Raw genomic sequence first — 57,334 nt, forward strand, 5'->3', positions numbered from 1 at the left:
GGAAGTGATCGGCTCGCTCGCATATAACGGCGAATTCGCGGACGTGATCCGCTTCATCGCGGACGGCCGCATCGACGTGCAGCCGCTGATCACCGGGCGGATCACGCTCGGCGACATCGTCACGCACGGCTTCGAGGAACTGGTCAACCACAAGGACCGGAACGTGAAGATCATCGTCCAGCCCGCGACGGCCTGACGAACCCGTGACCGGGCGATAACCGGGCGATAACCGGGCGATGACCGCCGCGCGACCTCCGGACGCGGCGCCGGGCGGCCCCGCGGCGGCCCTGGCGCGGCCCGCCGTCCGGCCGGCGCGCGTTCCCGCCCGTGTCCGGTGCGCGCACAACGGCGCCGGACGAGGCGCGCGGGGTCGGACTTCGATATACTCGAAGCGACATCACCGCCCCGCGCGCCACCCGCGCGCCCGCTTCCGTGAAACCACGAGCCGGCCTGATCCTCGAACTCGTCGTCAACCTGCTGCTGCCCTGGGTCGCATACCGGGTCGCGCACCCGTATTTCGGGGAAACCGGCGCGCTGTACGCGTCCGCGATCCCGCCCATCGTCTGGTCCATCGTCGAATTCATCCGCTCGCGCCGCATCGACGCAGTGGCCGCCATCGTGCTGCTCGGCATCGCGCTGTCGATCGCCGGCATGGCGCTCGGCGGCAGCGCGCGCACGCTGCTGATGCGCGAATCGCTCGCGTCCGGCGCGATCGGCATCGTGTTCCTGCTGTCGTTGTTCCGCGATCGCCCGCTGATCTTCTACCTGACCCGCGCAACGGTCGCCCGCGAGATGGCCGGCGGCGCCGCGCGTTTCGAGACGGTGTGGGCCGAGCAGGCGGGGCTGCGCCAAATGCTCCGGCTGATGACCTTCGTGTGGGGCGCGTGCATGACGCTGGAGATGCTGCTGCGCCTGTGGATGGTCGTCACCTGGCCCGTCGAGCGCGTGCTCGTCGTGTCGCCGATCATGGGCTACACGGTCTTCGGCACGCTGCTGCTGTGGACCTTCTGGTACCGGCGGCGGATGCGCGAGCGCAACAGCGTCGACATCCCGACCCGCGACGGCGTCACCGAGATCGCCGGCCGCTGACCGCCCGCCCCGCGCGGCGGGCCCGGCGGCACGTCACGGTCGCTGGGGTATGATGCGCGGCGTCTCGTCCGACCCTGCATCGCCCCATGTCCCTCTCGCTTCTCCCGTGTGCCACCATCTGGCTCGCGCTGTTCGCTGCCGCCGCGTTCGCATGGCAGCGCCCGCTGCACGGCCTGAGCATCGCCCTTGCCGCGCTCGGCTATGCCGGCGCGCTGGCATTCGGCAAGCTCGAGCCGATCGTGCTCGCGCCGTTCGCGTTGCTCGCGGCCGCCGCCTGGGGCGTCGCGCCGGGCCGCCCAGTCGCGGTGCGGATCGTCGCGCACGTCGTGTTTGCCGCGCTCGCGATCGCACTGAGCCTGCACCTGATTCCCGGTTTCCACAATCCGCGCGTGATCGAGCCGACCCGGTTCACGCCGGATGCCGTGCCGTTCACGATGTACCTGAATTTCGACAAGCCGCTCGCCGGCCTGTGGCTGCTGTGGACGCTGCCGTGGGTGGCGCCTGACGTCCCGCCGGCGCGCGCGCTGCGCACGGGAGCCGTGGCCGGCGTCGCAACGGCGGCCGCCTGCCTGGCCGGCGCGCTCGCGTTCGGCATGGTCGGCTGGGCGCCGAAATGGCCGGCGTCGGGCTGGATGTGGCTCGTCAACAATGTGCTGCTCGTCACGCTCGCCGAGGAAGCGCTGTTCCGCGGCTATGTGCAAGGCGGGCTCACGCGCGTGCTCGGCCGGTTCGGCTGGGGGCCGTGGGCCGCGCTCGCGATCGGCGCCGTGCTGTTCGGCGCCGCGCATGCGGCCGGCGGCTGGCACTGGATCGTGCTCGGCACGGTGGCCGGCATCGGCTACGGCCTTGCATGGCGGCGTGGCGGGCTGCTCGCGTCCGCGCTCGCGCACGCGGGACTGAACGTGATTCACTTCGGGCTGTTCACCTACCCGATGCTCGCCGCCGCACGCTGAACGCCGCGTATGGCGGCGGCATCCCGCCGGTTTCGCCCGGCCGAGCTCAGTTGAAGCCGGCCACCGCGTGCGGCACGTACGGACCTTCGAGCGCCGCGATTTCGTCGTCCGTCAGCTTCAGCTGCAGTGCGCCGAGCGCATCGTCCAGATGATGCGGCTTCGAGATGCCGACGATCGGCGCGGTGACGCCGCGCTTGTGCGCGACCCATGCGAGCGCGACCTGCGCACGCGGCACGTTGCGCGCGGCGGCGATCGCCGCGACGGCCTCGACGACCGCGCGATCGGCATCGGCCGTCGCGTCATACATCCGCTGACCGACCTCGTCGCTCTGCTGCCGGCCGGACGACTCATCCCAGTTGCGCGTCAGCCGGCCGCGCGCGAGCGGGCTCCACGGAATCACCGCGATGCCTTCCGCCTCGCACAGCGGCAGCATTTCCCGTTCCTCTTCGCGATACAGCAGGTTCAGGTGGTTCTGCATGCTGACGAAGCGGGCCCAGCCGTTCTGCTTCGACGTATGCAGCGCCTTCGCGAACTGCCACGCGAACATCGACGACGCGCCGATGTAGCGCGCCTTGCCGGCCTTCACGACGTCGTGCAGCGCCTCGAGCGTCTCCTCGATCGGCGTGCCGTCATCCCAGCGGTGAATCTGGTACAGGTCGACGTAGTCGGTGCCGAGCCGCTTCAGGCTCTGGTCGATGTCGGTCATGATCGCCTTGCGCGACAGCCCCGCGCCGTTCGGCCCCGGCCGCATCCGGTAGAACACCTTGGTCGCGATCACGACGTCGTCGCGCTTCGCGAAGTCGCGCAGCGCGCGGCCGACGATCTCCTCGGACGTGCCGTCCGAATACATGTTCGCGGTATCGAAGAAATTGATGCCGGCCTCGATCGCACGCTGGATGATCGGGCGGCTTTCCGCTTCCGGCAAGGTCCACGGATGCGTGCCGCGCGACGGCTCGCCGAACGTCATGCAGCCCAGCACCAGCTTCGACACGTCCAGCCCGGTCGACCCGAATTTCACGTATTCCATCGCTCGCCTCGTCATTGAAGTGGGGTTGCGGCCGGATGCGCGCCGCGCCTCGGTGCACCGGGCACGAATGCCGGGGCGTGCATCCGCCGGACGTCGCATGGTATCCCGCAGCGCGCAAACGCGTATCGGTGCGCTGCCCGGCGGGGTCGAGCGGGCGAACGCGACCCGCAGCCCGAATGCAGGGCGCCGGGCCGGGTCATGCGCCGAAGGAGGAACGGGTTACTTGATCTGGTCGGCGATCGGCTGCAGGAATTCGGAGAATCCGGTCAGCATGATCTGCACACCGATGCACAGCAGCAGGAACGCCGACACGCGCTTCGCGACCTTGGTACCTTCGCTGCCGAGGTAGCGCGACAGCAGCGCGGAGCGGCTGTAGACCTGCCAGATCACGATCGCAACCAGTACGGAGACGGTAATCGACACGATGCTCGACAGCATGAACTCCGACAGCTTGTGCGTGCGGTTCGCGTTGAGCGCGATCGCGGTCGCGATCGAGCCGGGGCCAACGGTCAGCGGCATGGTCAACGGGAAGAACGCGCGGGTCATGATCGCGTTCGCATCGATCGGCTTGACCGGCGTATCGCCGCCGCCCGCCGGCCCGTCCGGCTCGTTCAGCATCTGCCAGCCCGCGACGGCGACCGCGAAGCCGCCGCCGATCCGCAGCGCTTCCATCGAGATCCCGAAGAAATGCAGCACCGGCGTGCCGGCGAAGAACGCGACCATCAGCACGATGAACGCGTTGAACGCCACCTTCTTCGCCAGCAGGTTCCGCTCGTGCTCGGTCAGCGCCTCGGTGCGCTCGAGAAACAGGAACGCGATGCCGATCGGATTGATGATGCCGATCAGGCCGGTGAAGCCGAACAGGATCTCGGAGATAAGGCGGTTGACGATCATCGGGCGAGGAAGCGGTCAGGGCTGGGCCGGCGGCGCGCCGGGGGTCACGCATTGTAGAGCAAGCGCCCGCGCCCGAGACGCAAATCGCGGCCCGGTCCCGGCCGGCCGCGCCACGGCCTTATTCGGCGCCCGGCTCCCACGCCGGCGGCCGCTTCGCGAAGAACGCGGCGAAGCCCTCCTTCGCTTCCGGCGTCGCGCGCACGCGGGAGATCGTCCGTGCGGTGAACGCCGCGCGTTCGTCCGACGGCGGATACTCGCCGATCGCGTCGAAAAAGCGCTTGATCTCCATCAGCGCGTGCGGGCCATTGCGGCTCAGCTCGGCGAGCGTCTTGTCGAGCGCTTCATCGAGTGCCTCGAGCGGCACGGCCTGGTGGATCAGCCCGATCGCGACGGCTTCGCCGGCCGCGAGCTGTGTCGCGGTCAGCGCGAGCCGGCGCGCCTGGCGCTGGCCGACCGCCTCGACCAGATACGGGCCGATCACCGACGGCAGGATCCCGAACCGGGCCTCGCTGACCGAAAAGCGCGCGTGATCGCTCGCGATCACGATGTCGCAGGCCGCGCACAGGCCGACGCCGCCGCCGAACGCGTGGCCCTGCACGCGGGCAACCGTCGGCTTCGGGCACTGCCGGATCGCACGCATCATCGCGGCGAACCGCTCGGCGTCGCGCAGGTTCGCGGCCGCGTCATTCGCGCTCGCGCGCTGCATCCACTGCAGGTCCGCGCCCGCGCAGAACGCGCGGCCGTCCGAGCGCAGCACGATCGCGCGCACGTCGTCGCGCGCGCCGAGCGCAGTGAACGCGTCGGTCAGCTCGGCGATCATCGTCTCGTCGAATGCGTTGAGCACGTCGCCGCGCTGCAGCGCGACGGTCGCGATGCCGCGCGTATCGACGGCGACGGCCAGGGTCTTCAATCCATCCATCGAACAGGTTTCCTCGGGGTAGAACAGGGAATGGCGAAACTCGGTGGCGAAGTTCAGGCGGCCTGCCGGCGGTCGATCACGCGCCGGGCCTTGCCGGTCGCGCTCGCGGGAATGCCGCCCGCGGCCAGCACGGTCACGCCGGCCGACACCCCGATCATCGTCTTGATCCGGTGCTGCAGCTCGCGCGCGATCGCCGCGCGCTCGCCGTCGGTCACGCACGCGGCGGCCTCGGAGCGCAGTTCGACCGCGAGGTCGAGCCGGTCCATGTGGCCGTCGCGCGAGATCGTGATCTGGAACTGCCCCGACAGCTTCGTCTGCGCGACGACGATTTCCTCGATCTGGCTCGGGAACACGTTCACACCGCGCACGATCAGCATGTCGTCCGAGCGGCCCGTGATCTTCGCGAGCCGGCGCATCGCGCGCGCGGTCGGCGGCAGCAGCGCGGTGAGGTCGCGCGTGCGGTAGCGGATCACCGGCATCGCCTCTTTCGTCAGCGACGTGAACACGAGCTCGCCCTCGCTGCCGTCCGGCAGCACTTCGCCGGTCGCGGGATCGATGATCTCCGGATAGAAGTGGTCTTCCCAGATCACCGGGCCGTCCTTCGTCTCGACGCATTCGCACGCGACGCCGGGGCCCATCACTTCCGACAGCCCGTAGATGTCGAGCGCGTCGATGCCCACGCGCGTCTCCACTTCCTCGCGCAGCGCCTGCGTCCACGGTTCCGCGCCGAAGATGCCGATCTTCAACGACGACTTGGCCGGGTCCATTCCCTGCCGCACCATCTCGTCGATCAGGTTCAGCATGTACGACGGCGTGACCAGGATGATCTTCGGCTCGAAATCGCGGATCAGCTGCACCTGCTTCTCGGTCTGCCCGCCCGACATCGGCACGACCATGCAGCCGAGCCGCTCCGCGCCGTAGTGAATCCCGAGGCCGCCCGTGAAGAGCCCATAGCCGAACGCGTTGTGCAGCGTGTCGCCGGGGCGGCCGCCGGCCGCGCGGATCGAACGCGCGGTCACGTTCGCCCACGTATCGATGTCGCGCGCCGTGTAACCGACCACCGTCGGCTTGCCGGTCGTGCCGCTCGACGCATGCACGCGCACGACCTGCTCGCGCGGCACCGCGAACAGCCCGAACGGATAGTTGTCGCGCAGGTCGTTCTTGGTCGAGAACGGGAATTTCGCGAGATCGGCGAGCGTCGTCAGGTCGTCCGGGTGCACGCCCGCCGCGTCGAACGTCCGGCGATAGTGCGGGACGTTGTCGTACGCGTGGCGCAACGACCACTTGAGGCGCTCGAGCTGCAGCGCCTGCAGTTCGTCGCGGCTGGCGGTCTCGATCGGATCGAGGGCGGCGGCGGGGTGCGTCGGGTGAGTCATCGGGGTGCTCCTCCAATGGAGTGATGTCGTTATCGTGATCGGGGTAATGGGGCCAGCGGCTAGCGGAACGTGCGGCCGGCGGCGTGCAGCGCGGCGATGCGCGGCGACACGCGGTAGCGGTCCTCGCCGTAGCTCGCCGCCAGGTTCGACAGCACGCGCTGCACGCGGCCGATGCCGATCGCATCGGCCCACGCGAGCGGGCCGCACGGGTAGTTCACGCCCTTCTCCATCGCGAGATCGAGATCGGCGGGCGAGCACACGCCCTGGTTGACCGTGTCGGCCGCCTCGTTCGCGAGCATCGCGACGGTGCGCATCGCAACCATGCCCGGCACGTCGGCGACGCCGACGACGCGGAAACCGGCGTGCTGGAACAGCCCGACCGCCTCCGCGTAGGCGGCGTCGCTGCACTGCAGCGCGCGCGTCAGCGCGACGAGCCCGGCCTGCGCGTAATCGCGCGCGAGGTCGACGAGCACGAGATCGGTCACGCCGGTTTGCGCGGCGCGCACCGTCGCGGTGCGGCCATCCGTCAGCGCGATCGACGCGCGGCCGGCCACGGCAAGCAGTTCGTCGGCATGCGCGCCGTCGTGCCGCGCACCCGCGATGCGTTCGGCGAAGCGTGCATGCAGCGCGGCGGCCGGACCGTCCTGCGCAAACAGCGCGACGTCGGCCGGCGCGGCACGCGGCGCTTCGAGCTCGGGCGCGGGTGGCGCCGCGCCGTCCGCATACGAATAGAAGCCGCGTCCCGACTTGCGACCGAGAAAGCCTGCGTTCACGAGCTCCTGCTGGATCAGCGACGGCGTGTAGCGCGGATCGTTGAAGTACGCGCGAAATACCGACTCGGTCACCGCGAAGTTCACGTCTTGGCCGATCAGGTCCATCAGCTCGAACGGCCCCATCCGGAAGCCGCCGGCCTCGCGCATCACCGCGTCGATCGAGGCCGGCGTGCCGCCCTGCTCGTTCAGCACGCGCAGCGCCTCCGCGTAATACGGCCGCGCGACGCGGTTCACGATGAAGCCCGGCGTCGATTTCGCCAGCACCGGCCGCTTGCCCCACGCGGCGGCCGTGTCGTACAGCGCCTGCGCGACTTCCGGCGCGGTCGCAAGCCCGCTGACCACCTCGACGAGCGCCATCAACGGCGCCGGATTGAAGAAATGCAGGCCGGCCACGCGCTGCGGCGCGCGCAGCCCGGCCGCGATCGACGTGATCGAGATCGACGACGTGTTGGTCGCCAGCATGCAGGTATCGTCCACATGAAGTTCGAGCGTCGCGAAGATCTCGCGCTTCACGTCGAGCCGCTCGGCCGCCGCCTCGACGATCAGCGCGGCGCCGGCGAAATCGGCCAGCGCGCGCACCGCGCGGATCCGGCTGCCGGCCGCGTCGGCCTGCGCCGGGTCCATCCGGCCCTTCTCCGCGAGCCGCGCGAACTGCGCGCGGATGCCGGCGAGCGCCTTGTCGCACGCCGCCTCGTTCAGGTCGTACAGCAGCACCGCATGACCGGCCGCTGCCGCGACCTGCGCGATGCCCGCGCCCATCGCGCCCGCGCCGATCACGCCGACGGCCGCCGTCGGCGCCAGCGCGCCCGAATTCACCGAATGTGCAGAAGAAACAGCCATCGCTTGCGATCCGTCATGAAGTGGAAGTGCGAGCTATTATAAACCGACCGGTCGGTAGATTTATGTCAGGGCGAGCCCGAATTTGTCGTGCAAGAGACCATTACGAAATCTGCAAAAGCAAAAAAATCGGATGATCGGGGCACTTTTTGTAAACCGAAAGGTCAATGAAAGTGTTCGAATATGAGATAGCGACCCCCGAACGCCTGATAAAATTCGACAAACCGCCGGATTTCAGGGGGAAACCGCGTGTCACGCCGCCGCTGCCGCCCTTCGCACGCCGCCCTTGCGGGGTCGGTTCCGGACTGCCGGGCCGCCTGCCGCCACATCCACGTGCGCCGCCATCGGCACCCGGTCGCATCGAACCGTTTCATCCAGCGACGGGCTTCGGCCCGCCCGCGCCCCTCGCCGCCTCATGGTGGCGAACCCGAGGCAGCACCATTGCGCGCTGCCGCCCGTCAGCTTCATCGTTCTCGTTCGGCGGATTATCCGGCCGGACTTCGTCAACCCGTGACGGCGCGTCGCGCGCCGTCACTCGCATAGGGAAACCGTCCATGCCGCTCTCGTCCAACCAGCTCCCGCGCTGGACCCTCTGGGCCCCGCTTGCCGCGTGGCTGGTACTCGCGCTGTCGCGCGTCGTGCCGGCCGAAGGCCTCGTCATCGCAGTGTTCGCCGCTGCGCTCGCCGGCGCCGTGTTCGCCGCCGTCCATCATGCCGAAGTCGTCGCGCACCGCGTCGGCGAGCCATTCGGCACGCTCGTGCTCGCGGTCGCCGTGACCGTCATCGAAGTCGCGCTGATCGTGTCGGTGATGCTCGGCGCCGGCCCCGAGAAATCGGGCCTCGCGCGCGATACCGTGTTCGCCGCCGTGATGATCATCTGCAACGGCATCGTCGGCCTCTGCCTGCTGGTCGGTGCATGGAAGCACGGCGAACAGGATTTCCAGGGGCGCGGCGCGAGCAAGGCGCTCGCGGTGCTCGCGTCGCTGTCGGTGCTGTCGCTCGTGATGCCGAACTACCTCAACGCGGCGCCGGGCCCGTTCTTCTCGAAATCGCAGCTCGCGTTCGCCGGCGCATCGTCGCTCGTGCTGTACGGTGCATTCGTATTCGTGCAGACCGTGCGCCACCGCGACTACTTCCTCACCGAGCACGACAGCGCGAACGAATCGGTGCACGCGGCGCCGCCGAGCGGCCGCACCGCGTTGATCAGCCTCGTGCTGCTGTTCGCGAGCCTCGTCGCGGTCGTGCTGCTCGCGAAGCTGCTGTCGCCGGCCGTCGAGCATGCAGTGAGGAAGCTCGGCGCGCCCGAAGCGGCGGTCGGCATCGTGATCGCCGCGCTCGTGCTGCTGCCCGAAGGGCTCGCGGCCGTCACCGCCGCGCGCGCGAACCGCCTGCAGACCAGCATGAACCTGGCGCTCGGTTCGGCGCTCGCGAGCATCGGGCTCACGATCCCGACCGTCGCGGCCGTGTTCATCTGGGTCGGCCAGCCGCTCACGCTCGGCATCGGCGCGATGGAAACCGTGCTGCTGTCGCTCACGCTGCTCGTCAGCACGCTGACGCTCAGCCAGGGACGCACGACGGTGCTGCACGGCGTCGTGCACCTGTCGCTGTTCGCGGCCTACCTGTTCCTGTCGATCACCCACTGATGTCCATCAACGCGCGGCACGACGGATCGTTTCCGCCGTGCCGCGCGCATCACTTCACCTGCACGGCCACACCTTCCCTGCTTCACGCCGCGGCTAGCGGACCGGAATCACCAGATGCTGGCCGGCCAGGATCAGGTTCGGGTTCGCGAGGTTGTTGCGGCGCTGGATCTCGCGATAGCGCTGGCCGCTGCCGAGCTTGCTCGCCGCGATCATGTTCAGCGTATCGCCCGCCTTCACCACGTACGTGTGCTCGCCCGACGCGGCTGCGGTCGTCATCGTCTGGTCGCTGACGAAATACTTGCGCAGCAGGTCGAGATACTGCGGCGACTGCTTGAGCTTCGCGATCGCGGCGTTCAGGTAGATCAGCAGATCCTGGTCGTCGGCGCGCACGCCGATCTTGTAAGCGATGTTCGAGCCGTCGAGCTTGGTCACCGCGAACTTCAGGTCGGTGCCCTTGATCGAACTGACCGCGAACGGGTAGTCGTAGATGAACGCGTCGACCGCATGGCCGTCGAGGCTCTTCGCGATGAATGCCGGATCGGAATCGTCGACCTCGACGAACCGGACGTTCGGATACTGACGCGTGACGAACGCACGCACATCCGGGTCGCCCTTCAGGATGCCGACCGTCTTGCCGACCAGGTCGTCGGCCGAGCGGATCGCGGCGCCTTGCCGCACGATCAGCGAATAGCCGAAATCGTCGACGTACGGCACCGAGTAGACAACGCCCGCCGGCGTGTTGTCCGGGAACGTCAGCCCGTCCATCGCGACGTCGACGACATGGTTGCCCTTCGCATCGGTGTCGAGCAGTTGTTTCGGCACGCCCGGGTACGTATCGACTTCGTGACGCGTATCGACGACGACCGGCTTGCCGCCGTGCGAGAACGACGGATCCGCGAACAGCAGCCGCGCGAACTCGACGTTGAAGCCGCGCGGCGCGCCCTTGTCCTCGCCGAAGAACGGCTCGCTCGGATTCTGCACCGAGATCCGCACGATGCCGTTTTCGGCGATCGATTTCAGCGTGCTGGCCTGCGGCGTGAAGCCGGCCGGCATCACGTTGCCCGATGCCGACGGCTGCGCCGGCTGGCCCGCGTCGGCCGACTGCGCGGACGTCGCGCCCGGAGCCGCGTCGTGGTCGTGCGCGGGAATCAGTGTCGACAGGCCGCCCTGATGGACGATCCAGACGCCGACGAGCACCACCAGAAACGCGATCGCGCCGAGAAGTTTTTTCATGGTTGCGTGCCTGCAGGAAGTTATCGTTGCTTCGACGGCAATGCGGCTGTGTGTGCCGCATCGGGGCCGGGCACGGGGGCGGGCGCGCCGTTCATCACCGCCTGCTGCTGCGCCTGCTTGACCTCGGGGTTATCCAGCAGCGACGTCTCCATTTCGGAGAACGCCTTGTTGACCGAGCGCATCACCGAATCGACGGCCACGTCGGTCTTGATCTGCTCGAACGTGTCGGCCGTCTGCCGGCCCGCGAGCTTGTTCATCTGCTGCGCCGCCTGCGACATGTCCCACATTGCCTTCGCGCGGTCGATCGCCGCCGCGAAATTCTTCAGTTCGGCCTGCACCTGCTTGTAGCGGCCTTCGCGGAACGCGAGCAGCTGCTTCATCGTGTCGAGCTGCGCGCGAAAGCGAGGCGCATCGTCCGGATACTGCTTCTCGAACAGCTCGGTCTTGTTCTCGAAGTTCTTCACCTCGGTGCGGAACGCGGTGATGCTGTCCGCGAATTTCTGCGCCGCCTGGCGCTTTTCCGCGAGCTGGTTGATCAGCGTCTCGATCGGATTCGACTGCGCTTCGTCGACGATCATATTCACCTTCTGGTTCGCGAACTTCATCGCGACGACCGGCGCGAAATAGATCGCGCCGAGGCCGATCACGGCCGCCGTGATCAGCGCGACCATCCCCTTCAGGATGAACAGCGCGGCCGGTGCCGCGATCGCGACGCCGGCGATGATGATCGCCCATTTGATCAGCCTTGCCTTGCCACTCCCCGAACTGCCGTTTGCTTCATTCGAAAGCTGCGACATGAGTTTCTCTCCTTGAACCTCGAACTGAACTGCGTGCGTGTGCTGCGCCATGCTCGATCGAAATGCTTCGGACTCCGGCGCCGCCGCGCGTGCGGGACAGGCGGCGGCGCGATGCGTGGACGGGCGCCGGCGGCGTCACGAGACGCCGGTGTAGCGTCATGTGCGATACGGTATTCGGGCGCGGCAGGCTGCCGCGCGACGCGGCGGTGCCGATCGGCGCCGTTCGTCGTCGCTGCCAGCGCGCGGACGGGAAAGTGTACCGATGCACGGTACGAAACGGGATGACGGATACGTGACGCGACGGGCGTCGGGAGGATCGTTGCTCCGGCGCGCCGATGAATGCGGCGCCTGGATTCCGGTACGAGTGCGTGAAGGCTCATCGTTGTTCTTTTGCGCGTCGCGGATGCAGGAACGCGCGGCCGGCGCGTCCCGCTCCAAATGCACGGACGTATCGTGCGCCGACCGGCATGCAGCGTCAAGCGGTCGACGCGGTGCAGCGAACCGCTGCGTTCGTGCGTTGGGAAGCAGGCATCGAAGCCGCTTTCAGGATCGCAAGCATTCGCCGGCTGCGACCTGTCTCGCTCGCTCAGGATCGCTTGGCATCGGATACGGCAAGCTTCCGGATTGAAAGCTTGTCACATCGTGCTGGCGTATCAAGTAGACGCGCCAGCCTGCTCCCGCGCGAGAAACTGCTCGACCATCGCGTTGAACACCGGCAGCGCCGGATTGTCGTTGTCCGCGCGCCACGCAAGATACAGCTCGGCCGCCACGTCGACGCCCGCGAGCGGACGGAACACCACGCCGTCGACGTGCAGCTCGCGCGCCGACGCCGGCACCATCGCGGCACCCAGCCCGGCGCGCACCAGGCCGAGGATCGTATGCGTCTGCCCGACGTAATGCAGGTAGTTCGGCAAGCGCCCGGCGCCGGCGAACATCCCCGAGATCATGTCGTGAAAGTACTTTCCCTCGTTCGGCGAATACGCGATGAACGGCTGCCGGTCGAGTTCGTCCGGGCCGATCCGTTCGCACGCGGCGAGCGGTGCGCCCTGCGCGACCGCGACGAGCATCGGCTCGCGCTGCACGAGCCGGTATTCGAGCGGATGGCGCGCGGCGCGCTGGCGCACGAAGCCCGCATCGAGCATGCGCGACGCGAGCGCGTCGATCTGCACGGTCGACACCATTTCGCGCAATTCGACATCGACGTCCGGCAGCGCGTGCGCCGCATGCGCGAGCAGCACCGGAATCATCCGGTACGCGCTCACGGCCGTGAAGCCGAGCGTGATGCGGCCGGCCCCGCCGTGCGCGACGCGCTGCGCGGCCTGTTCGGCTCGCGCGGAAAACTCGAGGATATGCCGCGCATCGCGCAGAAAGCGCTCGCCGGCCGCGGTCAGCCTGACTTGCCGGCTGCTGCGTTCGAGCAGCGCGATGCCGAGCGCGTGCTCGAGCAGCTGGATCTGCCGGCTGAGCGGCGGCTGCGTCATGAAGAGCCGCTTGGCCGCGCGCCCGAAATGCAGTTCCTCGGCGACGGCGACGAAGCAGCGAAGCTGGTTCAGTTCAATCATTCAATTCTTGAATCAATCAATAGTCTTTTGATGTTAGACCAACATCGATCCGATTCCTATACTCGGTTGCACCTGATGTGCGGCGCGCGCCGCGCACGACGACCGAGACCTTCATGACCATCGACATCCTGCTCACCCAGCCGCTTCCCGGCGCCATCGACGCCGAACTGTCCGCCCGCTACGCAGTGCATCGGCTGTATGCGGCCGACCGGGCCGACGCACTGCTCGATCGCGTCGCGCCGCGCATCCGCGGCGTCGTCACGGGCGGCGCGAACGGGCTGTCGGCGGCGTGGATGGACCGGCTGGGCGCGCTCGAAATCATCGCGATCAGCGGCATCGGCACCGACGCCGTCGATCTCGACCGCGCCCGCGCACGCGGCATCCACGTGACGACGACGCCCGACGTGCTGACCGACGACGTCGCCGACATGGCGATGGGGCTGATCCTGATGACGCTGCGCGACCTCGGCGCCGGCGAGCGCATCGTGCGCGCCGGCCGCTGGGGCAAGGTCGCGCAGCCGCTCGCGACGCAGGTGACGGGCAAGCGGCTCGGCATCGTCGGCCTCGGCCGCGTCGGACGCGCGATCGCGCAGCGCGCGCAGGCGTTCCGGATGCCCGTCAGCTATTTCGGTCCGCGCGAACACCGCGACAGCGGCTACCGCTACGTGCCCGACCTGGTCGCGCTCGCCCGCGACAGCGATGTGCTCGTGCTCGCGGCGTCGGCCGATCACGGCAACGTGCTCGTGACCGCCGACGTGCTCGCCGCGCTCGGCAACCAAGGATTCCTGATCAATGTCGCGCGCGGCAAGCTTGTCGACGAAGCCGCGCTCGTGCGCGCGCTCGCGGCCGGCACGATCGCCGGTGCCGGCCTCGACGTGTTCATCGACGAACCGCACGTGCCGGCCGCGCTGCTCGAACTGGAGCGTGTCGTCGTGCAGCCGCACCGCGCGAGCGCCACGCACGAGACGCGCGAAGCCATGGGCCGGATCGTGCTCGCCAACCTCGCCGCGTGCTTCGCGGGACAGCGCCCGCCGACCAGCGTCACGAGCTAAGCGACGCACACCCGCCCCCGCCCCCGACTACGACACCAAACGAAACGCCTCCGCACGACGGAGGCCAGGAGACTCGCATGCCCAATCGACCCAGCGGCGGCGCAACCGTCGCCGCCTCGCCCGCCTCATCCACCGCATCGCGCACGATCGGCCGCGTCCGCTACACGGTCCTCGCGCTGATCTTCGCGGTCACCGTCGTCAACTATGCGGATCGCGCGACGATGTCGATCGCCGGCACCGGCGTCGCGCACGACCTCGGGCTGACGCCCGTGCAGCTCGGCATCGTCTTCTCCGCGTTCGCGTGGGCCTATGCGATCGGCCAGGTCCCGGGCGGCTGGCTGCTCGACCGCTTCGGCGCACGCCGCGTGTACGGCCTGAGCCTGCTGCTGTGGTCGGTCTTCACGATGCTGCAGGGCACGGTCGGCTGGTTCGCCGTGCAGGGCGCGGCCGCGACGCTCGCGCTGTTCGCGATGCGCTTCATGCTCGGCCTGGTCGAATCGCCGGCATTCCCGGCCAATTCGCGGATCGTCGCGTGCTGGTTCCCGACCGCCGAGCGCGGCACCGCATCGGCGCTGTTCAATTCCGCGCAGTACATGGCCGTCGTGCTGTTCACGCCCGCGATGGCGTGGCTCACGCATGCGCTCGGCTGGGAACACGTGTTCCTGTGGATGGGGATGCTCGGCGTCGCGCTGTCGGCGCTCTGGTTCGCGTGGTATCGCGAGCCGCACGGCCATCCGCGCGTGAGCGACGCCGAGCGCGACTACCTGCGTGCGCACGGCGCGCTCGTCGATCTCGAGGCGAACCGCGTCCGGCACCGGCAGCGCGTCTCGTGGCGCGACGCGTCGCAGCTGTTCCGCCACCGGAACCTGTGGGCGATCTATATCGGCCAGTACTGCATCACGGCGCTCACCTATTTCTTCATCACGTGGTTCCCGATCTACCTGATCAAGGGACGCGGGATGACGATCATGGAGGCCGGCTGGGTCGCCGCGCTGCCGGCGCTCTGCGGCTTCACGGGCGGGGTGCTCGGCGGCGTGCTGTCGGACTGGCTGATCCGGCGCGGCGTGCATGCGTCGCGCGCACGCAAGGCGCCGTTCGTCGCGGGAATGGCGATGGCGACGCTGCTCGTGCTCGCGAACGGCGCGTCGTCGAACGCCGTCGTGATCGCGCTGATGACGATCGCGTTCTTCGGCAAGGGGCTCGCGGCGGTCGGCTGGGCCGTGCTCGCCGACACCGCGCCGGAAGGCATGGTCGGCCTGAGCGGCGGTGTGTTCAACGGCCTCGGCAACATCGCGGGGATCGTCACGCCGCTCGTGATCGGCTACTTCGTCGCGCACACGGGCTCGTTTGCGGGCGCGCTGTGGTTCGTCGCCGCGCACGGGCTGATCGGAATCGCCGCCTATGCGTGGCTCGCCGGCCGCTTCGAGCGGATTCGCGTCACGCCGGCCGTATGACGCCCGGCGCCGCCGGGCCCGCGACCGCCCGCGGCGTCACGCGCGCTGGCGGCTGCCCGGCGCCTGCCCGACCGCGAGCCGGTCGAGCTCGCGCAGGTCGTTCTCCAGCGCGGGGGTGAGCGTCGTGCGCAGATGGTCGAGGAAGGTGCGGATCTTCGCGTCGAGATAGCGGCGCGTCGCATAGACCGCGTACACGCTGACCGTCTGCAGCCGGTACTCGGGCAGCACGCGGATCAGCCGCCCCTCGCGGATGTCGTCGAGCACGGTGTACAGCGCGACGCACGCGATGCCGCGCCCGGCCCGCACCGCGACGCACAGCGCATCCGGCACGTTGACCTGGAACGGCGCCGGCTGCAGTTCATAGACCGTCTCCTCGTCGTCGCCGCGCTCGAGCCGCCACTCGCTGGCCGGCGATGCGGGCGTATCGAGCCGCAGGCACACATGGTTCGGCAGGTCGTCCGGCGTCTTCGGCGTGCCGTGCCGCGCCAGGTACTCGCGCGATGCGACCAGCACGCTGCAACTGGTGCCGCAGGTCTGCGCGACGTAGCCGGAATCGGGCAGTTGCGATGCGGTCACGATCGACACGTCGTAGCCTTCCTCGACGAGGTTCGGCATGCGCTGCGCGAGCGTCAGCTCGACCGACACGTCCGGGTTGTCTTCCTGGTAGCGCACGATCGACGACACGACGTGACTTTGCCCGAGCCCCGTCATTGCATGGATGCGCATCTTGCCGCTCGGCCGCAGCAGCGCGTTGCGCGCCTCGGCATTCGCGTAGTCGAACTCGGCGAGGATCGACTTCGCACGCTCGAAGTAGCGCTCGCCGCTTTCGGTGAGGCCGAGATGGCGCGTCGTGCGATGCAGCAGGCGCGTCTGTACGTGGGCTTCGAGATTCGACACCGCGCGCGAGACCTGCGCGGTGGTCGCATCGATTTCTTTGGCGACCGCGGTGAAACTGCCGGCTTCGACAACGCGCACGAACAGGCGCATGTTTTCGAGCATGTCCATTGAATTGGCTTGGGGAGTGTCGGGGAGGAAACGTCGGCGGCGCTCGCGTCAGACGGGAATCGGGGCGTGCGCGCGAACCATGTGCAAGCGATCACCGTGCCGGAGGAAAGGCTGGAGAGCAGGCATCGCGAGCGTGGTTGTGGCATGGGGGGGAATTCGGTGGCCCGAATTGTACGCCGCCGCAGGCAAATTTGCGCGCTCGCGGCGCAGCAGGCTTTCATCTCATGAAAGGTTTTTGCAAGCCACACGCGTCGCGCGCCTGCAACGCGCTGATGCGGCGCGACGATTTGTATCACAACGCGATATAATTTCGCCTTTTCTTGCGCTGCATCATCCGCGCCGTCATTTTTACCGCTTACCATCCATGTCGTCAGGCTCCTCCCCGTCGCGCCGCACATTCCGGCAATGGCTGCACAGCTTCATTCCCCATCCGATGACGCTCGGCTGGCGCGAGCGCATGCGCTCGTGCACGGGCGCGCTCGTCGGCATCGCGACGGTCGGCGTCACGATGCGGCTGCTGCCCGGCGTGCCGGGCCTCGTGCCGCTGCTCGTCGCGCCGATGGGGGCGTCGGCCGTGCTGCTGTTCGCGGTGCCGGCGAGTCCGCTTGCGCAACCGTGGTCGATCATCGGCGGCAATCTGGTGGCGGCGACCGTCGGCGTCGCCTGCGCGCAGTGGATCGCCGATCCGATCACGGCCGCCGCGGTTGCGGTCGCCCTCGCCATCGGCGGCATGTTCGCGCTGCGCTGCGTGCACCCGCCGTCGGGCGCGGTCGCCCTGACGGCCGTGCTCGGCGGCCCGGCGATCCACGCGCTCGGCTTCGGCTTCGTGGTCGAGCCGATCGCGCTGCAATCGGCCATCCTGCTGTCGGCCGCGCTCGTGTATCACGCGCTGACGGGGCACCGCTATCCGCACGGCAGCGTGCGTCCCGACGCGAAGCCGCAAGGCAGCGGCGCCGCACCCGCACGCGGCGGCTTCACGCGAGCCGATCTCGACGCGGTGCTGAAGCGCCGCAGCGAATGGCTCGACGTCGATCCGGACGACCTCGAAATGCTGCTGCGCGAAACCGAGATGCAGGCGTATGCGCGCACGTTCGGCCAGCTCACGTGCGCCGACCTGATGACGAAGAACGCGATCGAAGTCGCGCCGTCGACGTCGGTGACGGCCGCGCTGACGCTGCTCGACCGCCATCGCGTGAAGGCGCTGCCGGTCGTCGACAGCGACGATCGCCTGGTCGGCATCGTCACGCGCGCCGACCTCACGCGCCCGCCGCGCCGCCCGGCTGCGCTGTGGCAGCGGCTGTCCGCGCGGCTGCCGCAGTCGTTCGGCGGCCAGTCGCCGAGCGTCGCCACCGTGATGACCCGCGACGTCGCGTCCGTGCCGCAGACCCTGCCGATCACCGCGCTGGTGCCGCTGTTTACGCACTCCGGCCACCATCACATTCCGGTCGTCGACGCATCGCGCCGGCTCGTCGGGATCATTACGCAGACGGATCTCGTCACGGGCCTGTACCGGCAGACGCAGATGCTCGAGGCAGCGTAACCCGACTAACCCGACTAACCGCGCCGACAAACAACCCCGACGAACAGCGGGATGCGGGGCATTCCGCTGAAAATCCGCCATTTATATCATATTGTGATATATTTTGCGCTACCGAAACCGACTGCCCGACCGACCGCAATGACCGATACCCGACGCGCGCTGACCAAAAGCGATTTCCAGCAACTGTCCGAGTTCCGCTACCAGATGCGCTGTTTCGAGCGCTTCTCCGAACGCGCCGCGCAAAGCGAAGGCGTGACGCCGCTGCAATATCTGCTGCTGCTGCACATCAAGGGTTACCCGCATCGCGAATGGGCCACCATCGGCGAACTCGCGGAACGCCTGCAGGCGCAGCATCACGGCGTCGTCGCGCTGGTGACGCGCTGCGAGGCGCTCGGGCTCGTGAAGCGCAAGACGAGCGAAGCGGATCGCCGGCAGGTCGAGGTACACCTCGAAGAAGCCGGCGAAACGCTGCTCGCGCGCCTCGCGGCCATGCATCGTGCCGAGCTGAAATCGCTCAAGGGCACGTTCCAGGTTCCGCAGATCGATTATTGACCCGAGCTTTACCGACCTCTCCCCGCTCCGATGAACGCACCACACAAACGCGATTTCTCGACCAACGAACGCCTGCCCAGGATCGCATCGCTAGCCGCCGGAATCGGCGTGCTCAGCACGCTGGCGGCGTTCGTGCTGTTGAGCCTGATTCACCTGTTCACGAACCTGTTCTTCTTCCAGCAGTTTTCGTTCGCCGACCGCTCGCCCGCCAACCATACGCTCGGCGCGTGGGTGATCGTCGTGCCGGTCATCGGCGGGCTGATCGTCGGGTTGATGGCGCGCTTCGGTTCGGAGAAGATCCGCGGCCACGGCATTCCCGAGGCGATCGAGGCGATCCTGTTCGGCAAGAGCCGCATGTCGCCGAAGGTCGCGGTGCTCAAGCCGCTGTCGTCCGGCGTCGTGATCGGCAGCGGCGGCCCGTTCGGTGCGGAAGGCCCGATCATCATGACGGGCGGTGCGCTCGGCTCGCTGATCGCGCAATGCGTGCACGTGACCGCCGCGGAGCGCAAGACGCTGCTCGTCGCGGGCGCGGCCGCCGGCATGACCGCCGTGTTCGGCACGCCGGTCGCGGCCGTGCTGCTCGCGGTCGAACTGCTGCTGTTCGAATGGCGTCCGCGCAGCTTCCTGCCGGTCGCGCTCGCCTGCGCGGTGGCCGGTTTCGCACGTGCCGTGTTCTTCGGCGTCGAGCCGCTGTTTCCGCTGACCACTGCGTCGCCGACGCCCGTCGCGCTGCTGTCGTGCATCGTCGCGGGCCTGCTGTCGGGCATGCTCGCGTGCGGCCTGTCGGCTGCGCTGTACCGCGTGGAGGACGGCTTCGCGAAGCTGCCGGTGCACTGGATGTGGTGGCCGGCGCTCGGCGCGGTCGTGATCGGCATCGGCGGCTGGCTCGAGCCGCGCGCGCTCGGCGTCGGCTATGACGTGATCGGCGACCTGCTGCACCAGCACATCGCGCTGAAGATCGCGCTGGCGCTGCTGATCGTGAAGGCCGTGATGTGGGTGATCGCGCTCGGCTCCGGCACGTCCGGCGGTGTGCTCGCCCCGCTGCTGATGCTCGGTGCGGGCCTCGGCACCGTGCTGTCGCCGGTGCTGCCCGGCGGCGATCCTGCGCTGTGGCCGCTCGTCTGCATGGCCGCGACTCTCGGCGCCACGCTCGGCGCGCCGCTCACCGCGATCGTGTTCGCGTTCGGCCTCACGCACGACGCAAACGCGCTGCTGCCGCTGCTCGCGGCGACGCTCGTCGCGCACGGCTTCGCGACCGTCGTGATGAAGCGCTCGATCATGACGGAGAAGATCGCGCGCCGCGGCTATCACATCTACCGCGAATACGGCGTCGACCCGCTCGAACGCCATGACGTGGCCGAGGTGATGACGCCCGCCGACGCGCTCGTCGCCATCGACTGCGCCACGACGCTCGACGCCGTCGAGTCGCAGTACTTCGGCGCGAAGCAGACGCACCGTGCGTACCCGGTCGTGCAGGACGGCCGCCTGCTCGGCCTCGTCGATCGCGCGACGCTCGATGCGCAACGCGCGCAAGCCGGGCCCGGCGCGACGCTCGCGAGCGCGTTCGCCGAGCGCACACCGGCCGTCGCGCAGGCGCACGAGACCTGCCGCGTGGTCGCGTCGCGGCTCGCGATGCTCGGCCTCGAACGCCTGCCGGTCGTCGACGATGCGCAATCGCTGCGCCTCACCGGCATCGTGTCACGCAGCGACCTGATCAAGCCCGCGCTCCAGCACTTCGACGACGAACAGAAGCGCGAGCGCTTCCGTCCGATCGTGCCGGCCAACCTGCGCGACGCCGGCGCCCGCAAGGCCGGCTGACCGTTGCAGCGTGCGCGGCGCCCCGGCCGCGCACCGCTCTCATCCTCTTCCCCCGCCCTCCGAAACGGTGCGCACCATGCGCGCCGTTCCGCATTCCGCTGTGAGTGTCGGCGTTTAAACTTCGTTGACAATTCCTCGGACGAAAGTTTGTCATCATGGTGCTCATGCGACGGGGCCACCATTCAGCCATTCCACTTCGTCATCCAATAAAGAAGCGTCGCGGCGCGACATGCAGACACATGCAGCACGCCGCGGCCGTCAATCCGCCACACCACCGGGCAGCGAGCCGACCTCACGGCGCATGACGTCGTGCGCGTCCCCGTCTCGATACGGGCCGCACGCGACGCATGCCGCAGCGCCGCAGAACTCACAGCATCCGGGTTGCCGTTTGGCAAGCGCGTTAACAACTTGTTTCGGAATCGCCGGAACCGCACTTGTCCGATGCAATCTCACAGGAACGCAGTTCTGCTGCGCATCCCACTCAATCAATCACGACTCGAGGGAGATAAAACGTGAACTTGAAATTCTTACCGCTCATCGCATTGACCGTGGCGATTTCTGCTCATGCAGCCGATCCGGCCATGCAGAACGTGGGACAAAGCCAGAAATCCGCCCAGGACGTCTCGGCGTGCATCGCCAAGACCTGGGCCGACAAGTCGCAACAACAGGTGGTCTCGCAGAACGTGCTCGCCAACGGCCTCGCGACCGATGTCTACGTGCCGGGCCAGCAACCGCCGAACGGCGCGGCCGCGATGGTTCGCCCGGCGTCGAAGCCGGGCGCGAAGACGTGGGTCGGCATGCGCGGCGACGCCGCTTCCGCCGGCGACATCAACGCCTGCCTGTAAGCCCGCACCGGACGGCATTGCGCCGTCCGCATGCGACGAGCCCCGCTTCGGCGGGGCTCTTTGTTTGGGCGCGTCGGCCGCGCGCACGCGCTGCGGCCGATGCCTGCGCGCTTACAGGTAGCTGCAGACGTAGTCGAGCGTCTCGAGCACTTCGATGTCGAAGCGGCTCTTGCCCGGCACCGAGAACGATTCGCCGGCGCCGTAGGTTTGCCATTCGCTGCTGCCGTCGAGCTTCACGCGGCACTTGCCGGCCTGCACTTCCATCAATTCGGGCGCGTCCGTGCCGAAATTGAGCGCGCACGGCAGGATCACGCCGAGCGTCTTGCGCGTGCCGTCCGGGAAGAGCACGGTATGCGACACGCACTTGCCGTCGAAATAGACGTTCGCGCGCTTGACGACCGATACGTTGTCGAATTGGGTTGCACTGGTCATGTGATGCCTCTGATTGCTGGATGCCGGATGGCGTGTTGTCGGAAGCCGGCCGGGGCGGCAGGCCGGCCGCTATGATACCGGCTCGCGGCGAGTGCGCCGAAAGCGGGATTTTTCGAGGATACGCGACAGATAGTCAGGATCACTACTTGATTCGTTGCGGGACGCCGAGACGCTGCATGCACCGCCTCACCTGAGCCCCTTGCGTCGCGCGGAATCGCGCAGGCAGTCGAGCAGCATCGCAGCGGCCGGTGTGAGCGGGCTGTCGCGGCGCGTGACGACCTGCACGGACACGCCCGGCAGCCGCTCGCGGATCGGCAGCACCGCGAGCTGGTCGCGCGCCCACTCGCCCTGCAGCAGCTGTTCGGGCATCGACGCGATCAGGTCGCAGCCCGTCATCAGGCTGTGCGCGAGCCCGAAGCTCGGGCATTCGACGACCCGCTGCGGCACCGGCAGCCCGTACGCGACGAACGAATTGAACAGCACCTGGGTCGAGCTTTCCGGAGACGGATTCATCAGCCAGTCGGCCTCGACGAGATCGGCGAGCGACGTGGCCGACGCGAGCGGATGCCCCTTGCGCGCGACGATCAGCGATCGGCTCGCATAGAGTTCCGCGTGATCGAACTCGGCCGCCAGCAGTTCGGGCACGACGACGGCCACCGCGAAATCGAGCGAGCCGTCGTGCAGCCGCGGCAGCGCGACGCCCGGAAACCCTTCGATCAGGTTGACGCGCGCGACCGGAAAGCGCCGCCGGAACGCGCGAAACGCATCGGGCAGGATCGTCACTGCCGCGGCCGGCGTGATCGCGGCCGCGACCGAGCCCGTCATCGCGCCCTGCGCCTGCTCGATGTCGTCGCGCGCACGCTGCATCTCGGCGACGATCAGCCGCGCGCGCACCTGCAGCTGCTGGCCGAACGCGGTGAGCTGCACGCCGCGCGCGGTGCGCACGACGAGCGACACGCCGAGCGCGATCTCCAGCTCCTTGACCGCCTTCGTCAGCGCCGCCGGCGACACGTTCAGGCGCCGCGCGGCCGCGCGGATGCTCCCTTCGTCCGCGACGGTGACGAACGCTTTCAGCTGATGGTATTTCATGGCGGCATGCGTGATTCGAGGAAACCCTGTGCGACGCGGCGCATGCCGGCTCAGGGTATTCCCGAGCGGCAACCGGTGGTGTGCACCAAAGCAATTTAGCAGCTTCTGGTACGCAAAAGAAATTTATATGCTTCCACGTCATATGCGCGTCAAACGCCCCACCTGCCCCACAGGAGACACCATGCTGCAAGCCGTGAACCCCGTCATCCCCGGCATCGCCGAGATCGCTCCCGACCTGATCGAGGTGCGCCGCCGCATCCACGCGCACCCGGAACTCGCGTTCGAGGAAACGCTGACGAGCGATCTCGTCGCCGAGCTGCTCACGGGCTGGGGCTATGAAGTGCATCGCGGGATCGGCAAGACGGGCGTCGTCGGCGTGCTGCGCGAAGGACAAGGCACGCGCACGGTCGGCCTGCGCGCCGACATGGACGCGCTGCCGCTCGCGGAAACCACTGGCCTGCCGTATGCGAGCCGCCATGCGAACAAGATGCATGCATGCGGCCACGACGGCCACACCGCGATGCTGCTGTGCGCGGCGCGTCACCTGGCCGCCACGCGACAATTCTCCGGCACGCTGAACCTGATCTTCCAGCCGGCCGAGGAAAATTTCGGTGGCGCGAAATCGATGATGGACGACGGCCTGTTCGACCGCTTCCCGTGCGACGCGATCTTCGCGATCCACAACATGCCGGGGCGCGCCGCCGGCGACATGGCCTTCCGCACCGGTGCCGCGATGGCGTCGGCCGACCGCGTGACGATCACGCTGCGCGGCGTCGGCGGTCACGGCGCGATGCCGCATTTCGCGCGCGACCCGATGTCGGCCGCGGGCAGCATCATGGTCGCGCTGCAGACGATCGTCGCGCGCGAGGTCGATGCGCAGCATGCGGCGGTGATCACGGTCGGCAGCGTGCAGGCCGGCGAGACCTTCAACATCATTCCGGAAACCGTCGTGATGAAGCTGTCGGTGCGGGCGCTGGACGCCGACGTGCGCGCGCTGCTCGCACGCCGCATCGAAGCGCTCGTGAAGGGCCAGGCGGAAAGCTTCGGCGTCGCCGCGGAAGTGGATTACGACTACGGCTATCCGGTGCTCGTCAACCATCCGGAACCGACCGCGTTCGCCGCCGACATCGCGCGCCAGATGCTCGGCGCCGAGCGCGTCGAAACCGAGACCGCGCCGCTGATGGGCAGCGAGGACTTCGCGTTCATGCTCGAAGCGCGCCCCGGCTGCTATGCATTCATCGGCAACGGGATCGGCAGCAAGGGCGGCTGCATGGTGCACAACCCCGGCTACGACTTCAACGACGACATCCTCGCGATTGGCGCGAGTTACTGGGTTCGCGTCGCCGAAGCCTGGCTCGCGGCCTGACGGCCCTTCATCACGCAGTCCCGCGCCTTAGCAGGGGAACCCCATGGAAACGTCCGCCCTTTCGTTCGCCGGCTCGCCGGCCGATGCCCGCGCCGCCGCGAAGAAACGCCGCCTGATCGCGGCCGCCGCGGTCGGCAACGCGCTCGAGTTCTACGACTTCACGGTCTACAGCTTCTTCGCGATCCTGATCGGCAAGCTGTTCTTTCCGGTGCACTCGTCGTTCGGGCAGTTGATGCTCGCGGTCGCGAGCTTCGGCGTCGGCTTCGTCACGCGCCCGCTCGGCGGGCTCGTCATCGGCATGTACGCCGATCGTGCCGGCCGCAAGAAGGCGATGATCCTGACACTGCTGCTGATGGCGCTCGGCACCGCGACGATCGCGGTCGCGCCCACCTTCGCGCAGATCGGCTTCGCCGCGCCGCTGCTGCTCGTGCTCGCGCGGCTGCTGCAGGGGTTTGCATCGGGCGGCGAAGTCGGCGCGTCGACGACGCTGCTGCTCGAACAGGCGCCGCAGCATCGTCGCGGCTTCTATGCGTCGTTCCAGTTCTCGAGCCAGGGGCTCGCCGCGCTCGCGGGCGCGCTGACCGGCGTCGCGCTGACGTCGACGCTGAGCGCCGCGCAACTCGAAAGCTGGGGCTGGCGCGTGCCGTTCATCATCGGCACGCTGTTCGTGCCGATCGGCTACTGGCTGCGCCGCACCGTCGAGGAAGTCCCGGCTGCCGCGCCTGCTGCCGCTGCCACGCACGACGAACCTGTCGCGTCGCTGCCGCTCGCCGACGTGCTGCGCCATCACGGCAAGGCCGTGTTCGCGGGCCTCGGCGTAACGATCGGCGGCACGTCGATCCACTACATCATCGTGTTCTACATGGCGATCTACGGCGTGCAGGTGCTGCACTTGCCGACCTGGCTGTCGATGATGGCCGGCTGTGTCGCCGGTGCGATCCTAATGCTCGTGACGCCGATCGGCGGCCACCTGTCCGACGTCTACGGACGCAACCGGATCGTCTGGTGGACGCGCATCGTGCTGATGGCCGCGATCTATCCCGCGTTCATCGCGCTGAACCGCTGGCCGGGCGCCGCGTCGCTGCTGTTGATCATCGCGGCGCTGTCGATCGTGCACGCGATCAACATCGGCGCGACGGGTGCGATGCTCGGCGAGTTGTTCCCGCGTGCGGTGCGGGCGACCGGCGGTGCGCTGGTGTATAGCGTGGGCGTCGCGATCTTCGGCGGCTTCGCGCAGTTCTTCGTCACGTGGCTGATCGCGGCGACCGGCAATCCGAACGCGCCTGCGTGGTATGCGATCGGCTGCGGCGTGCTGACGCTGCTCGCCATACGCTGCATGGACGAGAAGGCCGGGAAGGCGCTCGATTGATCGGCGGTCGATGCGCGGTGCGTGATTGACGCGGCGCACGCGCACCGGGCATGATCGTTCCATGCATCACGCCACGACCACCCTTTCGACGAGCACGCGCCGAATGGCTGAACGCGGCCGGGATCGGCGAGATCGTGATTGCCGGAATGAAGACGCAGTACTGCATCGACACGGCATGCCGCGCGGCCGCCGATCTCGGGTTTCGCGCGGTGCTCGTCGCCGATGCGCACACCTGCATGGACACGCCGGCACTGCCGGCCGAGCGAATCGTCGCGCATCACAACGCGACGCTTGGCGGTCCGTTTGCGACGCTGACGACGACTGAGGTCTGCGTGTTCTGACCGCCAATACATACGGCGCGCGACGCGACTGCCGTCCGTAAACGAAACAAGGCACGGGCCACCCTCACCCGTGCCTTGCGTGCGCGCTTCCCGCTCAGAACGTATGCATCATCCCCACATACGCGCCCGTCTGCGACTCGCCCGTCATCGGGCTCGTGCCCGACGTCGCGTCGCGCGGCGACGCGAGCAGCGAGAAGTTCGAATTCCCGCCATTCCGCACATACGCGACCGTTCCATACAGGAACGTGCGCTTCGACAGGTTGTACGTGGTACCGAGCACGTACATGATCGCGTGCCCCGACGGATCGTGCGACGCATCGGCGCCACCGTCGCCCACCTTCACGTAATACCCGCCGCCCGTCACGGCCCACTGCGGCGTGGCTGTATAGGTCGCGCCGAGCCAGTAGTGATCGGCGCGATCGGCGACACCGGCCGGGCTGTCCGGCGCCTGGTAGTGCGTATACGCGCCCTGGATCTTGAACTTCGACACCTTCACGTTCGCGCCGACGAAATACTCGCGCGATGCGGTGAAGATATTGCTGAACTTGCCGTTGTTGTCGCGCAGCTCGTCGTAGATGCCGCGCACGTCGAGCACCGGCGAGTGATACGAGATCATGATCCCGTCCGAGCGGCCGAAGTCGTCCGCGGCGCCGTAGTTGAAGCCGCGCGACTGGTTGCCGAACGCATACTGCGCCTGCACGTCGAAGCCGCCGATCACCGGGCTGTGATATTCGATGTTGTTGCTGCTCTGCTGCCAGTTGCGGCCGCGCACGAGCGATGCGGACGAAAACGCCTGCTGGACGAACGGATCGAATTCCCACACGCCGTCGCTGTCGATGAACAGGTTGCGGCCGGCCTGCAGCTGGCCCCACGTATCGCTCTTCAGCCCGACGTACGCGCGCCGCGACCACATGCGTCCGCCGCCCGTCGTGCCGTTCATCACCTGGAACGCGGTTTCCAGGTTGAAGACCGTCGACATCCCGCCGCCGAGATCCTCGAAGCCCTTCAGGCCGAACATGCTGGTGCCCCAGTCGCCGCCTTCCGCGCTCCAGCGCGTCGAACTGCCGTTCGGCGTCGCGATGTGGTTCAGGTATTCGATGCCGCCGTCGATACGGCCGTACAGCGTCACGCTGGTCTGTGCGAATGCGGCCGCCGGCGCGGCGGCCGCGATCAGCCATGCGAAGTGTTTGAGTCGCAAAATGATGCCCCCTCGGAGTCTCGACCGTCCGACCCGCGCCCCATGCGCGCGCCGGCGGTCCGTTCACCCGCGATCGATCGAGAAACGCCCGGGGCCGGCCGCGCAGAGCGCGAACAAGCCGCCCGAGATCGCGATGTTCTTGTAGAAATGAATCATGTTGTTGATCTGCTCGCCGCCCGTCATCGTCCAGTAGTGATGGCCGATGATGCCGGTGCCGATCGTATACAGCGCAAGCAGCAGCGCGAGCGGCCGCGTCTGAAAACCGACGAGGATCGCGATGCCGGCGAACAGCTCCATCACGACGGCGATCGCCGCCGAGATGATCGGCGCGGGCGCACCTTCGCTCCCCATGAACGCGATCGTACCGGAGAAGTCGGCGATCTTCTTCCAGCCGAACATCACGAACAGGATCACGAGCAGGATTCGGGACAGCAGCAGCAGCACATCGCGCTGGGACGCGAGAAACGGTTGATTCGGTGTCATGGTGTGATCAACGAAAGCGATGCGCGAACCGCGCGCACCGGATTGCCAACGAACCAGGACGGGCGGCCGCCAGTGCCGCCCGTCCTGCTCTGCAACAACCGGCATCGGGCCCGCCCGATGTGCTGTGCTCCTCCTCTTGTCAGTGTCGCCCTGCTTCGCGTCCTGCCGCGCAGGCGTCAACGCGCCTTCGCGACGTCCTGCTCGGTCACCTTCGCGGCCGGGTTGCCGAACTGCCCCGTCAGGTAGTTCGCGAGCGCGGCGATCTGCGCATCCGACAGCTCGTTGCGGAACGCGGGCATCCCGACGTCCTCGCTGCCGGCCTTGCGCTGCACGCCGTTCAGGATCACCTGCACGAGGTTCGCCGGATTCGACGCGCCGACCGTCGAGTTGTGGAACAGCGACGGGTAATAGCCGTCCGGCGTGCCCTTGCCCTGCATCTGGTGGCACGTCGCGCAATTGCCGAGATACAGCCGCGCCGGATCGATGCCCGACGACGCGAGCGGCACGCCGCGCAGCTTCAGGCCGTCTTCCGCCGGTTTGCCCCACGCCGAACGCGACTGCTTCGCGTCGCCGTTTGCGACTGCCGGCACCGTGCGGATGTACGTCGCGATCGCGCCGATGTCGGCGTCGCTCATCTTCGAGAAGCTGTGCTCGACCGCCTCGGCCATCGGCCCGGCCGCCTGCGCGACGCCCGGCACGCTGCCGGTACGCAGGTACTGGACGAGCTGCTGCTGCGTCCAGCCACCGATCCCCGCGTTCGGGTCGGACGTGATGTTGTAGCCGTCCCAGCCCGCCAGCACCGAGCCCGACAGGAAGCTGCCGCCCGTCTCGTCGAGCGACTTCTCCTGCATCGCGATGCCGCGCGGCGTGTGGCACGTGCTGCAGTGCGCGAGGCCCTGCACCAGGTACGCACCGCGGTTCCACTCGGCGCTCTGCGCCGGCTTCGGCTGGTACGCGCCGTCCTTCAGGAACAGCCAGTTCCAGATCTTCAGCGGCCAGCGCATGCTCAGCAGCGTGGGGATCTCGTTCTTCGGCGGCGTCTGCCTGACCGGCTCGACGCCGTGCATGAAGTACGCGTACAACGCCCGCATGTCGTCGTCGTTGATCTTCGCGTATGACACGTACGGCATCGCCGGGTACAGGTTGTCGCCGTTCTTCGACACGCCGTGACGCACCGCGCGCTCGAAGTCGTCGAACGTCCAGTTGCCGATGCCCGTGTCGGGATCCGGCGTGATGTTGCTCGTGTAGATCTTGCCGAGCATCGGCACCGGCATCCCGAGGCCACCGGCGAACGGCTTGCCGCCCTTCGCGGTGTGGCAGGCCATGCAGTCGCCCGCGACCGCGAGATATTGGCCACGCTTGATCTGCGCGGGGTCGGCCGAGTCGGCCGCGCGCACGAGACCGGGCAGTGCGAGGCAACCGGCGAGGAGGAAGGTGAGAGTAGATTTTCGCACGGTCAGACTTCCTTCTTCAGCGTGTCCGACATCCGCAGCGCCAGCGCCGCGATCGTCAGCGTCACGTTCACCGTACCGACGGTCGGCATCGTCGAGCTGCTCGAGATGAACAGGTTCGGATGGTCGAACGTGCGGCAGTCCTTGTCGACGACCGAGTCGCGTGCATCCGCGCCCATGATCGTCGCGCCCGTGATGTGGTTGTTCGGCGCGAACTCGTCGTTGAACACGACCTCCGTGCCGCCCAGCACCTTCGCGGCGGTCGCATAGACCTCGCGCGTATGCACGGCGCCGCGCTTCACGTAGTCGTCGATCGCGTAGGTGATTTCCGGGCGCGGAATGCCGATCGCGTCGGTGGCCGTCTTGCTCGGCACGATGCGGTTCTCGGGCTGCGGCAGGATTTCGTGGAAGCAGTCGAACTGCACGTAGCGCGCGGAACGATCGCGGATCTGCGCGTCGAGCTCGTCGGACTTCATCAGCTTGCCGGCCTTGAAGATCTTCTGCGTCTCCTGGTTGATGCGCGACATGTTCGACAGGTGGATCTTCTTCGCGGCTTCGGTCGCACGGAACGGGCCATCGCGGAAACCGATCAGCGACGTCATCTCCTGCGGGCCGCGGCCCGGCCACAGCTTGTCGCTCGCGTAGAACGACACGCCGGTGCCCGGGTGGTCCATCAGGTTACGCCCGACCATGTCGGAGCTGTTCGCGACGCCGTTCGGGAAATCGCGGTTCGCGGACATCAGCAGGATCTTCGGCGTCTCGATGCCGTTCGCGGCAATCACGAAGTACTTGCCTTCGACGCGATGGTCGGCGCCCGTCTTGTCCTTGTAGATCGCGGCGACGATGCGCTTGCCCGGACCGGTCTCGAGCTTGTGGACGACCGCGCTGTCGATCAGCTTCGCGCCGGCCTGCTCGGCCTTCTCGACGTGCACGATGCCGTTGTACATCGCGCCGATCGGGCAGATCGGCATGCAGTTGTTGTTCCCGCAACAGGTCGGCCGGCCGTCGTACGGACGGCTGTTGCGCGCAACCGGCTCGGTCACGACATGGAACTTCGGGTCATGGCCGTTGAGCGCGCGCTTGATCGTCTGCTCGTTGAACGACAACGGCAGCGGCGGCATCGGGTACGGCTCCTTGCGCGGCGAGTACAGGTCTTCCTCGGGGCCGGGGCCCCACACGCCGAGCTCTTCCTCCGCGCGCTGGTAGTAATGCTCGAGGTCGTCGTACTGGATCGGCCAGTCGCGGCCGACGCCGTACACCGTCTTCATCTTGAAGTCGTTCGGGATGAAGCGCCACGCCGACGCGGCCCAGTGCCACGTCGTGCCGCCCACCGCACGGATGTACTGCGAGTTGAACTTGTGCTCGCCCTTCAGGATCAGGTAGTCGTTCGGCGGGCCGTATTCCGGATGCGGCGCCCAAGCGCTCGATGGGTACGGCGCCATGAAGTCCGTCTTGTCGGGCTGGTTGCGGAAGCGTTCGACGATTTCCCAGCGCGGCATGCGCGGGCCTGCCTCGAGCAGGATCACCGACTTGCCTGCCATCGCGAGCTGGTGCGCAACGATCGCGCCTGCGACACCGGATCCGACGACCACGACGTCGGCTTTTTGCGTATCGGTATCGGCCATCAGGCTTGCCTCTCGATCGGTTTTTCGGCCCAGAAGCCGGGTTTGTTGGGGCAATACGACGGGATCACGAGCGTATCGGACACGACGCTGAACATTAATGCTTCCTCGTACGTAATCACGACGTTGTCGACGATGCCGAGATACCACGCTTCGAGAATCGACAGCGCGGAGGCCTGCTGATCGGGATTCAATGAACCGGACGCGAGCGCGCCGGCGAGTTGCGACAGGCCGTCGGCCGTCTTGAACGAGCCCTTCTGCAACGCCTGCAGGAAGCGTTCGCCGAGCACGCGGCTCAGCCCTTTCTTGCCTGTCAGCGCTTCGGAGAGCGTCATGAACGTATCGAGCGGCGCGGTGCCGGGGTTATCGGCCAGGGCCCGCAACGCCAGCGAGCCCGTGAGGCCCGCCGCCGTCAGCGCCAGTGCGCCCTGCAGCCATTGACGCCGCGTGATGCCTGTTGCGGCTGCGTCGCTTTCGCGACGCGAGTGGGGAGTGTTGTCGTTGTGCATGTTTCCTTCTCTCGAACACCGGATTCGGGAAAACCACGCTTGATATTTCTCAAACTTTCGCGCGGCCCTGAAATGTACGCGCACAATTCGGATTGAACAATGCTTTTATAGTCCATTAATTGTTCCGCAATCCGAGACAACCGACATTTCGCTGCAATTTTGTGTCGTCGACGCGACAATTGCGCACTGGGAAGCAGTGTATGTCGCAGGCCGACGACACGCCGCTTCCCGTCATCCGCTCACCTGCCCGTCGGTTAGAATCCCGTGCAATCAAACAGAAAGCTTCCCTCCGAGGGCATCGAGCGATGGAGCAGCACGACAAACACAACAACACGCATCAATCCAACCACACGACACGGCTGCTCTGGCGCATCGGCGCGGTCGCCGCACTCGGGGGCGCCGCGGCACTGTCGCTGCACGCACTCGCGGCACGCACGGTGAGCGTATCGCCGCAAGGCACCGTCACCGAAGTCCGGCAGAGCGTCGTCAAGTTCGACGAACCGATGGTCGCGTTCGGCTCGGCATCCGCGCCGCCACCCGCGCGCATGACCTGCAACGATTCCACCGCCGCACGCGGCCAGGGCCACTGGCTCGACGACAAGACGTGGGTCTACGATTTCGAGAACGACCTGCCGCCGGGCGTGCGCTGCTCGGTCGCGCTCAACGACACGCTGCGCTCGGTCGCCGGCAATGCGGTCAGCGGCCCGCGCCGCTTCACGTTTCAAACCGGCGGCCCGTTCCCGGTGACGGTGCGCCCCGGCTCGCGCGAGATCGAGGAGCGCCAGGTCTTCGTGCTCAAGCTGAACGGCCCGGCCGAGCCGCGCTCCGCGCTCGCGAACATCTGGTGCGAAGCGGCCGGCATCGGCAACCGTATCCCCGTCACGGCCGCCGACGACGATGCGCGCAACGCGCTGCTCGACCACTTCGGGCTGAAGAAGGACGCCGCGCGCGTGCTGACGCTGTCGTGCGCGCAGGCACTGCCCGCGAGCGCGAAGATGCAGCTCGTCTACGGCAAGGGCGTCGCGAGCCCGAGCGGCATCGCGAACGACACCGAGCGCCGCTTCGACTTCACCGTGCGCGCACCGTTCGCCGCGAGTTTCTCGTGCGAGCGCGAGAACGCGAAGGCGCCCTGCACGCCGCTGCGGCCGCTGACGCTGTCGTTCAATGCGCCGATCTCGCGCAAGAACGCCGAGGCGATCAAGCTGCGCGGCCCTGACGGTTCGCTTTCACCGACCTTCGCGGCCGACGACCACAGCGACGAAGTGACGACCGTCACGTTCAACCCGCCGCTGCCCGCGCAGGCGAACCTGACGATCGAGCTGCCGTCGGGCCTGCGCGACGTGACCGACCGCTCGCTCGCGAACGCCGACCTGTTCCCGCTGGCGACGCGCACCGCGCCGATGCCCCCGCTCGCGAAATTCTCGTCGGGCACCTTCGGGATCGTCGAGCGCTTCGCCGAACCCGATACGCCCGCGCTCGTGCCCGTCACGCTGCGCAACGTCGAGGCCGACCTGCACATCGCGGGCCTCAACACGCGCGGCGCGCAATTCTCGAACCTGAAGATCGACGACGACACCGCGATCCGCCAATGGATGCGCACCGTCGAGCGCTTCGACAACTGGTCGATGACGGCCGGCACGATCGACGAGCGCATGCCGGGCCTGCTCCGGCGCAAGGGCCAGCACCCCGTCTACGTGCCGCTCGAGGCCGGCGAGAAGATGCCCGCGCCGCAGAACCGCCGCATCGACGTGCGCTCGCTGTCGCTGCTCACCGGCGAACCGGGTGCGCAGGCGCTGACGCTGCCGAAGGCCGATCCGAAGACGCTGCGCCCGTTCGAGGTCGTCGGCGTGCCGATCGACAAGCCCGGCTTCTACGTGCTTGAACTCGCGTCGCCCGCGCTCGGCCGCTCGCTGCTCGCGAAGCCGTCGAGCATGTACGTGCGCACCACCGTGCTCGTCACGAACCTCGGCGTGCACCTGAAACAGGGCCGCGAGAACAACCTCGTGTGGGTCACGACGCTCGACAAGGGCAAGCCGGTGCCGAATGCGCGGATCCGCGTGTCGGATTGCAACGGCGACGAGATCGCGTCCGGCAAGACCGATGCGCAAGGCCTGCTGAAGATCGACGGCCCATTCGAGCCGAAGCACGAATGCAGCCAGTCGGAACGCTTCGACGACTACTTCGTGTCGGCGCGCGTCGACGATCCGAAGACGGGCCCCGACATGGCGTTCGTCAGCTCGAACTGGAACCGCGGGATCGAGTCGTGGCGCTTCAACGTGCCGACCGATACCGACAGCGCGCCGACCGTGCGTGCGCACACCGTGTTCGACCGCACGCTCTTGCGTGCCGGCGAAACCGTGTCGATGAAGCACTTCCTGCGCACCGAGACACTGCAGAGCCTCGCGTTCCCGGCGCAATACCCGACGCGCGTGACGATCCGCCATCTCGGCTCGGACCAGACCTACAAGCTGCCGCTCACGTGGTCGGCCGACCACAGCGCGGACACGCAGTTCACGCTGCCGCCCGCGGCGAAGCTCGGCGAATACAGCGTCTCGCTCGAAGGCGGCCCGGACGATGCGCCGACCGCCAGTTACTACAGCGGCAGCTTCCGCGTCGAGGCGTTCCGCCTGCCGGTGCTCAAAGGGACGATCAGCGCGCGCGACGCGCAGAAGAGCCCGCTCGTCGCGGTCAAGGAAGCACCGCTCGCGGTGCAGATCGACTACGTGTCGGGCGGCGGCGCATCGAACCTGCCCGTGCAGGTGTCGGCGCTGATGAAGTGGGCATCGCCCCCGTTCGCGGATCGCTTCGAGGATTTCAGCTTCACGCCCTATCGTCCTGAGCGGAGCGACGGCAACGCCGACGACGATTCGCAGGACGGCGACAACGCATCGGCCGCGAACAACGACCCGGACGCGACCAAGCTGATCGCGGACAAGCTGCCGCTGACGCTCGACCGCAACGGCGCGGGTTCCGTCACGCTCAAGGGCCTGCCCGACGTCGACGCGCCGAAGCGCATCGCGCTCGAGGCGACGTTCGCCGACCCGAACGGCGAGGTGCAGACGATCCGCGGCGACACGATCCTGTGGCCGGCCGCGGTCGTGGCCGGCATCAAGGCAGGCCGCTGGGTGTCGGTCGGCCAGCGCGTGCCGGTGCAGGCGCTCGCGGTCGACCTGCAGGGCAAGCCGCGCGCGTCGGTGCCGATCGAGATCAAGGGCGTCGCGCACGTCACGACGTCGTCGCGCAAGCGGATGGTCGGCGGCTTCTACGCGTACGACAACAAGAGCGACACGCGCGACCTCGGCGTGCTGTGCTCGGGCAAGACCGACGACAAGGGCCGCATGGCCTGCGACGCGACGCTCGAACAGGCCGGCAACGTGCAGTTGATCGCGGTCGCGAAGGACGGCGACGGCCGCACGTCGAACGCGTCGACGTCGGTCTGGGTCACGCGCGAGGATCAACTCTGGTTCGGCGGCGACAACACCGACCGGATCGACGTGATTCCGGAGAAAACGTCCTACGAGCCGGGCGAGACGGCCCGCTTCCAGGTGCGCATGCCGTTCCGCTACGCAACCGCCCTTGTCGCGGTCGAACGCGGCGGCGTGATGGAGACGCACATCGTCGAACTGAACGGCAAGAACCCGACCGTCGACCTGAAGGTCGGCGAATCGTGGGGGCCGAACGTGTACGTGTCGGTGCTCGCGTTGCGCGGCCGGATTCGCGAGGTGCCGTGGTACTCGTTCTTCACGTGGGGCTGGAAGGCGCCGGTCGAATGGGCGCGTGCATTCTGGCGCGAAGGCCGTCACCATGAAGCGCCGACCGCGTTCGTCGACCTGTCGAAGCCCGCGTTCCGCTACGGCCTCGGCGAGATCAAGGTCGGCACGGGCGTCCATCGTCTCGGCGTGACCGTGACGACCGACGCGACGCGCTACACGGTGCGCGGCAAGGCCCAGGCGCACGTGAAGGTCACGCTGCCGAACGGCCAGCCCGCGCCCGCCGGCACGCAGATCGCGGTCGCCGCCGTCGACGAGGCGCTGCTCGAACTGATGCCGAACCACAGCTGGGACCTGCTCGACGCGATGCTGCAGCGCCGTGCATACGGCGTCGAAACGGCCACCGCGCAGATGGAAATCGTCGGCCGCCGCCACTTCGGCCGCAAGGCCGTACCGGCCGGCGGCGGCGGCGGCAGCGCGCCGACGCGCGAGCTGTTCGACACGCTGCTGCTGTGGAATCCGCGCGTGACGCTCGACGCGAACGGCAGCGCGACCGTCGCGGTGCCGCTGAACGACGCGCTCACGCGCTTCCGGATCGTCGCGATCGCGGCGGTCGGCCCCGACCGCTTCGGCACCGGCAGCACGTCGATTCGCAGCACGCAGGACCTGCAACTGATCTCCGGCCTGCCGCCGCTCGTGCGCGAAGGCGATGCGTTCCGCGCACAGGTCACGCTGCGCAACACGACCGACCGCGCGATGCAGGTCGTCGTGACGCCGCGCGTGACGGGCCTCGAGGTCGCGCCGCAGACCGTGTCGCTCGCGGCCAATGCGGCGGCCGAGGTCGCGTGGACGATCACCGTGCCCGAGCAGGCGCTCGACGCGGCCGGCGCGCTGAACTGGCGCATCGAGGCGGCCGAGCAAGGCGGCAAGCGCGCGTCCGATGCGCTGGCCGTCGCGCAGAAGGTCGTGCCCGCGCTGCCGGTGACCGTGCAGCAGGCCACGCTCGCGCAGGTCGACGGCACGCTGACGGTGCCCGTGTCGGCCCCGGCCGGCGCCGTCAGCAACGCGCAGGGCGCGCCGCGCGGCGGCATCGCCGTGTCGCTGCAGTCGAAGCTCGCGGACGGGCTGCCCGGCGTGCGGCGCTGGTTCGAGCGCTATCCGTACCGCTGCCTCGAACAGCAGACGTCACGCGCGATCGGCCTGCACGACGCAGCGCAATGGCAGGCGCTGGTTGCGCGCATGCCCGTCTACCTCGACAGCGATGGGCTCGCGAGCTACTTCCCGCCGTCGTCCGACGATGCGCACTACGGCAGCCCGACGCTGTCGTCGTACCTGCTCGTGGTCGCCGACGAGGCCAGCCGCCTCGACCCGCGCTTCGCGCTGCCGGAAGACCTGCGCACGCAGCTCGAGGCCGGGCTCGCGCGCTTCGTCGACGGCCGCATCGAGCGCAACGCGTGGGCGCCGCGCCAGGATCGCGATTTGCGCAAGCTCGCCGCGATCGAGGCGCTGTCGCGTTACGGTGCAGCACAAGGCCGCATGCTCGGTTCGATCGAGATCGCGCCGAACCAGTGGCCGACGTCGGCGGTGATCGACTACCACGCGATCCTCACGCGCGTGAAGGACATCCCGCAGCGCGACGCGAAGCGCGCGCTGGTCGAGCAGATCCTGCGTGCGCGCCTCACGTACCAGGGCACGCAGCTCGTGTTCTCGACCGCGCGCGACGACGACCTGTGGTGGCTGATGACGAGCAACGAGACCAACGCCGCACGCCTCGCGCTGGAATTCGCGGGCGACCCGGCGTGGAAGGACGAGATGCCGCGCGTGACGGCCGGCCTGCTCGCGCTGCAACGCCAGGGCGCATGGCAGACCACGACCTCGAACGCACTCGGCCAGCTCGCGATCGAGCGCTTCTCGCGCACCTACGAGAGCACGCCGGTCGCCGGCACGACGAAGGTCGCGCTCGGCGGCAACGAGCGCGCGATTGCGTGGTCGCAGGCGCCGGCGCCCGCCGACGCCCCCGCATCGGCCGCCGCCGCGACGCGCGCCGCCGCCGCGCGCAGCGTGCTGATGCCGTGGCCGCGTGCGTCGCAGGCGCCGGCCACGCTGTCCGTCACGCAGGACGGCACCGGCCGCCCGTGGGCGACCGTCGAGAGCCTCGCGGCCGTGCCGCTGCGCGCGCCGTTCGCGGCCGGCTACCGGATCACGAAGACCGTCACGCCCGTGTCGCCCGCCGTCAAGGGCGTGCTGACGCGCGGCGACGTCGTGCGCGTGCACCTCGACATCGACGCGCAGAGCGACATGACGTGGGTCGTCGTCAACGATCCGATCCCGGCGGGCGCGACGATTCTCGGCTCGGGCCTTGGCCGCGATTCGGAAGCCGCGACGCAGGACGAAAAGCGGCCCGACGGCGCGTGGCCCGCGTTCATCGAGCGCGACTTCGACGGCTACCGCGCGTATTACGACTATCTGCCGAAGGGCAAATTCTCGGTCGAGTACACGGTGCGGCTCAACAACGTCGGCACGTTCGGGCTGCCGCCGACGCGCGTCGAGGCGCTGTACGCACCGTCCGTGTATGGCCTGTGGCCGAACCCGCCGATGACCGTGAAGCCGGCCGACGCGGGCAAGTCGTGAGCACGCGATGATCGATCGGGTCTTGCCGCGGCCGGCGCGTTTCGCCGGCCGCGTATTCGTCGCCGTCGTGCTGGCCGCGCCGCTCGTCGCGCACGCGCTGCCCGGCTACGACGACGTGCGGCGCAACTGGCGCAGTTCCGACTGGGTGCTGCTCGCGCGCGACGGCACACCGCTGCAGCGCACGCGCGTCGACCTCGGCGAACGGCGCGGCGACTGGGTGTCGCTCGCCGACGTGTCGCCCGCGTTCCGCGAGGCGATCGTCGTGTCGGAGGACAAGCGCTTCTACGAACACAGCGGCGTCGACTGGCGCGGGATCGCCGGCGCGGCGTGGGGCAACCTGTGGAACGAGCGCACGCGCGGCGCGTCGACCGTGACCATGCAGCTCGCCGGGCTGCTCAGCGATTCGCCGCGCCGCTCGGGCCAGCGCTCGCTGCCGCAGAAGGCCACGCAGGCAATGAACGCGCTGCTGCTCGAACGCGGCTGGCGCAAGGACCAGATCCTCGAGGCCTACCTGAATCTCGTGCCGTTCCGCGGCGAGACGGTCGGGCTCGCCGCACTGTCGCAGGTGCTGTTCGGCAAGGCGCCGTCCGGCCTCGACGCGCGCGAGGCCGCGATCGCTGCGGCGCTGGTGCGCGCGCCCAACGCGGCACCCACGAAGGTCGCCGAGCGAGCGTGCCGGATCCTGCGCGACATGCATGCGGAACAGGCCTGCGCGTCGCTCGACGGCTACGTGCAGCTCGTGATCGCCCGCCCGGCCAACGCCGCGCGCGACGACGGTGCCGCCCTCGCGCCGCACTTCGCGCGCCGCATCGCGGCCGAGGTCAAGCCGGCGGCCGGCGCGCAGGTGCGCACGACGCTCGATGCGCCGCTGCAGCGCTTCGCGCGCGACACGCTGACGCGCGCGCTGACCGAGCTCAACGCGCCCGCGCACCGGCGCAACGTGCAGGACGGCGCGGTCGTCGTGATTGACAACGCGACCGGCGAGATTCGCGCATGGGTCGGTTCGTCGGGTGCGTTGTCCGGCGCGCGCGACGTCGACGCCGTGCTCGCGCCGCGCCAGGCCGGCTCGACGCTCAAGCCGTTCCTCTACGCGCAGGCGATCGACGAGAAGCGGCTGACCGCCGCGTCGCTGCTCGACGACGCGCCGATCGACCTCGCGGCCGGCGGCGGTCTCTACATTCCGCAGAACTACGACAAGGACTTCAAGGGCTGGGTGAGCGTGCGCAGCGCGCTCGGCGGCTCGCTGAACGTGCCGGCCGTGCGCACGCTCGTGCTCGTCACGCCGCACCGCTTCGCGCGCACGCTGACCGCGCTCGGGCTGCCGCTCGCGCAGGAAGGCGACTACTACGGCTTCAGCCTCGCACTCGGCAGCGCGGACGTCACGCTGCTGTCGCTGACCAATGCGTATCGCGCGCTCGCGAACGGCGGCGTCGCGCGCAAGGTCGTCGACCTGCCTGCGTCGGTGACTGCGTCCGGCGCGTCGACACCCGGGCGGGCGGACCACGGCACGCGCGTATTCAGCAAAGCGGCCAGCTTCGTCGTCACTGACATCCTCTCCGACAACAATGCGCGCGTGCGCACGTTCGGCTTCGACAACCCGCTCGCGACGCGCTTCTTTTCGGCGGTCAAGACCGGCACGAGCAAGGACATGCGCGACAACTGGACCGTCGGCTTCACGTCGCGCTATACGGTCGGCGTGTGGGTCGGCAATGCGGACGGCTCGCCGATGTGGGACGTGTCGGGGGTGACGGGTGCGTCGCCGGTATGGTCGGCCGTCGTCGGCTACCTGCACCGCGACCTGCCGAGCCGTGCGCCGCAGCCGCCGGCCGGCGTCGAAACGCGTCGCATCGCGTTCGAGCGCGACGTCGAACCGTCGCGCAACGAGTGGTTCGTCGCGGGCACGGCGCTCGACACGATCCGGCTCGCGGCGCCCGTCACGCCGGGCAAGGACGGCGCGCGCGCGCCGCTGACGATCGGCGCGCCGACCGACGGCACGATCTTCGCGATCGATCCGGACATTCCGCCGAAGAATCAGCGGATCTGGTTCGAGCGCTCGTCCGGACATGCCGCGCGGTTCGCGTGGCGGCTCGACGACAAGGTGATCGGCCATGCCGACCGCATCGCGTGGATGCCGTGGCCGGGCCGGCACCGGCTGGAACTCGTCGATGCGCGCGGCAACGTCGCGGATGCGATCGGCTTCGAGGTGCGCGGCGCGTTCGCGAAGACGGCAGCGCGCAAGCCGTGAGTGGCCGGGCCAGACGCTTACTGGCCGGCTGCGTTGGCGTTCGGCTTCTGCTCCGACCGGCAGTGCCTCCCCCGGGCACAAGCGGGCACAAACGGGCCAAACGGGCAAGCAGCGCGCCGATTCGGGACATAAAATATGAGCGGCGCCGCACCTCCTGCGCCCACCGGTTGCCCCACTATCTCAAAGGCCCGCGACCATGAACCCTTGCCATCCGCGCTTCCTCCGCCCCGCGCTGGGCGCCGCCTGCGTCACCGCCGTCGCGGCACTTGCGGGCTGCAACGGCGAAGCCTGCTTCGGCGTCGACGTCTGCTTCAACGACAACACGCAAACCGTCGCGCTGTCCGGCACGGCCGCCACCGGCACCGCACTCGCGAGCGCATCGGTGACGGTGAGTTGCGCGCAAGGCTCGGCGACGACACTGACCGACGGCGGCGGCAACTACCGCGTGACGGTCAACGCCGTGCTGCCGTGCGTGATCACCGTTGCGTCGGGCGGCACGAGCCTGCATTCGCTCGCCTATGCGGGCGGCACCTTCAACACGACGCCCGAGACCGATCTGATGCTCGTCTATCTCGCCGCGCAGCTCGGCACCAACACGGCCGGGTTGATCGGCAATTTTCAGGGGAATGCGCACTTCCAGAGGGTGATGGGCAGCCCGGGTACGGTGCAGGCCGCGCAATCGGCGGTGGTGACGAATCTGCAGCAGCGCTATTCGGTCACACTGTCGACACCGGCCTTCCTGACGACGCCGTTCGTGGTCGGGCAACCGGGCGTCGACAGCGATCTCGACGCGCTGGCCAAGGCCGGCGCGATCGATTCGAACGGAATGCCGGACCCGGCCGCGGTTGCGCTGCTGGCGCAGGCAGGCGCGGCGCAGCCACTGTGAGCGGCCGGCGTGCCGTTGCGGCACGCACTCTCATGCAGCCTGCTCGGCTTACGCCGCCTCCCCGCTTCCGCAAGCAACGCTCGCGGCCTGCTGCTGCGTCAGGTAGCGCAGCAGCTTCGTCACCATCCACACGACGATGAACGACAATGCGACGAAGAACACCGCGAGCGGCGTCAGCACCTGCACCGACACGAAGCCGGCGAGGCCCATCATCGCGGATGACACGAGCAGCAGCGCGCACCCGAGGATCGCGCTCGTCAGCCCGGCGATATGCGGAAACAGCGAATTGCCCTTGGCCATCAGCGTCGGATACATCGCGCCCGCGCAGAAGCCCATCACGAGCACCGGCGTCGCGAGCGTCCATACGCGCAGGCCGACGGTCAGCGCCAGCACGAGCATCACGACCGCCGCGGCCGCCATCACGCGCGCGCCGATGCGCAAGCGCTGCTCGGCGCTCGGCAGCCCGCGCCCGTGCATCCGGTTCGACAGCCCGCCGAGGAAATACATCAGCCCGATCCCGAGCGCGAGATAACCGAAGAAGGTCGGTGGCTTGTGCAGCGTGGTCTGCACCATGAACGGTCCGACAATATTGAACACCAGCAGGATGCTGTAGCACAGCCCCTGTGCGAGGAAGCAGCTCTGGAACACCGGGCTCGCGAGCACCTTGCCCGCGTTCGCCATCAGCGTGCGCGGCTCGAGACGGACCGGTTTCGGCAAGGTTTCCCGGTAGTGCCACAACAGCGCCCACATCACCAGCGAATACACCAGCAGGAACACGAGGCACGCGCGCCAGCCGAACCATTCCTGCAGGTGCGCGCCGATCACCGGCGCGATGATCGGCGCGAGCCCCCATGCGATCGACATGTAGGTGAACGCATGCATCAGCGCCTGGCCCGAGAACGAGTCGGTGATGATCGCCTTCGCGAGCAGGTTGGTGGTCGCGATCCCGAAGCCCTGCAGGCAGCGCGCCAGCACGAACGTCTCCAGGTTCGGCGCGCCGAGCGACAGCAGGCACCCGATCGTGTAGATGACGAGCCCGAACGCGAGCACGCGCTTGCGTCCGTACGCATCCGCGACCGGGCCGAAGATCAGCTGGCCGAGCGCATAGGCGGCCATGTAGCCGGACACGCTCGACTGGATCGCCTGCGGCGTGGTCGCGAACGAACGCGCCATGTCGGGCAGCGCGGGCACGTAGATGTCGATCGCGAGCTGGCCGGCGGAGGCGAACAGGCAGATCAGGAACAACAGGAAGCGCGGCGAGTTCGATTCGCGCGCGGGAGTGAGCGAGGCGTTCATGACAACCGGGAAGGATTCGGACGGCGGCGACACGCGCCAGCTTGTTCGAATGACGAACACCGGTGCGTGGCGAAGCGCATATTGTGCCTGTTGTTGCGCGGCGCGACAGGAATCCCATGGCGCGGGCGAGGTTGAATGCCGATTGCGGCACATTCCGAACCGCGCTGGGTGCCCGTTTACGTTCCTCGCCAAGCCGCCCCGAGCACCCGGCACAGCTCCGTCCAACGGGCAGGCGGTGCCCGTGGAGGCCGAGACGCGCGTCGTCCGGACGTCCGTCGGCGCGATGCAGGTCGGCACGGGGAGCTGGCACAGCCCCCATGGCGGCGCGAGCGTCGAGATGCAGGCTTCGTCGTCGGGCGGCATGCCGCCGGCGGCCCGCGCGCGGGCCGGAAATCAAGGGCTGATGCCCGGCTCCGTCGCGCGAGCGACCGGGCCGGAAACCGAAACCGCCGGCATGTGCCGGCGGTTCCTTATTTGCGATGCAATCCCGCTTCGAAGCTTCGATCAGTACTGCGCCTGATCCGTCGGATTCCTGAACAGCTGCTTCATCTCCGGCGACAGCGGATAGTTGAGGCTCACGCCCTTCGGCGGAATCGGCTGCATGAACCACTGGTCGTAGAGCTTCTCGGCCGCGCCCGAGGTCTGCATCTTCGCGATCACGCCATCGACCACGTGCTTGAACGCCGGATCGTCCTTGCGCATCATGCACGCGTAGTTTTCATGCACGAGCGGCGTGCCCGTCACCGTGTACGCGCCCGGGTTGCGGTCCTTCGCGATCTCGCCGTACAGCAGCGGCTCGTCCATCACGAACGCGACTGCGCGCCCCGTCGTGACGTTCATGAACGCTTCGGCGTGGTCCTTCGCGCTGATGATCGTCATGTTCATCCCCTTCTCCTCGTTGAGCTTGCGCAGCAGGCGCTCGTCCGACGTGCCGGCCGTCGTCGCGACCGTCTTGCCGGCCAGGTCCGGGAAGTCCTTCACGCCCGACTCCTTGCGCGTGCTGAAGCGGATCCCGTAGAGGAAGATGCTGTTCGAGAACGCGGCCTGCTTCTGCCGCTCCAGCGTGTTGGTCGTCGACCCGCACTCGAAGTCGATCGTGCCGTTCTGCAACAGCGGAATCCGGTTCTGCGACGTGATCGGGATTTCCTTCACCGTCAGGTTCGGCGCCTTCAGCTCCGTCTTGAGCGCGTCGATGATGCGCGCCGCGATGTCGCGCGAGTAACCGATGTTCTTCTGCTGGTTGTCCGAATACGAGAACGGCACCGACGATTCGCGGATACCCAGCGACACGATGCCCGTGTCCTTGATCTTCTTCAGCGTGCCAGTGAGGGCCTGCGCGTGCGCGGTGCCCGCCAGCGCGCAGGTCAGCGCAACGGCCAGCCAACGGAAGCGGCGATCCATGCTTTTCTCCTGACGAAACGTTGATCGAATCGCGATCGTACGCCCGACAAAATTTGCACCGTATCAGGGAAAGCGTCAGGCGCCCGCCGCGAGCGGTCGCTTTCCGTGGCGCGCAAGAAGCGTATTGCGCCCGACCGGTCGTCCGCGGTCTCGTCCCCGCGCGTTCGGTCATCCGTTCCAAACGCACGTTCGCGCTGCGGCGCAGCACCGCAATCGTTTGCGTCCCGCCCTTCTTTCGTACAAAACATATTCAAGAAGCCGCCAAAGCAGCCGTTACCCAATGCATGTCGCGTCGCGGAAACTCCGCACGCGCCAGAGAAAAAACGAGGTCCGGTTTGAGCCGGACCGGGCACCACCGCCGGCACGACGGTTATCTCCGAGGATCGACTTTCAACATGAAAGCCAAACGCTTCAATTTCGCGCTGGCCCATTCCGCCCATGCGCGCATGCTCGCCGGCATGCTGTCCGCCGCGGCCCTGCTACCGATCGCCGGCTGCGGAGGCGGCGGCGGCGACGGCAGCAACCCGTCGCCGACCAACTCGGCACCGGCCCCGGCGCCGGCCCCGACGACTCCGCCCCCCGCCTCCGGCAGCAACGCGTGCACGTCCCAGCAGGCCGCCGTGCAGATGGCCGCCCAGACAACCACGCCGGCCGAGCCGCCGGTCGATCATCTGATCGTCAAGCTGAAGACGCTGACGGCCACGCGTGCGATGGCCGCCCTCGACACCGGCACGCGGCTCGACGCGGTGATCCAGCGCTCGATGACGCGCTGGACGGCGCCGACGACAGCCAGCGCCGCCCGTGCGTATGCGGCCGTGACGACGTCGCAGGCATCGCTGAACGTGCTGGTCGAGCGGACCCTGTCGGACGGCACGGCCGTGCTGTCGATCGGCCAGCGCATCGAATCGGCCGACGCGGCAGCGCTCGCGCAGGCATTCGCGGCCGACGGCGACGTCGACTACGCGGAACCGGATCACCCGATGCGGATCCGCGACACGCCGAGCGACCCCGCCTACAGCCAGCAGTGGTATCTGTCCGATGCGAGCGTCGGCATCAATACGCCGCCGGCCTGGACGCGGACCAAGGGTTCGCCGACCGTCGTCACGGCCGTGCTCGACACCGGCTATCGGCCGCACCCCGACCTCGTCGGCAACCTGCTGCCCGGCTACAGCTTCATCTCGAACGTCAACACCAGCAACAACGGCCAGACGCGCGGCACCGATGCGGCCGATCCGGGCGACTGGGTCACGCAGCAGGAACTCGACGATTCCAGCGGCCCGTACTATCACTGCGCGAGCGAACCGAGCAGCAGCAGCTGGCACGGCACGCGCGTGATGGGCGTGATCGGCGCGACGGCCAACAATGGTATGGGCGTCGCCGGCGTGGCGTGGCTCGGCCGGATCCTGCCGGTGCGCGTGCTCGGCAAGTGCGGCGGCACGACGAGCGACATCGCCGACGCGATGCGCTGGGCGGCCGGCATTCCGGTCGCCGGCGTGCCGACGAACCCGAATCCCGCGAAGGTCATCAACCTGAGCCTGGGCGGCGTCGGCGCGTGCAGCGCAACCTTCCAGAAGGCGATCGACGACGTGAACGCAAAGGGCGTGACCGTGGTCGTCGCGGCCGGCAACGACGGCCTGTCGACCGCGCTCGACCAGCCCGCGAACTGCCGCGGCGTGATCACCGTCGGCGCGACCGACGCGACCGGTCGCCGCGCATCGTTCAGCAACTTCGGCTCCGACGTCGCGCTGAGCGCACCGGGCGTCAACATCCTGTCGACGGCCAACAGCGGCACGACGACGCCGGGCACGGACACGTACGGCACGGCGAGCGGCACGAGCCTCGCCACGCCGCAGGTGACGGGCATCGTCGGGCTGATGCTGTCGGTGAACGGCAATCTCACGCCCGCGCAGATCCAGCAGAAGCTGCAGGGCGGCGCGCGTGCGGCGATGCTGCCGGCCAGCACGTCGTGCACCGCACTGCCGGCCGGCTCCGGCATCGCCGATGCAGGTGCGGCCGTCACGGCGGCCACGCAATAACCGGCGCGCTGCCTCGACGCAACCGCGCGCACGCCTGCACGGCATGCGCGCGGTTTTTGTCATCCGTGGAGCCGGCATCCCCGCGCTAACGTTCTGCAAGAATTGCCTGAAAAAAAGGGCGGAAAAAAGGGTTGACGCTTCGCACGACGACCCATTACCATCGCCCCCGTCTGATTACATGGAGTGTTCTGTGAACACCGATGCGAGTTGTAGTTGGTCCTCGACCAACTTGACTGCTGCCTGAGGAAACCGCGCAGAGCCTCGTCTTCTGCCGCATCCCGGGAAGCAGGATGCGGCGCCCTTCCGGCCTGACCGGCCAGAATCCCCCGCCGAATTTTTCGATATCGCCGAATGCCCGCGCCGCGCAACGGTACGCTGCCGCGCGCGTGCGTTCGTGCTGCGCGCAGCGCGAGCTGCGCGCGTGTTCCGTTCGCGTGCCATCCGGCCGCGCACCTTCGTGCGTGCGCGGTTGCCGATCGCCCGTGCCCGCTACCCGCAACCGACAGGAGTGCAGATGAACCCAGACGACAGTAGTCGATTACCGCTCGCCGGTGCGACGCTGCGCATCGCCCCTCCGACCGCACTGCGCGCGCCGGCGAGCGTTCCCCTCTTCACCGATCCACAGCCGATCGCGCCTGACGCGACGCGGCGGAGAGCGCTCGTGCGTCGATAACGTCACCGTCGCTCCCCGCCCGCCGCCTCGTGCGCAAGGAGCGACACATGACACAACGCAATACCTCGCAAAAGAAACAGCGCGGCTTCATCAACGCCGGCCCCGGACAGCAGAACGAGCCGCCCATCATGCGCGCCGCGCAGGAAGCAGCCCGCCCGCTCGAAGAAACCTTCAAGTCGCTGCGCACCGGCACGCGCGGCCTCACCTACGACCAGGCCGCCGATCGTCTGCAGCACAACGGTCCGAACGAAATCGCGCACGACAAGCCGCCGCACTGGACGCGACAGTTGCTGCACGCGTTCCACAATCCGTTCGTCTACGTGCTGCTGGTGCTGGCCGCGATCAGCTTCTGCACCGACGTCTACTTCGCGGCGCCCGACGATCGCGACTACGTCGGCATGACGATCCTGCTGACGATGGTCACGATCAGCGCGCTGCTGCGCTTCGTGCAGGAATTCCGTTCGCTGCGTGCGGCCGAGAAGCTCAAGGCGATGGTCCGCACGACGGCGACCGTGCAGCGCGCGGTGACCGACACGTCCGAGCCGGCGCGCCGCGAGGTGCCGATGCGCGAAGTGGTGGTCGGCGACATCGTGCACCTGTCGGCCGGCGACATGATCCCCGCCGACGTGCGCCTGCTCGCGTCGCGCGACCTGTTCATCAGCCAGGCCGTGCTGACCGGCGAAGCGCTGCCGGTCGAGAAGTACGACACGCTCGGCGCGGTCGCCGGCAAGTCGGCTGACACGGGCATGGCGGGGAAAACCGGCGCGGCGAACGGCGCATCGACGTCGCTGCTCGATCTCGAGAACGTGTGCTTCATGGGCACCAACGTGGTCAGCGGCACCGCGACGGCCGTCGTCGTCGCGACCGGCGAGGACACCTACTTCGGCTCGCTCGCGCGCAACGTCGTGAGCCACAAGCGCATCGAGACGAGCTTCGATCGCGGCGTCGCGAGCGTGAGCTGGCTGCTGATCAAGTTCATGTTCGTGATGGTGCCGATCGTGTTCATGATCAACGGCCTGACCAAGGGCGACTGGCTCAGCGCGCTCACGTTCGCGCTCGCGGTGGCCGTCGGCCTCACGCCCGAGATGCTGCCGATGATCGTCAGCGCGAACCTCGCGCGCGGCGCGATCGCGATGGCGCGCCGCAAGGTCGTCGTGAAGCGGCTGAACTCCGTGCAGAACTTCGGCGCGATGGACGTGCTGTGCACCGACAAGACCGGCACGCTCACGCAGGACAAGATCATCCTCGAACACCATCTCGACCTGTCCGGCCACAAGAACGAGGACATCCTGCGGCTCGGCTGGCTGAACAGCTTTCATCAGAGCGGCCAGAAGAACCTGATCGATATCGCCGTCGTCGCGCGCGCCGACGAGATCGGCGACCGTGTGAAGCCGCAGGGCTACAAGAAGATCGACGAACTGCCGTTCGATTTCGTGCGTCGCCGCCTGTCGGTCGTCGTCGAGGACACGCACGGCACGCACCTGCTGATCTGCAAGGGCGCGGTCGAGGAAATGCTCGCGGTGTCGACCCACGTGCAGGACGAGGACGGCGTGCGCCCGCTCGACTTCGTCGCGCGCAAGCGGCTGCTCGAACAGGCAAACGCGTACAACGAGGACGGCTTCCGCGTGCTGGTGCTCGCGACGCGCATGATCCCGCGCGGCGACGAACGCGAACAGTACCGCACCGCCGACGAGCGCGACCTCGTCGTGCGCGGCTTCCTGACCTTCCTCGATCCGCCGAAGGAGTCGGCCGCGCCGGCGCTCGCCGCGCTGCGCGAGAATGGCGTGGCGGTGAAGGTGCTGACGGGCGACAACCCGACCGTCACGATGAAGGTCTGCCGCCAGGTCGGCCTCGAACCGGGCAAGCCGATGCTCGGCGCCGAAATCGAGGCGCTCGACGACGCGACGCTCGCGCAGGTCGTCGAACGCACGACGGTGTTCGCGAAGCTCACGCCGCTGCAGAAAGCGCGCATCGTGAAGGCGCTGCAGGCGAACGGCCACACGGTCGGCTTCCTCGGCGACGGCATCAACGACGCCCCCGCGCTGCGCGACGCCGACGTCGGCATTTCGGTCGACAGCGGCGCCGACATCGCGAAGGAAACCGCCGACATCATCCTGCTCGAAAAGAGCCTGATGGTGCTCGAGGAAGGCGTGATCAAGGGCCGCGAGACGTTCGGCAACATCCTGAAGTACCTGAACATGACCGCCAGCTCGAACTTCGGCAACGTGTTCTCGGTGCTCGTCGCCAGCGCGTTCCTGCCGTGGGAGCCGATGCTCGCGACCCAGCTGCTCGTGCTGAACCTGATCTACGACACGTCGCAGATGCTGCTGCCGTGGGACCGGATGGATCCCGAGTTCCTGAAGAAGCCGCGCAAGTGGGAAGCCGGCAACATCAGCCGCTTCATGCTGTGGGTCGGGCCGACCTCGTCGGTGTTCGACATCACGACTTACGTGCTGATGTGGACCGTGTTCGGCGCGGGTGCGATGTATCACCTGCACGGCGGCTCGGGCGGCCAGATCGTGATGAACTCGGGCTGGTTCATCGAGAGCCTCGTGTCGCAGACGCTCGTCGTGCACCTGCTGCGCACGCAGAAGATCCCGTTCCTGCAGAGCACGGCCGCGCTGCCGGTGCTGCTGTCGACGTTCACCGCGATCGCGATCGGCTGCTGGCTGCCGTTCTCGCCGTTCGCCGATTCGCTCGGCTTCATGCACCTGCCGGGCACCTACTGGCTGTGGCTCGCGGCGACGATGGTCGGCTACATCCTGCTCGCGCAGATCGTCAAGACGATCTATGTGCGTCGCTACAAGCAGTGGTTCTGATTGCTTCCGAACGGTGGCAGCCGGCCCGCGCGGGCCGGCCGCCCACGACGCATCATGGGTGACTTCATGAAAAGAATGCTTCCGCTCGCGGCTGCGAGCGCCCTCCTCGCGCCGCTGGATGCGTACGCAGCCCATCCGCTCGTCAGCGACGACACGGGTACGCAGGGCAATGCGAACTGGCAGGTCGAGTTCAACGGCGAGGAAACCTCGAAACAGGACGAAAACGGCCGCCATCAGTTGTGGAACGCGACGCTCACGCGCGGGTTCGGCGAACACGTCGATCTCTACGTGAACGCGCCTTATACGCATCTGCAAACGCGGACCGACGACAACGGCGCGGGCATCGGCGATGTCGAGATCGGCATGAAATGGCGCTTCGTCGAACGCGGGCCGCTGTCGCTCGCGCTGAAACCGAAGGTGACGCTGCCGACCGGCAACAACGATCACGGGCTCGGCACGGGCCGCGTCGGCACCGGCGCGACGCTGCTCGCGCAAGCCGACGTCGCGCGCTTCTCGCTGCTCGCGAATGCGGGCCTCGCCTACCAGCCGAACCGCCAGAGCGACCTGCGTTCGGTCTGGGCCGTGTCGGCCGCGGCGCTCTACAAGGCGACCGACAAGGTACAGCTCGTGGCCGACATCGGCATGTCGCGCAACACCGAAAGCACGGCCGGCGCGAATCCGGCGTTCGTGATCGCGGGTGCGATCTACTCGCCGAAGCGCTGGCTCGATCTCGACATCGGCTACCGGCGCGGGCTGAACGACCAGACCTACCGTCACTCCGTCATGGGCGGGGTGACGGCGCGATGGTGATGCCGTGAAGATGCGGCCGACGCCGCATGTCGAACCACCTTGCGACGGGTCGCCTTCGGGCGGCCCGTTGTTTCATCGGGCGTCGCGCGCGCCGAACAGTTGCGCGCACACGGCGCGTCCCTCCTCGGTCAATGCGGCGCTGCCGGTGCCGTCTTCGTTCAGCGTCGTCGCGCTCAGGCCGGCGGCGTCGAGCTGGGTCAGCACGCGGCGCAGCGTGCTCATCGGCAATTGCGTGCGCTTCGCGATCTTCGGCAGCGACCATGCCTTGCCGGACGGATCGGTCGCGGCTTCGTGCAGCGTCGCGAGCGTCGCAACGAGCGCGGGATCGAGCGGAGAGTCGTCGGGTTCGGAAGTCATCGGTTCGGGTTCGTGAGCCGGCGCCGGGCCGGGATTCGGGAAGACTGCAATCGCGGACACTATACGCCGCGTTATGCGCCCCTGAGCGCCGCGCGCATGAACGACACGAAACGCGTGGTCACGGGATCGTCGCGGCCGGACAGCCACGCGAGCCCGACGCGCCATTTCGCGTCCCTGCCGTCGAGCGGCAGGACGGTCGCGTCGCGCAGCAGGTACTGCGCGCGCGACGGAATGAACGCGACGCCAACCCCGGCCGCGACCGACGTGAGCACCGATTGCACGTCCTCCGCCTGCTGCGTGACCTGCGGCACGAAGCGCCGCTCGACACACCACCGGTCGATCTGCGCGGCGAGCCCGGGGCCGCGTGCGCGCTGCAGCGCGATGAAGCCGATCTCGTTGAGCACGTCGAGATCGGCCGGCACGCGCTTGAAGCCGAGGTGCGGCGGCACCGCGAGCGCGAGCCCCTCGTCGATCACCTTGAACGACGACAGCCCTTCATCGGACGGCAAACGCAGGAAACCGGCGTCGAGCTTGCCGGCGCGCAGCCGGCGTGTCTGTTCGGACGACGACAGGTCGCTCAGCGTGACCGCGATACCCGGATTGCGGCGCCGGAACTCCGCGACGAGTTTCGGCACGAGCGTCAGCACGGACAGGCAGATGCCTAGCCGCAGATGCCCGCGTTGTCCGCTGGTCGCCTCCCGCGCACGCGCGAGGATCTCGTCCGCATCGCGCACGAGCGCCTGTGCGTCGGGCAGGAAGCGTTCGCCGAACGGCGTCAGCTCCGCACCGTGGCGCCCGCGCTCGAACAGCTTGCCGCCGAGGCTCGCCTCGAGCGCACCGATCTGCTTGCTCAGCGCCGGCTGGCTCATGTGCAGCACGTCGGCCGCGCGGCTGAAATGGCTGAGCTCGGTGACCGTCAGGAAGGTTCGCAGCAGTTTCAATTCCATTCTTTAAAGGAATCGTATCGATCGAAACATTCATTTTACTGATCGAACGGCATGACGTTCAATACGGACATGCCCCTCCCGGAATTCACTGTCATGCCCTTTGATCATGCGGCCGAGTGCCTGACCGATATGTCGTGCGACACGGTGGTCGCCGGCGAAAGCGGTGCCGAGTCCGACGCGCCGGTGCCCGAACGTCGTGCCGCGCGCGTCGACGGACGCAGCCGCCGCTTCCGCTTCGGCGATGTGCTGGACGACGCGCCGCCGCGCGCCGTCACGGGTTCGATCGCACTCAGCTTCGCGGTCGTGTCGCGGCGGAACTGGCCGCGCTGAGCCTTCGTCTCAAGCGCATTCCGTCGAATGCGCACCTTCGACGATCCGCAAAAAAACAGCAGGAATCCGCCCGCATCACGCACCATTGCGCACACATCGATCGTCATCGCCACGCGATCGACCTTATAATTTCCCGCACCCGCTGACCGCCCACGCGTTTCGCGCCGCCGCAACGCGCGTGAAAAGGAGACTTTCGCTTGACCGGCCTCATCGCGCGCCTGCCTCGCGCCCGGACCACCCTGATCATCGCCCTCTCGTTCCTGACACTCGCGTTCGCAACGAACGCGTCCGCGCAGCGCGCGCAGCCGCATCGCACCGCGTCGCCGCAAGCGCATGCGAACGTCGTCAAGAAGAAGCCCGCCCACCGCAAGAACAAGGCCGTCAAGCACCGCCGCCCGCGCGTCAAGCATCATGCGGTCAGGCATCACGCGGCACCCGCGCCGCAGCATCGGCGCGCGAAACGCACGGACGCGGTTCGCCCGCGCCCCGCCGCGAAGCCGCGCCTGCTCGCGAGCTGCGGCTACAGCCCGCACGCGGTGCGCTCGCTGCACTCACGCGCGGCCTACGTGCTCGACGTCGACTCCGGCACGCCGCTGCTGGCGCGCAACGCACGCACCGTGCGGCCGATCGCGTCGATCTCGAAGCTGATGACCGCCGTCGTCGCGCGCGACGCGGACCGGCCGCTGAACGGCGTGCTGCGCGTCACCTCACGTGATCGCGATACGATCAAGTTCACCGGTTCGCGGCTGCCGATCGGCGCCGAACTGTCGCGCCGCCAGATGTTCCATATCGCGCTGATGTCGTCGGAGAATCGCGCGGCCGCCGCGCTGAGCCGCGACTATCCGGGCGGGCGCGCCGCGTTCGTGAAGGCGATGAACCGCGAAGCGCGCCGGCTCGGGATGCGTCATACGCATTTCCGCGAACCGACCGGGCTGTCGCCGCACAACGTGTCGACCGCCGAGGATCTCGCGCGGCTCGTCGGCGCGGCCGCGCAGGATCCGCTGATCCGCTATTTCTCGACGGACACGTCGACCACCGTGCAGGCCGGTGACGGCGAACTGCTGTATGTGAACTCCGATCCGCTCGTCCGCCATGGCCGCCTGCCGATCCGGCTGCAGAAAACCGGCTTCATCAACGAATCGGGGCACGGCGTCGTGATGCGCATGCGCGTGAACGGCCGCCGCGAAACGGTCGTGCTGCTCGGCGCACCGACGCGCGCCGGCGTGTCGAGCGACGCGCTGAAGATCCATCGCTGGCTGGCCTGCTCGATCCAGTAAACCCGACGCGCGCGACCGGCGCGCTCATCGACGAAGGAGCGAAGCCATGCAGGACGAATACCGTTTCAACGCGTTCGGACGCCTGCTCGCCGTCGTGCGTACGAACGGCCGCTGGGCGGTGTTCGATCTCGGCACCGAAGGCAAGCGGCGGCCGGCCAACCTGCAGATTCCGCCCGCGCTCGCCGCGGACGAACTCGCGCAATATCTCGGCGACCTGCTGCACGAGGATGCATCGCCGACGTACAACGACGTCGTGCGGGTTCCGTCGCCGCGCCGCGCGTAGCGCCCCGCCGCACACCGTCGGCATCTCGCAAGCCGGCGGTTGCGCGCCACCGGCCGCTGTTCCGCTCACCCGAGCGCACCGACGAACCGACGAACCGACGAGTCGCACGTCGCACATCACCGCCCAACTAGACAGTTAAACTTGCAAGTTTAACTGTCATATTCTATGATCCTCCGCATGACACCACCCCGCACATCCGGCGTTTCCGCCGACACCGTCGCCGCCGATCTGACCCTCGCGGTCGGTCAACTGATCCGCCGGCTGCGCTCCGAGATCGAGTCCGAAGGGCTCGGCATGTCGCAGATGAGCGCGCTCGCGCGGCTCGAACGACAGGGCCCGATGACGACCGCCGATCTCGCCCGCGCGGAGGCGATGAAGCCGCAGTCGATGAAGGCAATTCTCGCGAGCCTCGAGGAAGACGGGCTCGTCGAACGTGAGCCGCACCCGACCGACGGCCGCCAGATCCTGTTCCTGCTGACCGCGGCCGGCCTGGAAGCACAGCGCAAGCGCAACACCGCAAAGCACAAGTGGCTCGGCGCCGCGATCGGGCAGCTCGACCCCGAAGACATCCGCACGCTCGCTGCCGCGATTCCGCTGATCCGGCGCATCGGCGAGCAATGACCTCCGCCGGCGTGCGACGCGGCATCCACGCGCACGCTTCCCTTTGCCCAATTCACGGAGCATCGACACCATGAGCCCAACCCGTCTCGACACCCGCACGGCGCTCGTCGTCATCGACCTGCAAAAAGGCATCGTCGCGCTGCCCACTTCCCACCCGGTCGCTCCGGTGGTCGAGCGCACGCGCGCACTGCTCGACGCATTCCGCGGCCGCGGCCTGCCGGTCGTACTCGTCAATGTCGACGGCGGCGCGCCGGGCCGTACGCACAAGCAAGCGCGCCTGGATGCCCTTCCCGCCGACTGGGCCGACCTCGTGCCCGAACTGAACCGCCAGCAGGGCGACCACGCCGTGACGAAGCAAACCTGGGGCGCGTTCACCGGCACCGATCTCGACGCCTACCTGAAAGCGGCCGGTGTCACGCAGATCGTGCTGACCGGCATCGCGACCAGCATCGGCGTCGAATCGACGGCCCGGCAGGCGCACGAACTCGGCTACAACGTGACGCTCGCGGTAGACGCGATGACCGACCTCGACGCGGACGCGCACACGAACAGCGTCGAACGGCTGTTCCCGCGTCTCGGCGAGACGGGTTCGACGCAAGAGATCCTCGCACTGCTCGACCGGTGCGGCGCGTGAGCGACAAGTGCGCTCGGCCGATGCCTGGCCCTGCGGCCGGCCGGCTCGATCCGTCGATCTGGAAAGTCAGCGCGGTCGCGACGCTCGGCTCGCTGCTGTCGCAGCTCGACGCGACGATCGTCAACGTGTCGCTGTCGAGCCTCGCGACCGACCTGCACGCGAGCCTGTCGACGATCCAGTGGGTGACGAGCGGCTACCTGCTCGCGCTCACGCTGGTGTTGCCGCTGAACGGCTGGCTGGTCGACCGCATCGGCGCGAAGGCGCTGTACCTGTGGAGTCTGTCCGGGTTCACGCTGACGTCGGCGCTGTGCGGGCTCGCGTGGTCCGCGCCGTCGCTGATCGCGTTCCGCGTGCTGCAAGGCGTCAGCGGCGGGCTGCTCGCGCCGATGGCGCAGATGATGATCGCACGCGTGGCCGGCCAGCAGATGGCGCGCGTGATCGGCTATGCGGCGGTGCCCGTGCTGCTCGCGCCGATCCTGGGCCCGGTCGTCGCCGGCGCGATCCTGCAGCACGCGTCGTGGCGCTGGCTCTTTCTCGTGAACCTGCCGGTCGGCGCGCTGGCGCTCGCGCTGGCCGCGTGGTTCCTGCCCGGCGACCGCGAGGAAACGCAGCGGCGCGAGCTCGACTGGGTCGGCCTCGCGCTGCTGTCACCCGCGCTCGTGCTGTTCCTGTACGGCGCGGAGCGGATCAACGCCGTGCCGGGTATCGCCGCGATCGCGGTTTCCGTGCTGCTGCTCGCTGCGTTCCTGCGCGTCGCGCGGCGCCAGGGCGAGCATGCGCTGATCGACCTCGCGCTGTTTCGCTCGCGCGTGTTCGGCGCGGCCGCCGCCACCCAGTTCCTGTCGAACGGCGCGATCTACGCGGGCCAGATGCTGATTCCCGTGTTCCTGATCGAAGCGTGCGGCCGCTCGCCCGGCGAGATGGGCTGGCTGCTGGCGCCGCTCGGGCTCGGCATGCTCGTCACCTTTCCGTCGATGGGTGCGCTGACGAGCCGGTTCGGCGTGCGCCGGCTGGCCGCCGCCGGCGCGATGCTCGCGTTCGTCGCGACGCTGCCGTTCGTGTATCTCGCGCTGGCCGGCTTCGATCCCTACGTGCTGGTGCCCGCACTGTTTCTGCGCGGGATGGGCCAGAGCGCGATCGGCGCCCCGTCGATTTCCGCCGCGTATGCGTCGGTCGAGCGGCGCAACCTGCCGATGGCGACGACGTCGCTCAATATCGTCGCGCGTCTCGGCGGCCCGACGTTCACCACGACGTGCACGCTGTTTCTCGCGTGGCGGCTGCAGGTCGAATCGGCAACGACGAGCGGCTCGCACGGGGCCGCGTATGCGTGGGCGTTCGGCCTGCTTTGCGCGCTGCATGCGGCGAGCGTCGTGACGACGTTGCGGCTGCCGCGATGGTCCAGCGGCGCGGGCGAACGGCCGACAGGAGCCGCGCGAGTCGGTTCGCGCTGAATGGCGCGCCTGCGCCGCGCGCGCAGCGTCGCTATCGCAACCACATCGGCACGATCGACGCCGCGAGCAGGACGCCCAACCCGGCATTCACGCAACGCCACTGCCGCTCCGTGCGCAGCACGCGCGCGAACAGCAGGCCGGCACAACACCAGAGCGACAGCGATGCCATCGCCGCCACGCCGAACGCGAGCCCGAGCAAGGCGCCGAGCCTCACGGGTCCGGACGCGAGCGCGGCGAACGACGCGGCCGCGCCGAGCGTCATCGCCCAGCCCTTCGGGTTGTGCCACAGCATCCATACGCCGCTGACGAACCCTTGCGGCCGGTGCACGGCAGCGGCGTGTCCGGGCTTGCCGCCGCGCGCGATGCGCATGGCCAGCCACAGCAGATACAGCGAGCCGAGACCCTTCATCCCGAGCTGCAGCGCAGGCACCGCGAGCAATACGCTGCCGAGCCCGGCGGCGGCGGCCGCCGCCATCGATGCCAGGCCGGCCGCGATGCCCGCCATCATCGGCAACGAACGCCGATAGCCGAAATGCGCGCCCGACGCCGTTGCAAGCGTCGTCGCGCCACCCGGCGTCACCGTGGACACGATCACGAAAAGCATCAGCGGCAAGTAGTCTTGAAGCGGCACGCGGGCTCCCGGTCGGCGTCGTCGAAGCCTCGTTTTACCCGCGATCCCGCCATTACGACAGCGAAAGCTTTTTATGCCTGTCATTAGCGATCATAATGCGACCCATGGTACGCAACCTCGACATCGCCCTGCTTCGCGCCTTCGTCACGGTCGCCGATCACGGCAGCATGACGGCGGCGGGCCGCGCACTGCACCTCACGCAAGGCGCGGTCAGTCAGCAGGTCGCGCGGCTCGAAACGCTGTCCGGCCCGTTGTTCGTGCGCGAGCATCGCAACCTGCTGCTCACGGCCGACGGCGAGCGGATGCTCGGGCAGGCGCGCCGGCTGCTCGCCGCGCACGACGCGCTGCTGACCGACATGACGGCCGGTGCGCTGGAAGGCGCCGTGCGCATCGGCGCGCCCCAGGATCTCGTCGGCAGCTGCCTCGCGCCGATCCTGAAAGGCTATGCGCACGCGCATCCGCACGTCGCGCTGTCGCTCGTGTGCGCGGCGTCGCCGGAACTGCGCAAGGCGCTCAGGCAGGGCGAGATCGATGTCGCATTGATCGAGGCGCCGGTCGGGCCGTCGCGCGGCGAATGCATCGCCGTCGACCGTCTGGTCTGGGTTGGAGCGAAAGGCGGCACCGCACACCTGCGCACGCCGCTGCCCGTGTCGATGGTCGCCCAGACCTGCGCGTTCCGCCCGACCGTGCTCGACGCGCTGCGTGCATGCGATCGCGCGTGGCGCACCGTGTTCGAGAACGGCAGCATCGACGCAACGGCCGCGACCGTGCGCTCCGATCTCGCGGTGACCGTCTGGCTCGCGTCCACCGTGCCGGCCGATCTCGACATCCTGCCGGCCGACAGCGGCCTGCCCGCCCTGCCGAACTTCGCGATCAATCTCCATCTGCCGCGCGGCCAGCACGCGCCGGCCGCAGCGGAACTGGCCCGCCACCTGCGCAACGGCTTCGCGCGCGTGCGCGCAGCCGCCTAGCGTTCTTTCCGCTGCCGGCTACACGCCCCCCGGGTCCTGCTGCGCCGACGTCACGCCCGCCGCTTCCAGCGCCTGGTGCAGCGTCGGGAAGATGCA

Annotated in this window: 46 protein-coding genes and 3 pseudogenes (2 of these 49 running past the window's edge); 27 read left to right on the forward strand and 22 right to left on the reverse strand. The window is 68.3% G+C overall.

Features of this window, described 5'->3' with window-relative positions; genetic code table 11:
- The 3 genes from DIE21_RS04270 to DIE21_RS04280 form a co-directional block, all read left to right on the forward strand.
- Positions 1-196 carry the 3' end of a 2,3-butanediol dehydrogenase gene (locus DIE21_RS04270; RefSeq protein ID WP_124496457.1) on the forward strand. 869 nt of this gene lie to the left of the window's left edge, so the window shows 196 of its 1,065 coding nt (coding positions 870-1,065); its start codon lies beyond the left edge, outside the window; its stop codon occupies positions 194-196.
- A gap of 236 nt (positions 197-432) precedes the next feature.
- Positions 433-1,089 (forward strand): VC0807 family protein, encoded by a 657-nt coding sequence (locus DIE21_RS04275; protein ID WP_124496334.1) that lies wholly within the window; start codon positions 433-435, stop codon positions 1,087-1,089.
- Between the two features lie 86 nt (positions 1,090-1,175).
- A complete protein-coding gene (locus DIE21_RS04280) occupies positions 1,176-2,042 on the forward strand; it encodes a CPBP family intramembrane glutamic endopeptidase (protein ID WP_124496335.1) in 867 nt (288 codons plus the stop codon).
- Positions 2,043-2,088: 46 nt separating this feature from the next.
- Here DIE21_RS04280 and DIE21_RS04285 read toward each other — a convergent pair whose 3' ends face one another.
- From DIE21_RS04285 to DIE21_RS04305, 5 genes are all read right to left on the reverse strand, one after another.
- Positions 2,089-3,069, reverse strand: coding sequence for an aldo/keto reductase (locus DIE21_RS04285; protein WP_124496337.1), 981 nt, complete (start codon positions 3,067-3,069; stop codon positions 2,089-2,091).
- Positions 3,070-3,288: 219 nt separating this feature from the next.
- Positions 3,289-3,963, reverse strand: coding sequence for a MarC family protein (locus DIE21_RS04290; protein ID WP_124496339.1), 675 nt, complete (start codon positions 3,961-3,963; stop codon positions 3,289-3,291).
- 118 nt (positions 3,964-4,081) lie between these two features.
- Positions 4,082-4,882 (reverse strand): enoyl-CoA hydratase-related protein, encoded by an 801-nt coding sequence (locus DIE21_RS04295; protein WP_124496341.1) that lies wholly within the window; start codon positions 4,880-4,882, stop codon positions 4,082-4,084.
- Between the two features lie 53 nt (positions 4,883-4,935).
- Entirely contained in the window at positions 4,936-6,258 is a 1,323-nt protein-coding gene (gene paaK, locus DIE21_RS04300; RefSeq protein WP_124496343.1) for a phenylacetate--CoA ligase PaaK, read from the reverse strand.
- 59 nt (positions 6,259-6,317) lie between these two features.
- Entirely contained in the window at positions 6,318-7,871 is a 1,554-nt protein-coding gene (locus DIE21_RS04305) for a 3-hydroxyacyl-CoA dehydrogenase (protein WP_124496345.1), read from the reverse strand.
- Between the two features lie 551 nt (positions 7,872-8,422).
- Here DIE21_RS04305 and DIE21_RS04315 point away from each other — a divergent pair.
- Positions 8,423-9,511, forward strand: coding sequence for a calcium:proton antiporter (locus DIE21_RS04315; RefSeq protein WP_124496349.1), 1,089 nt, complete (start codon positions 8,423-8,425; stop codon positions 9,509-9,511).
- 93 nt (positions 9,512-9,604) lie between these two features.
- Here the strand turns inward: DIE21_RS04315 and DIE21_RS04320 are convergent, their stop codons facing one another.
- The 3 genes from DIE21_RS04320 to DIE21_RS04330 form a co-directional block, all read right to left on the reverse strand.
- Positions 9,605-10,744 (reverse strand): LysM peptidoglycan-binding domain-containing protein, encoded by a 1,140-nt coding sequence (locus DIE21_RS04320; protein WP_124496351.1) that lies wholly within the window; start codon positions 10,742-10,744, stop codon positions 9,605-9,607.
- A gap of 20 nt (positions 10,745-10,764) precedes the next feature.
- Positions 10,765-11,541, reverse strand: coding sequence for a hypothetical protein (locus tag DIE21_RS04325; RefSeq protein WP_124496353.1), 777 nt, complete (start codon positions 11,539-11,541; stop codon positions 10,765-10,767).
- Between the two features lie 653 nt (positions 11,542-12,194).
- Entirely contained in the window at positions 12,195-13,103 is a 909-nt protein-coding gene (locus DIE21_RS04330) for a LysR substrate-binding domain-containing protein (RefSeq protein WP_124496355.1), read from the reverse strand.
- Between the two features lie 113 nt (positions 13,104-13,216).
- On the opposite strand from DIE21_RS04330, the gene DIE21_RS04335 reads away from it, so the two are divergent.
- Positions 13,217-14,155: a 2-hydroxyacid dehydrogenase gene (locus tag DIE21_RS04335; RefSeq protein ID WP_124496357.1), complete on the forward strand. Its 939-nt coding sequence runs from the start codon at positions 13,217-13,219 to the stop codon at positions 14,153-14,155.
- Between the two features lie 77 nt (positions 14,156-14,232).
- The gene (locus DIE21_RS04340) at positions 14,233-15,609 is read left to right on the forward strand and encodes an MFS transporter (RefSeq protein ID WP_124496359.1); all 1,377 of its coding nucleotides are present in this window, start codon (positions 14,233-14,235) and stop codon (positions 15,607-15,609) included.
- A gap of 36 nt (positions 15,610-15,645) precedes the next feature.
- Here DIE21_RS04340 and DIE21_RS04345 read toward each other — a convergent pair whose 3' ends face one another.
- Positions 15,646-16,614, reverse strand: a complete 969-nt coding sequence (locus DIE21_RS04345) for a LysR family transcriptional regulator (protein ID WP_124496361.1) — start codon at positions 16,612-16,614, stop codon at positions 15,646-15,648.
- 364 nt (positions 16,615-16,978) lie between these two features.
- Between DIE21_RS04345 and DIE21_RS04350 the strand changes: the two genes are divergently transcribed.
- The 4 genes from DIE21_RS04350 (at position 16,979) to DIE21_RS04365 (ending at position 21,369) form a co-directional block, all read left to right on the forward strand.
- A complete protein-coding gene (locus DIE21_RS04350) occupies positions 16,979-18,154 on the forward strand; it encodes an HPP family protein (RefSeq protein ID WP_124496363.1) in 1,176 nt (391 codons plus the stop codon).
- Positions 18,155-18,292: 138 nt separating this feature from the next.
- Positions 18,293-18,706, forward strand: coding sequence for a MarR family winged helix-turn-helix transcriptional regulator (locus tag DIE21_RS04355; protein WP_124496365.1), 414 nt, complete (start codon positions 18,293-18,295; stop codon positions 18,704-18,706).
- Positions 18,707-18,736: 30 nt separating this feature from the next.
- Positions 18,737-20,524: a chloride channel protein gene (locus DIE21_RS04360; RefSeq protein ID WP_124496367.1), complete on the forward strand. Its 1,788-nt coding sequence runs from the start codon at positions 18,737-18,739 to the stop codon at positions 20,522-20,524.
- Positions 20,525-21,036: 512 nt separating this feature from the next.
- Entirely contained in the window at positions 21,037-21,369 is a 333-nt protein-coding gene (locus DIE21_RS04365; RefSeq protein ID WP_185640534.1) for a hypothetical protein, read from the forward strand.
- A gap of 111 nt (positions 21,370-21,480) precedes the next feature.
- Here DIE21_RS04365 and DIE21_RS04370 read toward each other — a convergent pair whose 3' ends face one another.
- Both DIE21_RS04370 and DIE21_RS04375 read right to left on the reverse strand, forming a co-directional pair.
- Positions 21,481-21,801 carry a pyrimidine/purine nucleoside phosphorylase gene (locus DIE21_RS04370; protein WP_006478890.1) on the reverse strand — a complete coding sequence of 107 codons (321 nt, stop codon included), beginning with the start codon at positions 21,799-21,801 and terminating at the stop codon, positions 21,481-21,483.
- Positions 21,802-21,987: 186 nt separating this feature from the next.
- Positions 21,988-22,890, reverse strand: coding sequence for a LysR substrate-binding domain-containing protein (locus DIE21_RS04375; protein WP_124496369.1), 903 nt, complete (start codon positions 22,888-22,890; stop codon positions 21,988-21,990).
- A 181-nt stretch (positions 22,891-23,071) separates the two neighbouring features.
- On the opposite strand from DIE21_RS04375, the gene DIE21_RS04380 reads away from it, so the two are divergent.
- The 3 genes and pseudogenes from DIE21_RS04380 to DIE21_RS04390 form a co-directional block, all read left to right on the forward strand.
- Entirely contained in the window at positions 23,072-24,256 is a 1,185-nt protein-coding gene (locus DIE21_RS04380; protein ID WP_124496370.1) for a M20 aminoacylase family protein, read from the forward strand.
- A gap of 43 nt (positions 24,257-24,299) precedes the next feature.
- Positions 24,300-25,625, forward strand: a complete 1,326-nt coding sequence (locus DIE21_RS04385; protein ID WP_124496372.1) for an MFS transporter — start codon at positions 24,300-24,302, stop codon at positions 25,623-25,625.
- A 98-nt stretch (positions 25,626-25,723) separates the two neighbouring features.
- Positions 25,724-25,966: pseudogene (locus DIE21_RS04390) on the forward strand (isochorismatase family protein); the annotation flags it as partial.
- A gap of 94 nt (positions 25,967-26,060) precedes the next feature.
- On the opposite strand, the gene DIE21_RS04395 reads toward DIE21_RS04390, so the two are convergent.
- From DIE21_RS04395 to DIE21_RS04415, 5 genes are all read right to left on the reverse strand, one after another.
- Complete coding sequence (locus tag DIE21_RS04395; RefSeq protein ID WP_124496374.1) at positions 26,061-27,164, reverse strand: porin; 1,104 nt, start codon at positions 27,162-27,164, stop codon at positions 26,061-26,063.
- A 63-nt stretch (positions 27,165-27,227) separates the two neighbouring features.
- A complete protein-coding gene (locus DIE21_RS04400) occupies positions 27,228-27,647 on the reverse strand; it encodes a DoxX family protein (protein WP_124496376.1) in 420 nt (139 codons plus the stop codon).
- Between the two features lie 176 nt (positions 27,648-27,823).
- The gene (locus DIE21_RS04405; protein ID WP_124496378.1) at positions 27,824-29,101 is read right to left on the reverse strand and encodes a cytochrome c; all 1,278 of its coding nucleotides are present in this window, start codon (positions 29,099-29,101) and stop codon (positions 27,824-27,826) included.
- Positions 29,102-29,103: 2 nt separating this feature from the next.
- The gene (locus tag DIE21_RS04410; RefSeq protein WP_124496380.1) at positions 29,104-30,723 is read right to left on the reverse strand and encodes a GMC family oxidoreductase; all 1,620 of its coding nucleotides are present in this window, start codon (positions 30,721-30,723) and stop codon (positions 29,104-29,106) included.
- Positions 30,723-31,229, reverse strand: coding sequence for a sugar dehydrogenase complex small subunit (locus tag DIE21_RS04415; RefSeq protein ID WP_124496382.1), 507 nt, complete (start codon positions 31,227-31,229; stop codon positions 30,723-30,725). Before DIE21_RS04415 ends, DIE21_RS04410 begins: the two co-directional genes overlap by 1 nt.
- 305 nt (positions 31,230-31,534) lie before the next feature.
- On the opposite strand from DIE21_RS04415, the gene DIE21_RS04425 reads away from it, so the two are divergent.
- The 3 genes from DIE21_RS04425 (at position 31,535) to DIE21_RS04435 (ending at position 40,701) form a co-directional block, all read left to right on the forward strand.
- Positions 31,535-37,570, forward strand: coding sequence for an alpha-2-macroglobulin (locus tag DIE21_RS04425; RefSeq protein ID WP_124496384.1), 6,036 nt, complete (start codon positions 31,535-31,537; stop codon positions 37,568-37,570).
- A gap of 7 nt (positions 37,571-37,577) precedes the next feature.
- Complete coding sequence (gene pbpC, locus DIE21_RS04430) at positions 37,578-39,815, forward strand: penicillin-binding protein 1C (RefSeq protein ID WP_124496386.1); 2,238 nt, start codon at positions 37,578-37,580, stop codon at positions 39,813-39,815.
- 196 nt (positions 39,816-40,011) lie between these two features.
- Positions 40,012-40,701, forward strand: coding sequence for a hypothetical protein (locus tag DIE21_RS04435; RefSeq protein ID WP_124496388.1), 690 nt, complete (start codon positions 40,012-40,014; stop codon positions 40,699-40,701).
- Between the two features lie 48 nt (positions 40,702-40,749).
- Here DIE21_RS04435 and DIE21_RS04440 read toward each other — a convergent pair whose 3' ends face one another.
- Entirely contained in the window at positions 40,750-41,997 is a 1,248-nt protein-coding gene (locus tag DIE21_RS04440) for a multidrug effflux MFS transporter (RefSeq protein WP_124496390.1), read from the reverse strand.
- A 142-nt stretch (positions 41,998-42,139) separates the two neighbouring features.
- Between DIE21_RS04440 and DIE21_RS38245 the strand changes: the two are divergent.
- Positions 42,140-42,382, forward strand: a pseudogene (locus DIE21_RS38245) (hypothetical protein); the annotation flags it as partial.
- A 119-nt stretch (positions 42,383-42,501) separates the two neighbouring features.
- Here the strand turns inward: DIE21_RS38245 and DIE21_RS04450 are convergent.
- Positions 42,502-43,398 (reverse strand): glutamate/aspartate ABC transporter substrate-binding protein, encoded by an 897-nt coding sequence (locus DIE21_RS04450; RefSeq protein WP_124496394.1) that lies wholly within the window; start codon positions 43,396-43,398, stop codon positions 42,502-42,504.
- 395 nt (positions 43,399-43,793) lie between these two features.
- Between DIE21_RS04450 and DIE21_RS04455 the strand changes: the two genes are divergently transcribed.
- From DIE21_RS04455 to DIE21_RS04475, 3 genes are all read left to right on the forward strand, one after another.
- A complete protein-coding gene (locus tag DIE21_RS04455; RefSeq protein WP_124496396.1) occupies positions 43,794-45,434 on the forward strand; it encodes a S8 family peptidase in 1,641 nt (546 codons plus the stop codon).
- Between the two features lie 720 nt (positions 45,435-46,154).
- Complete coding sequence (gene mgtA, locus DIE21_RS04470) at positions 46,155-48,926, forward strand: magnesium-translocating P-type ATPase (RefSeq protein WP_124496400.1); 2,772 nt, start codon at positions 46,155-46,157, stop codon at positions 48,924-48,926.
- 66 nt (positions 48,927-48,992) lie between these two features.
- A complete protein-coding gene (locus tag DIE21_RS04475; protein ID WP_124496402.1) occupies positions 48,993-49,736 on the forward strand; it encodes a transporter in 744 nt (247 codons plus the stop codon).
- 72 nt (positions 49,737-49,808) lie between these two features.
- Here the strand turns inward: DIE21_RS04475 and DIE21_RS04480 are convergent, their stop codons facing one another.
- Positions 49,809-50,093, reverse strand: a complete 285-nt coding sequence (locus tag DIE21_RS04480; protein WP_124496404.1) for a transcriptional regulator — start codon at positions 50,091-50,093, stop codon at positions 49,809-49,811.
- A gap of 71 nt (positions 50,094-50,164) precedes the next feature.
- The gene (locus tag DIE21_RS04485; protein ID WP_124496406.1) at positions 50,165-51,040 is read right to left on the reverse strand and encodes a LysR family transcriptional regulator; all 876 of its coding nucleotides are present in this window, start codon (positions 51,038-51,040) and stop codon (positions 50,165-50,167) included.
- Between the two features lie 93 nt (positions 51,041-51,133).
- On the opposite strand from DIE21_RS04485, the gene DIE21_RS04490 reads away from it, so the two are divergent.
- The 6 genes from DIE21_RS04490 (at position 51,134) to DIE21_RS04515 (ending at position 55,636) form a co-directional block, all read left to right on the forward strand.
- A complete protein-coding gene (locus tag DIE21_RS04490; protein WP_260432300.1) occupies positions 51,134-51,370 on the forward strand; it encodes a hypothetical protein in 237 nt (78 codons plus the stop codon).
- A 197-nt stretch (positions 51,371-51,567) separates the two neighbouring features.
- Positions 51,568-52,647 (forward strand): serine hydrolase, encoded by a 1,080-nt coding sequence (locus DIE21_RS04495; protein WP_124496410.1) that lies wholly within the window; start codon positions 51,568-51,570, stop codon positions 52,645-52,647.
- A gap of 46 nt (positions 52,648-52,693) precedes the next feature.
- On the forward strand, positions 52,694-52,930 hold the full coding sequence (locus tag DIE21_RS04500; protein ID WP_124496412.1) for a hypothetical protein: 237 nt from the start codon (positions 52,694-52,696) through the stop codon (positions 52,928-52,930).
- Positions 52,931-53,095: 165 nt separating this feature from the next.
- Positions 53,096-53,551 carry a MarR family winged helix-turn-helix transcriptional regulator gene (locus DIE21_RS04505; RefSeq protein WP_124496414.1) on the forward strand — a complete coding sequence of 152 codons (456 nt, stop codon included), beginning with the start codon at positions 53,096-53,098 and terminating at the stop codon, positions 53,549-53,551.
- Between the two features lie 70 nt (positions 53,552-53,621).
- Entirely contained in the window at positions 53,622-54,185 is a 564-nt protein-coding gene (locus tag DIE21_RS04510; protein ID WP_124496416.1) for an isochorismatase family protein, read from the forward strand.
- Between the two features lie 20 nt (positions 54,186-54,205).
- Complete coding sequence (locus DIE21_RS04515) at positions 54,206-55,636, forward strand: DHA2 family efflux MFS transporter permease subunit (RefSeq protein WP_409364614.1); 1,431 nt, start codon at positions 54,206-54,208, stop codon at positions 55,634-55,636.
- Positions 55,637-55,667: 31 nt separating this feature from the next.
- Here the strand turns inward: DIE21_RS04515 and DIE21_RS04520 are convergent, their stop codons facing one another.
- Positions 55,668-56,267 carry a LysE family translocator gene (locus tag DIE21_RS04520; RefSeq protein WP_124496420.1) on the reverse strand — a complete coding sequence of 200 codons (600 nt, stop codon included), beginning with the start codon at positions 56,265-56,267 and terminating at the stop codon, positions 55,668-55,670.
- A 95-nt stretch (positions 56,268-56,362) separates the two neighbouring features.
- Between DIE21_RS04520 and DIE21_RS04525 the strand changes: the two genes are divergently transcribed.
- On the forward strand, positions 56,363-57,238 hold the full coding sequence (locus tag DIE21_RS04525; protein ID WP_124496422.1) for a LysR substrate-binding domain-containing protein: 876 nt from the start codon (positions 56,363-56,365) through the stop codon (positions 57,236-57,238).
- Between the two features lie 18 nt (positions 57,239-57,256).
- Here the strand turns inward: DIE21_RS04525 and DIE21_RS04530 are convergent.
- A pseudogene (locus DIE21_RS04530) lies at positions 57,257-57,334 on the reverse strand (sodium-independent anion transporter) (its annotated part continues 312 nt past the right edge of the window); the annotation flags it as partial.

This window comes from Burkholderia sp. Bp9140, from assembly GCF_003853425.1.
Classification (GTDB): domain Bacteria; phylum Pseudomonadota; class Gammaproteobacteria; order Burkholderiales; family Burkholderiaceae; genus Burkholderia.

What these genes read in the sequence shown, in the direction of transcription:
- DIE21_RS04280 (WP_124496335.1), top strand. Translation starts at nt 1,176, where the DNA reads ATGTCCCTCTCGCTTCTCCCGTGTGCCACCATCTGGCTCGCGCTGTTC.
- DIE21_RS04285 (WP_124496337.1), bottom strand. Translation starts at nt 3,069, where the DNA reads ATGGAATACGTGAAATTCGGGTCGACCGGGCTGGACGTGTCGAAGCTG.
- DIE21_RS04290 (WP_124496339.1), bottom strand. Translation starts at nt 3,963, where the DNA reads ATGATCGTCAACCGCCTTATCTCCGAGATCCTGTTCGGCTTCACCGGC.
- DIE21_RS04295 (WP_124496341.1), bottom strand. Translation starts at nt 4,882, where the DNA reads ATGGATGGATTGAAGACCCTGGCCGTCGCCGTCGATACGCGCGGCATC.
- paaK (WP_124496343.1), bottom strand. Translation starts at nt 6,258, where the DNA reads ATGACTCACCCGACGCACCCCGCCGCCGCCCTCGATCCGATCGAGACC.
- DIE21_RS04305 (WP_124496345.1), bottom strand. Translation starts at nt 7,871, where the DNA reads ATGGCTGTTTCTTCTGCACATTCGGTGAATTCGGGCGCGCTGGCGCCG.
- DIE21_RS04315 (WP_124496349.1), top strand. Translation starts at nt 8,423, where the DNA reads ATGCCGCTCTCGTCCAACCAGCTCCCGCGCTGGACCCTCTGGGCCCCG.
- DIE21_RS04320 (WP_124496351.1), bottom strand. Translation starts at nt 10,744, where the DNA reads ATGAAAAAACTTCTCGGCGCGATCGCGTTTCTGGTGGTGCTCGTCGGC.
- DIE21_RS04325 (WP_124496353.1), bottom strand. Translation starts at nt 11,541, where the DNA reads ATGTCGCAGCTTTCGAATGAAGCAAACGGCAGTTCGGGGAGTGGCAAG.
- DIE21_RS04330 (WP_124496355.1), bottom strand. Translation starts at nt 13,103, where the DNA reads ATGATTGAACTGAACCAGCTTCGCTGCTTCGTCGCCGTCGCCGAGGAA.
- DIE21_RS04335 (WP_124496357.1), top strand. Translation starts at nt 13,217, where the DNA reads ATGACCATCGACATCCTGCTCACCCAGCCGCTTCCCGGCGCCATCGAC.
- DIE21_RS04340 (WP_124496359.1), top strand. Translation starts at nt 14,233, where the DNA reads ATGCCCAATCGACCCAGCGGCGGCGCAACCGTCGCCGCCTCGCCCGCC.
- DIE21_RS04345 (WP_124496361.1), bottom strand. Translation starts at nt 16,614, where the DNA reads ATGGACATGCTCGAAAACATGCGCCTGTTCGTGCGCGTTGTCGAAGCC.
- DIE21_RS04350 (WP_124496363.1), top strand. Translation starts at nt 16,979, where the DNA reads ATGTCGTCAGGCTCCTCCCCGTCGCGCCGCACATTCCGGCAATGGCTG.
- DIE21_RS04355 (WP_124496365.1), top strand. Translation starts at nt 18,293, where the DNA reads ATGACCGATACCCGACGCGCGCTGACCAAAAGCGATTTCCAGCAACTG.
- DIE21_RS04360 (WP_124496367.1), top strand. Translation starts at nt 18,737, where the DNA reads ATGAACGCACCACACAAACGCGATTTCTCGACCAACGAACGCCTGCCC.
- DIE21_RS04370 (WP_006478890.1), bottom strand. Translation starts at nt 21,801, where the DNA reads ATGACCAGTGCAACCCAATTCGACAACGTATCGGTCGTCAAGCGCGCG.
- DIE21_RS04375 (WP_124496369.1), bottom strand. Translation starts at nt 22,890, where the DNA reads ATGAAATACCATCAGCTGAAAGCGTTCGTCACCGTCGCGGACGAAGGG.
- DIE21_RS04380 (WP_124496370.1), top strand. Translation starts at nt 23,072, where the DNA reads ATGCTGCAAGCCGTGAACCCCGTCATCCCCGGCATCGCCGAGATCGCT.
- DIE21_RS04385 (WP_124496372.1), top strand. Translation starts at nt 24,300, where the DNA reads ATGGAAACGTCCGCCCTTTCGTTCGCCGGCTCGCCGGCCGATGCCCGC.
- DIE21_RS04400 (WP_124496376.1), bottom strand. Translation starts at nt 27,647, where the DNA reads ATGACACCGAATCAACCGTTTCTCGCGTCCCAGCGCGATGTGCTGCTG.
- DIE21_RS04410 (WP_124496380.1), bottom strand. Translation starts at nt 30,723, where the DNA reads ATGGCCGATACCGATACGCAAAAAGCCGACGTCGTGGTCGTCGGATCC.
- DIE21_RS04415 (WP_124496382.1), bottom strand. Translation starts at nt 31,229, where the DNA reads ATGCACAACGACAACACTCCCCACTCGCGTCGCGAAAGCGACGCAGCC.
- DIE21_RS04425 (WP_124496384.1), top strand. Translation starts at nt 31,535, where the DNA reads ATGGAGCAGCACGACAAACACAACAACACGCATCAATCCAACCACACG.
- pbpC (WP_124496386.1), top strand. Translation starts at nt 37,578, where the DNA reads ATGATCGATCGGGTCTTGCCGCGGCCGGCGCGTTTCGCCGGCCGCGTA.
- DIE21_RS04435 (WP_124496388.1), top strand. Translation starts at nt 40,012, where the DNA reads ATGAACCCTTGCCATCCGCGCTTCCTCCGCCCCGCGCTGGGCGCCGCC.
- DIE21_RS04440 (WP_124496390.1), bottom strand. Translation starts at nt 41,997, where the DNA reads ATGAACGCCTCGCTCACTCCCGCGCGCGAATCGAACTCGCCGCGCTTC.
- DIE21_RS04450 (WP_124496394.1), bottom strand. Translation starts at nt 43,398, where the DNA reads ATGGATCGCCGCTTCCGTTGGCTGGCCGTTGCGCTGACCTGCGCGCTG.
- DIE21_RS04455 (WP_124496396.1), top strand. Translation starts at nt 43,794, where the DNA reads ATGAAAGCCAAACGCTTCAATTTCGCGCTGGCCCATTCCGCCCATGCG.
- mgtA (WP_124496400.1), top strand. Translation starts at nt 46,155, where the DNA reads ATGACACAACGCAATACCTCGCAAAAGAAACAGCGCGGCTTCATCAAC.
- DIE21_RS04475 (WP_124496402.1), top strand. Translation starts at nt 48,993, where the DNA reads ATGAAAAGAATGCTTCCGCTCGCGGCTGCGAGCGCCCTCCTCGCGCCG.
- DIE21_RS04480 (WP_124496404.1), bottom strand. Translation starts at nt 50,093, where the DNA reads ATGACTTCCGAACCCGACGACTCTCCGCTCGATCCCGCGCTCGTTGCG.
- DIE21_RS04485 (WP_124496406.1), bottom strand. Translation starts at nt 51,040, where the DNA reads ATGGAATTGAAACTGCTGCGAACCTTCCTGACGGTCACCGAGCTCAGC.
- DIE21_RS04490 (WP_260432300.1), top strand. Translation starts at nt 51,134, where the DNA reads ATGCCCTTTGATCATGCGGCCGAGTGCCTGACCGATATGTCGTGCGAC.
- DIE21_RS04500 (WP_124496412.1), top strand. Translation starts at nt 52,694, where the DNA reads ATGCAGGACGAATACCGTTTCAACGCGTTCGGACGCCTGCTCGCCGTC.
- DIE21_RS04505 (WP_124496414.1), top strand. Translation starts at nt 53,096, where the DNA reads ATGATCCTCCGCATGACACCACCCCGCACATCCGGCGTTTCCGCCGAC.
- DIE21_RS04510 (WP_124496416.1), top strand. Translation starts at nt 53,622, where the DNA reads ATGAGCCCAACCCGTCTCGACACCCGCACGGCGCTCGTCGTCATCGAC.
- DIE21_RS04515 (WP_409364614.1), top strand. Translation starts at nt 54,206, where the DNA reads ATGCCTGGCCCTGCGGCCGGCCGGCTCGATCCGTCGATCTGGAAAGTC.
- DIE21_RS04525 (WP_124496422.1), top strand. Translation starts at nt 56,363, where the DNA reads ATGCGACCCATGGTACGCAACCTCGACATCGCCCTGCTTCGCGCCTTC.